This is a genomic window from Bacillus sp. 103mf (assembly GCF_900116295.1).
Lineage (GTDB): Bacteria > Bacillota > Bacilli > Bacillales > Bacillaceae_G > Bacillus_A > Bacillus_A bruguierae.
In genome coordinates, this window is record NZ_FPAF01000004.1 from 173,014 (window position 1) to 230,684 (window position 57,671).

51 protein-coding genes, 5 pseudogenes and 2 other annotated features (1 of these 58 running past the window's edge) are annotated in these 57,671 nt (G+C 34.3%); of the genes and pseudogenes, 40 read left to right on the plus strand and 16 right to left on the minus strand.

The genetic code is table 11. The annotated features are described in order from the left end of the window. The 4 genes from BM350_RS12860 to BM350_RS12875 form a co-directional block, all read left to right on the plus strand. On the plus strand, positions 1 to 217 hold the 3' portion of the coding sequence (locus tag BM350_RS12860; RefSeq protein WP_170857702.1) for a YhcN/YlaJ family sporulation lipoprotein. 389 nt of this gene lie to the left of the window's left edge; only the last 217 of its 606 coding nucleotides appear in the window; its start codon lies off the left edge, out of view; it ends in the stop codon at positions 215 to 217. 140 nt (positions 218 to 357) lie between these two features. Further along, positions 358 to 843 (plus strand): GNAT family N-acetyltransferase, encoded by a 486-nt coding sequence (locus BM350_RS12865; protein WP_139207643.1) that lies wholly within the window; start codon positions 358 to 360, stop codon positions 841 to 843. 26 nt (positions 844 to 869) lie between these two features. Further along, entirely contained in the window at positions 870 to 1,892 is a 1,023-nt protein-coding gene (locus BM350_RS12870) for a homoserine dehydrogenase (protein ID WP_090914693.1), read from the plus strand. Between the two features lie 225 nt (positions 1,893 to 2,117). Continuing rightward, entirely contained in the window at positions 2,118 to 2,876 is a 759-nt protein-coding gene (locus tag BM350_RS12875; RefSeq protein WP_090914692.1) for a DUF3959 family protein, read from the plus strand. Between the two features lie 534 nt (positions 2,877 to 3,410). On the opposite strand, the pseudogene BM350_RS12880 reads toward BM350_RS12875, so the two are convergent. The 4 genes and pseudogenes from BM350_RS12880 to BM350_RS28040 all read right to left on the minus strand — a co-directional run. Beyond that, positions 3,411 to 3,722, minus strand: a pseudogene (locus BM350_RS12880) (hypothetical protein); the annotation flags it as partial. A 209-nt stretch (positions 3,723 to 3,931) separates the two neighbouring features. Beyond that, positions 3,932 to 4,183: pseudogene (locus tag BM350_RS12885) on the minus strand (hypothetical protein); the annotation flags it as partial. Beyond that, a complete protein-coding gene (locus BM350_RS28035; RefSeq protein ID WP_348272202.1) occupies positions 4,107 to 4,310 on the minus strand; it encodes a YgjP-like metallopeptidase domain-containing protein in 204 nt (67 codons plus the stop codon). The pseudogene BM350_RS12885 and the gene BM350_RS28035, both read right to left, overlap by 77 nt. Beyond that, a complete protein-coding gene (locus BM350_RS28040; protein ID WP_348272201.1) occupies positions 4,229 to 4,420 on the minus strand; it encodes a hypothetical protein in 192 nt (63 codons plus the stop codon). The genes BM350_RS28035 and BM350_RS28040 overlap by 82 nt, the downstream gene beginning before the upstream one ends. Before the next feature lie 167 nt (positions 4,421 to 4,587). On the opposite strand from BM350_RS28040, the gene BM350_RS12895 reads away from it, so the two are divergent. From BM350_RS12895 to BM350_RS12920, 6 genes are all read left to right on the plus strand, one after another. Next, complete coding sequence (locus BM350_RS12895; protein WP_175483374.1) at positions 4,588 to 4,764, plus strand: hypothetical protein; 177 nt, start codon at positions 4,588 to 4,590, stop codon at positions 4,762 to 4,764. 58 nt (positions 4,765 to 4,822) lie between these two features. Continuing rightward, positions 4,823 to 5,857, plus strand: a complete 1,035-nt coding sequence (locus tag BM350_RS12900) for a DUF1835 domain-containing protein (RefSeq protein WP_090914691.1) — start codon at positions 4,823 to 4,825, stop codon at positions 5,855 to 5,857. Between the two features lie 230 nt (positions 5,858 to 6,087). Beyond that, entirely contained in the window at positions 6,088 to 6,864 is a 777-nt protein-coding gene (locus BM350_RS12905; RefSeq protein ID WP_090914690.1) for a DUF817 domain-containing protein, read from the plus strand. A gap of 40 nt (positions 6,865 to 6,904) precedes the next feature. Beyond that, a complete protein-coding gene (locus BM350_RS12910) occupies positions 6,905 to 7,258 on the plus strand; it encodes a hypothetical protein (protein WP_244547996.1) in 354 nt (117 codons plus the stop codon). 360 nt (positions 7,259 to 7,618) lie between these two features. After that, entirely contained in the window at positions 7,619 to 8,842 is a 1,224-nt protein-coding gene (locus tag BM350_RS12915; protein ID WP_090914689.1) for a cytochrome P450 family protein, read from the plus strand. A 71-nt stretch (positions 8,843 to 8,913) separates the two neighbouring features. Further along, complete coding sequence (locus BM350_RS12920) at positions 8,914 to 9,069, plus strand: DUF1540 domain-containing protein (RefSeq protein WP_081904805.1); 156 nt, start codon at positions 8,914 to 8,916, stop codon at positions 9,067 to 9,069. A gap of 384 nt (positions 9,070 to 9,453) precedes the next feature. Here BM350_RS12920 and BM350_RS12925 read toward each other — a convergent pair. Beyond that, positions 9,454 to 9,660 (minus strand): annotated as a pseudogene (locus BM350_RS12925) (recombinase family protein); the annotation flags it as partial. 503 nt (positions 9,661 to 10,163) lie between these two features. Here BM350_RS12925 and BM350_RS12930 point away from each other — a divergent pair. Next, entirely contained in the window at positions 10,164 to 10,697 is a 534-nt protein-coding gene (locus BM350_RS12930; RefSeq protein ID WP_090914688.1) for an RNA polymerase sigma factor, read from the plus strand. Beyond that, positions 10,687 to 11,514: an SH3 domain-containing protein gene (locus BM350_RS12935; RefSeq protein WP_090914687.1), complete on the plus strand. Its 828-nt coding sequence runs from the start codon at positions 10,687 to 10,689 to the stop codon at positions 11,512 to 11,514. Before BM350_RS12930 ends, BM350_RS12935 begins: the two co-directional genes overlap by 11 nt. A gap of 12 nt (positions 11,515 to 11,526) precedes the next feature. Here BM350_RS12935 and BM350_RS12940 read toward each other — a convergent pair. Continuing rightward, a pseudogene (locus tag BM350_RS12940) lies at positions 11,527 to 13,034 on the minus strand (penicillin-binding transpeptidase domain-containing protein); the annotation flags it as partial. Positions 13,035 to 13,575: 541 nt separating this feature from the next. Between BM350_RS12940 and BM350_RS27250 the strand changes: the two are divergent. Both BM350_RS27250 and brnQ read left to right on the plus strand, forming a co-directional pair. Further along, positions 13,576 to 14,517 (plus strand): alpha-helical endospore appendage domain-containing protein, encoded by a 942-nt coding sequence (locus tag BM350_RS27250; RefSeq protein ID WP_175483373.1) that lies wholly within the window; start codon positions 13,576 to 13,578, stop codon positions 14,515 to 14,517. A 704-nt stretch (positions 14,518 to 15,221) separates the two neighbouring features. Continuing rightward, positions 15,222 to 15,482, plus strand: a binding site (T-box leader). Positions 15,483 to 15,532: 50 nt separating this feature from the next. Beyond that, positions 15,533 to 15,784: a binding site (T-box leader), on the plus strand. A 288-nt stretch (positions 15,785 to 16,072) separates the two neighbouring features. Continuing rightward, entirely contained in the window at positions 16,073 to 17,428 is a 1,356-nt protein-coding gene (gene brnQ / locus BM350_RS12950) for a branched-chain amino acid transport system II carrier protein (protein WP_090914686.1), read from the plus strand. Positions 17,429 to 17,599: 171 nt separating this feature from the next. Here brnQ and BM350_RS12955 read toward each other — a convergent pair whose 3' ends face one another. Next, complete coding sequence (locus BM350_RS12955; RefSeq protein ID WP_090914685.1) at positions 17,600 to 17,785, minus strand: hypothetical protein; 186 nt, start codon at positions 17,783 to 17,785, stop codon at positions 17,600 to 17,602. Between the two features lie 183 nt (positions 17,786 to 17,968). Between BM350_RS12955 and BM350_RS12960 the strand changes: the two genes are divergently transcribed. From BM350_RS12960 to BM350_RS12985, 6 genes are all read left to right on the plus strand, one after another. After that, positions 17,969 to 20,095, plus strand: a complete 2,127-nt coding sequence (locus BM350_RS12960) for a peptidoglycan D,D-transpeptidase FtsI family protein (protein WP_090914684.1) — start codon at positions 17,969 to 17,971, stop codon at positions 20,093 to 20,095. A 290-nt stretch (positions 20,096 to 20,385) separates the two neighbouring features. After that, positions 20,386 to 22,371: a penicillin-binding transpeptidase domain-containing protein gene (locus BM350_RS12965; protein WP_090914683.1), complete on the plus strand. Its 1,986-nt coding sequence runs from the start codon at positions 20,386 to 20,388 to the stop codon at positions 22,369 to 22,371. 367 nt (positions 22,372 to 22,738) lie between these two features. Continuing rightward, positions 22,739 to 23,677, plus strand: a complete 939-nt coding sequence (gene bla, locus BM350_RS12970; protein ID WP_090915016.1) for a class A beta-lactamase — start codon at positions 22,739 to 22,741, stop codon at positions 23,675 to 23,677. Positions 23,678 to 24,048: 371 nt separating this feature from the next. Continuing rightward, complete coding sequence (locus BM350_RS12975) at positions 24,049 to 24,903, plus strand: Cof-type HAD-IIB family hydrolase (RefSeq protein ID WP_090914682.1); 855 nt, start codon at positions 24,049 to 24,051, stop codon at positions 24,901 to 24,903. A 313-nt stretch (positions 24,904 to 25,216) separates the two neighbouring features. Further along, positions 25,217 to 26,941, plus strand: coding sequence for a PAS domain-containing sensor histidine kinase (locus tag BM350_RS12980; RefSeq protein ID WP_090914681.1), 1,725 nt, complete (start codon positions 25,217 to 25,219; stop codon positions 26,939 to 26,941). A gap of 83 nt (positions 26,942 to 27,024) precedes the next feature. Continuing rightward, on the plus strand, positions 27,025 to 27,531 hold the full coding sequence (locus BM350_RS12985) for a DUF3189 family protein (protein ID WP_090914680.1): 507 nt from the start codon (positions 27,025 to 27,027) through the stop codon (positions 27,529 to 27,531). Between the two features lie 48 nt (positions 27,532 to 27,579). Here the strand turns inward: BM350_RS12985 and BM350_RS12990 are convergent, their stop codons facing one another. After that, positions 27,580 to 28,284, minus strand: a complete 705-nt coding sequence (locus BM350_RS12990; protein WP_090914679.1) for a hypothetical protein — start codon at positions 28,282 to 28,284, stop codon at positions 27,580 to 27,582. Between the two features lie 591 nt (positions 28,285 to 28,875). Here BM350_RS12990 and BM350_RS13000 point away from each other — a divergent pair. The 7 genes from BM350_RS13000 (at position 28,876) to BM350_RS26935 (ending at position 37,359) form a co-directional block, all read left to right on the plus strand. Further along, a complete protein-coding gene (locus BM350_RS13000) occupies positions 28,876 to 30,099 on the plus strand; it encodes an MFS transporter (protein WP_090914677.1) in 1,224 nt (407 codons plus the stop codon). Positions 30,100 to 30,205: 106 nt separating this feature from the next. Beyond that, complete coding sequence (locus tag BM350_RS13005) at positions 30,206 to 30,637, plus strand: GNAT family N-acetyltransferase (protein WP_090914676.1); 432 nt, start codon at positions 30,206 to 30,208, stop codon at positions 30,635 to 30,637. Positions 30,638 to 31,021: 384 nt separating this feature from the next. After that, on the plus strand, positions 31,022 to 31,333 hold the full coding sequence (locus tag BM350_RS13010) for a heterocycloanthracin/sonorensin family bacteriocin (RefSeq protein ID WP_090914675.1): 312 nt from the start codon (positions 31,022 to 31,024) through the stop codon (positions 31,331 to 31,333). A gap of 197 nt (positions 31,334 to 31,530) precedes the next feature. Then, on the plus strand, positions 31,531 to 33,456 hold the full coding sequence (locus tag BM350_RS13020; protein WP_090914673.1) for a putative thiazole-containing bacteriocin maturation protein: 1,926 nt from the start codon (positions 31,531 to 31,533) through the stop codon (positions 33,454 to 33,456). After that, positions 33,453 to 35,396, plus strand: coding sequence for a TOMM precursor leader peptide-binding protein (locus BM350_RS13025; RefSeq protein ID WP_090914672.1), 1,944 nt, complete (start codon positions 33,453 to 33,455; stop codon positions 35,394 to 35,396). Before BM350_RS13020 ends, BM350_RS13025 begins: the two co-directional genes overlap by 4 nt. A 22-nt stretch (positions 35,397 to 35,418) precedes the next feature. Then, complete coding sequence (locus BM350_RS13030; protein ID WP_090914671.1) at positions 35,419 to 36,990, plus strand: SagB family peptide dehydrogenase; 1,572 nt, start codon at positions 35,419 to 35,421, stop codon at positions 36,988 to 36,990. Positions 36,991 to 37,215: 225 nt separating this feature from the next. Next, complete coding sequence (locus BM350_RS26935; protein ID WP_090914670.1) at positions 37,216 to 37,359, plus strand: hypothetical protein; 144 nt, start codon at positions 37,216 to 37,218, stop codon at positions 37,357 to 37,359. A 94-nt stretch (positions 37,360 to 37,453) separates the two neighbouring features. Here BM350_RS26935 and BM350_RS26235 read toward each other — a convergent pair whose 3' ends face one another. From BM350_RS26235 to BM350_RS26940, 3 genes are all read right to left on the minus strand, one after another. Next, positions 37,454 to 37,669: a hypothetical protein gene (locus BM350_RS26235; protein ID WP_139207632.1), complete on the minus strand. Its 216-nt coding sequence runs from the start codon at positions 37,667 to 37,669 to the stop codon at positions 37,454 to 37,456. Positions 37,670 to 38,054: 385 nt separating this feature from the next. Further along, positions 38,055 to 38,378, minus strand: a complete 324-nt coding sequence (locus BM350_RS13040; RefSeq protein ID WP_090915015.1) for a hypothetical protein — start codon at positions 38,376 to 38,378, stop codon at positions 38,055 to 38,057. 5 nt (positions 38,379 to 38,383) lie between these two features. Next, complete coding sequence (locus tag BM350_RS26940; RefSeq protein WP_170857703.1) at positions 38,384 to 38,536, minus strand: hypothetical protein; 153 nt, start codon at positions 38,534 to 38,536, stop codon at positions 38,384 to 38,386. 155 nt (positions 38,537 to 38,691) lie between these two features. Here BM350_RS26940 and BM350_RS27865 point away from each other — a divergent pair, with 155 nt between their 5' ends. From BM350_RS27865 to BM350_RS13060, 5 genes are all read left to right on the plus strand, one after another. Further along, the gene (locus BM350_RS27865) at positions 38,692 to 38,817 is read left to right on the plus strand and encodes a hypothetical protein (protein WP_280141377.1); all 126 of its coding nucleotides are present in this window, start codon (positions 38,692 to 38,694) and stop codon (positions 38,815 to 38,817) included. Between the two features lie 268 nt (positions 38,818 to 39,085). Next, complete coding sequence (gene speD / locus BM350_RS13045) at positions 39,086 to 39,922, plus strand: adenosylmethionine decarboxylase (protein ID WP_090914669.1); 837 nt, start codon at positions 39,086 to 39,088, stop codon at positions 39,920 to 39,922. A gap of 169 nt (positions 39,923 to 40,091) precedes the next feature. Then, positions 40,092 to 41,096 (plus strand): serine hydrolase domain-containing protein, encoded by a 1,005-nt coding sequence (locus BM350_RS13050; RefSeq protein ID WP_090914668.1) that lies wholly within the window; start codon positions 40,092 to 40,094, stop codon positions 41,094 to 41,096. Between the two features lie 710 nt (positions 41,097 to 41,806). Beyond that, positions 41,807 to 42,625 carry a DUF2785 domain-containing protein gene (locus BM350_RS13055; RefSeq protein ID WP_090915013.1) on the plus strand — a complete coding sequence of 273 codons (819 nt, stop codon included), beginning with the start codon at positions 41,807 to 41,809 and terminating at the stop codon, positions 42,623 to 42,625. Between the two features lie 72 nt (positions 42,626 to 42,697). Further along, on the plus strand, positions 42,698 to 43,522 hold the full coding sequence (locus BM350_RS13060; protein WP_090914667.1) for a hypothetical protein: 825 nt from the start codon (positions 42,698 to 42,700) through the stop codon (positions 43,520 to 43,522). 235 nt (positions 43,523 to 43,757) lie between these two features. On the opposite strand, the gene BM350_RS13065 is transcribed toward BM350_RS13060, so the two are convergent. Further along, on the minus strand, positions 43,758 to 44,285 hold the full coding sequence (locus BM350_RS13065; protein ID WP_090915010.1) for a hypothetical protein: 528 nt from the start codon (positions 44,283 to 44,285) through the stop codon (positions 43,758 to 43,760). A 25-nt stretch (positions 44,286 to 44,310) separates the two neighbouring features. Further along, positions 44,311 to 44,736, minus strand: coding sequence for a DUF5065 family protein (locus BM350_RS13070; RefSeq protein WP_090914666.1), 426 nt, complete (start codon positions 44,734 to 44,736; stop codon positions 44,311 to 44,313). A gap of 424 nt (positions 44,737 to 45,160) precedes the next feature. On the opposite strand from BM350_RS13070, the gene BM350_RS13075 reads away from it, so the two are divergent. Beyond that, on the plus strand, positions 45,161 to 46,231 hold the full coding sequence (locus BM350_RS13075) for a CHAP domain-containing protein (protein ID WP_090914665.1): 1,071 nt from the start codon (positions 45,161 to 45,163) through the stop codon (positions 46,229 to 46,231). Positions 46,232 to 46,397: 166 nt separating this feature from the next. Continuing rightward, positions 46,398 to 47,285 carry a YwqG family protein gene (locus BM350_RS13080; protein WP_090914664.1) on the plus strand — a complete coding sequence of 296 codons (888 nt, stop codon included), beginning with the start codon at positions 46,398 to 46,400 and terminating at the stop codon, positions 47,283 to 47,285. A gap of 196 nt (positions 47,286 to 47,481) precedes the next feature. On the opposite strand, the gene BM350_RS13085 is transcribed toward BM350_RS13080, so the two are convergent. After that, positions 47,482 to 48,165, minus strand: coding sequence for an HAD family hydrolase (locus BM350_RS13085; protein WP_090914663.1), 684 nt, complete (start codon positions 48,163 to 48,165; stop codon positions 47,482 to 47,484). 286 nt (positions 48,166 to 48,451) lie between these two features. Between BM350_RS13085 and BM350_RS13090 the strand changes: the two are divergent. The 5 genes and pseudogenes from BM350_RS13090 to BM350_RS13115 all read left to right on the plus strand — a co-directional run. Then, positions 48,452 to 48,679 (plus strand): annotated as a pseudogene (locus BM350_RS13090) (DinB family protein); the annotation flags it as partial. A gap of 756 nt (positions 48,680 to 49,435) precedes the next feature. After that, positions 49,436 to 50,323: an N-acetylmuramic acid 6-phosphate etherase gene (gene murQ, locus BM350_RS13100; protein WP_090914662.1), complete on the plus strand. Its 888-nt coding sequence runs from the start codon at positions 49,436 to 49,438 to the stop codon at positions 50,321 to 50,323. 19 nt (positions 50,324 to 50,342) lie between these two features. Beyond that, a complete protein-coding gene (locus tag BM350_RS13105; protein WP_090914661.1) occupies positions 50,343 to 51,761 on the plus strand; it encodes a PTS transporter subunit EIIC in 1,419 nt (472 codons plus the stop codon). 154 nt (positions 51,762 to 51,915) lie between these two features. After that, positions 51,916 to 52,755, plus strand: a complete 840-nt coding sequence (locus tag BM350_RS13110; RefSeq protein ID WP_090914660.1) for a CBF family alpha/beta fold macrolide esterase — start codon at positions 51,916 to 51,918, stop codon at positions 52,753 to 52,755. 47 nt (positions 52,756 to 52,802) lie between these two features. Further along, a complete protein-coding gene (locus BM350_RS13115; RefSeq protein ID WP_090914659.1) occupies positions 52,803 to 53,501 on the plus strand; it encodes a hypothetical protein in 699 nt (232 codons plus the stop codon). 341 nt (positions 53,502 to 53,842) lie between these two features. Here the strand turns inward: BM350_RS13115 and BM350_RS13120 are convergent, their stop codons facing one another. Next, positions 53,843 to 54,889: a DUF2332 domain-containing protein gene (locus BM350_RS13120; protein WP_090914658.1), complete on the minus strand. Its 1,047-nt coding sequence runs from the start codon at positions 54,887 to 54,889 to the stop codon at positions 53,843 to 53,845. A 709-nt stretch (positions 54,890 to 55,598) separates the two neighbouring features. Beyond that, positions 55,599 to 56,978 carry an aldehyde dehydrogenase gene (locus BM350_RS13130; RefSeq protein WP_090914656.1) on the minus strand — a complete coding sequence of 460 codons (1,380 nt, stop codon included), beginning with the start codon at positions 56,976 to 56,978 and terminating at the stop codon, positions 55,599 to 55,601. 288 nt (positions 56,979 to 57,266) lie between these two features. On the opposite strand from BM350_RS13130, the gene BM350_RS13135 reads away from it, so the two are divergent. After that, positions 57,267 to 57,578, plus strand: coding sequence for a hypothetical protein (locus tag BM350_RS13135; RefSeq protein ID WP_090914655.1), 312 nt, complete (start codon positions 57,267 to 57,269; stop codon positions 57,576 to 57,578). Positions 57,579 to 57,671 lie beyond the last annotated feature (93 nt).

The following is a 57,671-nucleotide window of genomic DNA, read 5'->3' on the forward strand; positions in this document are numbered from 1 at the left end:
AATTGGAAAACGTATTCAAGAAGGAAAAGCTGGTGAAGGAATTCTCGATGAACTTGCGGCAATTGTAGGGCGTGCAATGCCGCAAGTTCCAAATGATTTATTAGAAACAAAACAGAACAATCCAGTTAAAGAAAACAATCAACAATTACAAAAAGGTGAACAAAATGAATTAAAACAAGAACAAGTTGACCAATCGAATCAACAATTAAAACGATAAAACAATCCCCGTGTTATGTAGCACGGGGATTGTTTTATCGTTTTTAAGACTGAAAATTTCATTTATTCCTAAAAATATTGTATGATTTTGTATGGAAGGAAACATATGTTTTTAGAACTGGGGGATTAAAAGTAATGAAAATGAATCAATCTATTCAACTTGTTCCATATACAGAGGAATATAAAGAAGCGTTACAAACCTTTACTTTACCAGAAGAACAAGTACAATTCACAGCTCATCCAATGGAACTTTTAGACAAAGCACAGCAGGATCCAACTCGAAATCCTATTGTTATTTTAGCTGATGACAAGCCAGTTGGTATTTTTGCGTTGCAATCAGGAAGTCGTGTGCAAGAATATACAAACAAAGAAAACTCTTTGTTACTTACTTCATTTTCAATCAATTACACTGAACAAGGAAGAGGATATGCAAAGCGAGCATTGCATCTGCTACCAAATTATGTAGATGTATACTTTCCAAACATAGAAGAAATTGTATTAGCCGTCAATGAAAGAAATATTCCTGCACAAAAATTATACATAACAGTCGGATTTGAAGACAGAGGACAACGCCGAATAGGACCAATTGGACCGCAACTTGTTTTATATTTACCTGTCAAAAAATAAACATTCAAAAGTTAGCGGAGGATCTTATGCAAATCAAATTAATACTTGCCGGTTATGGCAACGTTGGAAAAGAATTTGTAAAACTTATTCACGAGAAAGCGTCATGTATTCAAAAAGAATATGGTTTAGAGTTACTCCTTGCTGGAATTATTGGACGTGATGTGAAGCTATATCGCCCAGAGGGGCTTTATACCGATACTTTACTTGCATTAGGCGACGGATCAGCAGCTTTACATAGATATATAGAACAACATCCGGTGTATAACGAAAACATGGAGGGGCACGTTTTAATTGAATCTACACCAACCAATATTGAAAGTGGGGAACCAGGAAAACAATATATATTACAAGCGATTGAAAATGGAATGGATATTGTTTCTATTTCCAAAGGCGCACTTGTAACATCGTGGAAAGAAATAAGCGAAGCAGCTCGAGTCGCAAATGTAAGCATCCGCTATAGCGGTGCAACAGCTGCTGCACTACCTACATTAGATATCGGTCAATTTAGCTTAGCGGGGTGCAAAATTAAACGCATTGAAGGAATTTTAAATGGGACAACCAATTATATTTTAACAAAAATGTATGAAGACAACACTTCATATGAAGAAGCATTGCAACAAGCGCAAAGCAAAGGAATTGCTGAAACAAATCCTGTATTAGATGTAAGCGGAATGGATAGCGCATGTAAATTATTATTGTTATCAAATAGTTTATTACATACAGAATATACACTTGAAGATATGAGTATGAAAGGAATAGAAAACGTATCAAAACAAGATATACAAAAAGCAAAAAAGCAAGGAAAACAAATCAAACTACTAGCAAGAGCATCTACAGACGATGACGGAAAAGTGCGGCTTGAAGTACAACCATTTGCAGTAGACTTGAACCACTCACTAGCAGGTGTTACAGGAACCGAAAAAGGAATTACTTTTTATACAGACACGATGGGATCAGTCACTTCCATTGGCGGAGCTTCTAATCCAAGAGGAGCGGCAGCCGCAGCTTTAAAAGATGTGATCAATTTGTATCGAAAAGATAGGATATAGCCTTACATACGCTGATGTGAGAATCCCGCTTATTTGGAAGAAGCGGGATTTGTCATTCTTTTGTATAAAAGTAGTACTCTATTGTCAATTATCGTTATGTTTTTTTATTTACTTTTTATCATCAGTAGGATTAAGATATTTTTTAAGTATGTTATTTTTACATATACAAAACAGAAAAATACTATTATGCTATAGAGGTTAGAAAACTGAAAGGGATTGAGAATTGTGAAAAAACTTGATGTACTGTTAATGGTGCTCAGCGTCCTGTTCCCAGTTACAGGTATAATGAAACAAATGCCGCTACAATTATCATTATATATAGGCGGGTTATTGTTTTTAACTAGTTTTGGGAGTTATCATGCAAAACGAATGCATTCACGAATATTTAGTTGGGTAGCATACGCAGCATTTATCACACTCTTGCTGGCAATTTGGAATCAATACATAACAGTCGATTCTTTAATTGCAAACGCAAAAATCGCTGCATGTATTGCTGTAATCCCGTTTTTATTCCGATTCCGTACATATGCCATTACGCTAGGATTACTCGCATTATGGGGCGCAATGCTTTGGGATGTAAAACAAATTCAATCATTAGCAGTTCTTCAGCGAATGATGAACCTACTCACATCAGAAAAATTGTATTTAGTCATTTTAGTGGCAGGTTTCTTAGTCGGTGGATTACTTGCAAACGCGCTGCATCGTGATAACAATAAGCAAGAAAAAACAAACATATTTAAACAAAAAAAGAAGCGAATGAGACCTACATTCAAAATTCGCATTCCAAGTTTACCGAGATTAAAATTTAAAATGCTCAAATTCGGTAAAAAATCTTCTAAACAAAGAGACACTCGTCCATATGAACGAAACTATGAAGAGCAAACACCAACTTACAGTACAACGCAAACAGAGCAACATAATGAAACTGGAACAGTGCAAGGACAGACGAGAATGGAACGAAGAAAAAATCGTTTTAACGCATAGGGAATAATAAAAGTCAAAGAAAACGGGTGTTATTTATATCGTGCAATTGATTGAGAAGGATCATGCCTATATAAACGGAGACGAAGTCTTTAAATAGACTTCGTCTTTTCGATGTACAATGAATCATAACAATTACTAGCGGCTGCATAGTATTTAGTCATACACGTTGTTGACCTATGTCTATCTCTTGTGAAATTTTGCAACAGAACCCTATTATCAAACTATAGTAATAGTGACGGGGTCACTGCTTCCTCCCAAAGCAGTAGCGGTAATCATTACTGCCCCAGCTCCATCACTGATTGTAAAAATGGCAGTAAAGTTGCCCAATGCGTCTGTAAAAGCAGGATTAGGAGATATAGTACCAAGAGCAGCATTATTCACTGAAAAATTGACCGGTGTACCTGCTGGAGGGGGACTTCCATTCACCAATACTTGACCAGTAAGAGTTGAGGTAAATCCTATTCCTAGAATAATAGTAGTTGGATTAGCGTTCAGGGTAATCGTTGTTGTGGATGGAGGAGGAGTAGGAGAAATAGTCTCTAATAGATCCAGAACATTTTCAAATTTGAATTCAAGCAGCATTTCCTTCTTGATGACGTCACGAAGAGTTCTTTGCACGCTCGAGTCGATAGCAAGAAGATTGGATATCGTAACCACCGGAGGAGAAAGTGTCGTTCTTCCTGGTGGTAATGTTCCCAGAACAAATTGAATTTTCTCTGCCTCAGCATTTACAATGTGAGCCAGGGCTAATTCTTCTAGGGCAATAGAGCTTAAAAGCAACGGAATCGTCTGTGCAGTCGTAACAGAAATAGTGGGAGTAATATTAGGGATGTTAGGAAAAGACAATATATATGCATCCTTTCTAGAAAACCTTCGAATCATCTGATTCTGTACATCGGTCTCCCTTGTTTTTATTTTTACATTATATTTAATTCAAATGGACAAATGTTGGTAACGGGCAACTACCCTGGGATAGGAGTCTGTTTTGGCGTAAAGGGGATGTTTTCTTTTTGTATATCGTATACATTTGAAGTTAACATAACATGACATTATCAGAACTTGCGAACATATGGATGCATAAACACTTTGTACTGAATCTGACCTTCTTCATGAGACTGCCTTAAATAATTGATATTGGCTCCCCTTTCAGCAATATCATGGCTAGACCTTCTCGTTAATTACGCTTCACCATATGTATAGAAGTCAATTTTTAAATCAAATAAATCGGGATTAATAAATGTGACACTCATTCCTTCTACAATCGTCACTTTGTTTTTTGAAGAAATCACCTCTCCTTGCTTTATATACTTTTAGGCGGTAATGGCGACCGAAGTAAGAAAATTTCTCTCCGCTTACAAATTCTTTTTGTATAGGATCTTCAATTTCATTGATTTCACGTAGTTTTTTCGCAATCCAAGGTGCTTTTCCTTTAATATAGGAAGTAGCTGCTCGTCAGTAATTCCTTCAGGGGCTAATACTTGTACACCTTTCATCCACTCGACTGTTATGTCAATTGTTGTTGTACCATATAGGATTACCGGCATAATTAGCTAATCCTCCTTTTTAAGCATGAAGATAATGTATAATTGATATGAGAAACAATCAAATTTGCTAGAACATAAAAACAGATGCTAATAAATTTTTGTGAAAAATCTTGGTATATGAATACAAGAAGAAGGTTTTTTACAAAAATTAAATAATATAAACTACAATGTTTGCAAAATTAGTAGATTTATGTGAGGAAGATGAGGCCTATTATACACCCTATGCTGAGAGATTATCTAACCTTTTAAGTAATAGTATGGAAATCGCTTGGGGATTTCCTGAAGAATTAAGTGAGTTATATTATTGTATCCCTTGGCTGGAAGAGGAAGAGGAAGAGGAATAACATATAGGTTCTACCGATTCAATTACATGCCTAATAAAAAAACGTTCATAGAGGAGAAATGATGCTAAAACACTTACAAAAAGCAGTCAATCATTTAAATGAAGGAGAAGCAAAAGAACTACTTTTCAAGACACTTGCACAACTTCATTCACTAGAAACAAAACTTAATAAGGAAGAGTTATTCTCACTTACAAATACACCGAAAGAACTGATTGAACAGTACATACAAAAAACTGATATCACGAAAAGTAAACATGTTCATATCGTTTTTGGTGACTCAGCAGCAGGATCGTTAAAATACGCTTTAAAAGAAGCGAATATTCAAGAAGAGCATGTTTTATTATTTTCTGATACGTTTTCTGTTGGACCTCTTTTTCATTTAGATGACGAAGCAGGGCAAGTAGCGCGTCAGCAATGGCTTCAGGAAAAACTACCAATAGAAGGTTACTGTTACGAAGAATATTTACCAGAAATGAAGGCCGCTTTAGAAAAATTACAAGCAATCCCATCTCATGTTCCGATTACAATTTGGACAGGAAATAATGCGTATGAACATGTAGGGCTTATTTTTGTTTTATATTTATTAAAAGATACAACTCATAATATATATGTTATAAATACAGCTGATGGCTTCGATAAGTTGTTCCGCAAACCAAACTTAGATTACACTGTGCGCCATACTGGAGAAATTGTTCCTGAAAAGTTAATAGCAATACGCGGGGCATATAAAGAGCAAAATCCTTTAACAAAAGAAGAGCGACAAGCACTCGAAAATGAATGGGAAACATTACGAGAAGAGCACACCGTTTTACGTATTTGGAAGAATAATCGTGTTGTATCTGTTTCAGAAGATTACATCGACCATTTTATCGTACAATGTGCTAGAAGTTTAGAAACTGATGGATTTACAGATCAATTTTATAAGGCTGCTCGATTAGTCGGAGAAGTTTTAGGACATTTTGAACAATGTGTAGGAGATTCTTTTATTGAATATCGTTTAAAAACATTAATACAAAAAGGGATTTTTCATATGACAGGATCTTTGCATGCTATGAGATTTTATAGCGTACGATTAGCACAGACAGAAAAATGATAGAGGACAAAAGGAACTGTATATGACAACATCTCCTTTTGTTCTTTTTTTATAAAAAGTAATATATAATTGCAACTTTCTAAACTTTTATAAAACCAAATGCGATATAATTATTAAACGCTTCGATTACCAAATATTTCTGAATTTAAAGATTGTAGAGAAAACTTTAAAAGGGAAATGAATGGTATATTTAGATCAAACAATTGATATACGCTTTAAGGAGAGTAACAATGGTATATTTACGGCAGCTATTTTATTTTGCTTATCAACAAGCCCTTTCTTGCATTTTTCCTGTACTAATCTTTTTGACACTTGCTCTTTCAAAGGTGATTCATATTCCAGGTCTATACCGTTATGATTTCATTTTACTCGTCTGCCTTCTCATTCAATATGGCATGTATAAAAGCGGACTCGAAACAAAAGACGAGCTCAAAGTGATTACTGTTTTCCATCTTATTGGATTGGCATTAGAACTATATAAAGTACACCAAGGTTCTTGGTCTTATCCGGAGCAGGCGTGGACAAAAGTGATGGGAGTGCCGTTTTATAGCGGCTTCATGTATGCGAGTGTTGCAAGTTATATATGTCAGGCATGGCGCAGACTTCATTTGCAAATAGAAGGATGGCCAAATGCGATATGGACGATTCCACTGGGAACAATGATTTATTTTAATTTTTTCACACATCACTTTATGTATGATTTCCGCTGGGTTTTAACGGCCTTATTATTTGTAGTGTTTTTTCGTACTTATGTACATTTCTCTTTACAAGAAATTACATACAAAATGCCGCTTGTTCTTTCGTTTTTTTTGATTGGTTTTTTCATTTGGATTGCAGAAAATATCGCAACCTTCTTTGGAGCGTGGCAATATCCAAATCAACATGGAACGTGGAAACTCGTTCACATTGGAAAAATTAGTTCATGGTTTTTACTCGTTGTCATTAGCATAATGATTGTGGGACAATTAAAACAACTTAAAATTAAAAAAAGCAAAAATTCCTATTAATATAATTGTCTTCATTCTATAGAAAAGAGGGCGATCTGTTTTGAAGAAAAAAAGAAGAATAGCCTTTTTTGTATGTATTGTAATAGTTATTTTTGGAATAGGGGTTGCTGTATATAATAAAATAAGTCATGAAAATAATCTAGATTGTAGGGCGAGTGCTGTTCAAATCAAAGCTGTTGCGGTAGATCATACGGATCAACCGCTATCTGATGTAAAAGTGTATGAAGATTCAATTACCAATAAAGAACGAGCTGTCACAAATGCAAAAGGAGAGTTTCAATTTTACTCCGGTGTTTGCGGTAAAATTACTTTAGTATTTGTTACTCCTGATGGAAATACATACACCAAAGAATATGACAGAGAAAACGTGCCTAATATAATAAAATTAGAGTAGTAAGTCATATATAAATTGAAAAACCAACATAAAAACCCTTTTTATTAAAAGAGGGCGGGAACATCTGTCCGTGCGTAGAAGCGGTCAGGGCCTATTCCTTCCACATGCAAGGTTTAAAACAAAGGGAGAAAGCAAGTAGCGGTTATGTTGTATTCGGCATATTAGCGAACTTATATGCCAAAAAAATTTAAGTGAATTTATATTGAAAAAAAGAGGTGTACATCTGAACATCTCTTTTTGGTTTCAATATAAAAGGTAATGTTAAGTTGGAATTTTCTCAACTTTTATAAAATTCAATGCGTTATAATGGTCATTAGGTGCTATGGTCACCAAATATTTCTAAAGACGGAGGTTAGCGGTATGTCTTCAAATAACGAAATGAATCGTAACACATTACCTGAGATCCAATTAACTTCGGCCGCGTTTAAACATGAAGCATATGACATTTACAAAGAGTTACGTGCATCTCATCCTGTTTATCCGGTATATCCTAACGCCTGGCTTATTACAAGATATGAAGATGCAGTAAGTTTATTAAAAGATACACGTTTACTGAAGGATGATAAAAATGTATTTAGTAAAGAAGAGTTTGAGGCCTATTTTACACTAGAAAATGGAGAGTATTTGAGAAAACATATGTTGAGATCTGATCCCCCTGACCATAGTCGCCTACGATCCCTTGTTCAAAAAGCGTTTACCCCGCAGATGATTTTACAGCTGAAAGATAAAATTCAATCCATTGCTGATACTTTATTAGACAAAATAGAACATCAGCACACTATAAACCTCGTAAATGATTATGCTTTCCCACTTCCAATTATTGTGATTAGCGAGATGCTTGGTATCCCTCAAGAAGACCGAGATAAATTTAGAATTTGGTCACATGCGGTTATTGATTCTCCAGATACACCAGAAGCTATTCGAGAAACTGATAAAAAGTTAGGTGAATTCATTGACTATTTACGAGATTTAGTAGATAAAAAACGAGAAAATCCTTCAGACGATTTAGTGAGTGCATTGATACAAGCAGAAAGTGAAAGAACAAAATTAAGTGCCCCGGAATTAAATTCAATGATTATGTTGCTTATCGTTGCTGGACACGAAACCACTGTCAATTTAATCACCAATATGACTCTAGCATTGCTTGAACATCCTGATCAATTGCTACTTCTACGTCAAAATCCAGATTTGATTGACTCAGCAATTGAGGAGTCATTACGATTTTACAGTCCTGTTGAAATATCGACTATGCGCTGGGCATCAGAATCATTTACATTACATGGTCAAAATATTCAGCCAAAAGATACGGTTATTATTTCCATAGCTTCTGCTAACCGTGATGAAAAGATATTTCCAAATGCTGATATTTTTGATATTACAAGAAATAATAACCGTCATATTGCCTTTGGTCATGGCATTCATTTCTGCCTTGGTGCACCGCTTGCTCGTTTAGAAGCGAAAATTGCAATTCCTACCTTATTACATCGCATGCCTGATCTTGAAATAAAAGGAAGAAGAGAAGACATAAAATGGAGTGGTAATTATTTAATGCGATCATTAGAAGAATTACCATTATCTTTCTAGGCGAATGGGTACGAAATAGTATGGCACCTCTTAATACTGTTCATACTAAACAAAAAAGGAGGTGTCATACTATGGCTCAAGATGTTCTTTGTGAAGTAAATAATTGCCAATATTGGGGAAATGGAAATAAGTGCAATGCTGAATCTATTTATGTAGTAAGTCATACAGGGAAACAAGCATCTGATAGTAAAGAAACAGATTGCAAAACATTTATACCAGAAGTTTAAGTCTCTAAGGGTAGCCCAATGTGGTTACCCTTGTTTTATGTATATTATTGATAATAACAATCATTTTCATACTTTTTTTACATATAAAGAAAACAAAAATTTTTTCTGTAATAAGGAGTTCAGCCGAGATACGTGTAAAACTAGGTTATATCGATACATTTTTCACTAATATGTGTAGCATAAATGTTCGTTTTTGTTACGTTTTGAATTTGAAAATATGAAACGTCTTAACCGTTTAAGCTGTAAGGACACACTATATCATTTCGGGAGTTTTGTACGTTATTCAATGTTCAATTAATAGTTGGACTTTATCTTTCTGAACATATGATAATTCTTGAAAAACACTGTGACAGTAAGGTTTTTAGTCCTTAGCAGTGATCCCTTGTAGTTAATTCCTTTTGCGTTTAAATCGTTTACAATTTGAATCAAATGTTGCATGTTCCGGCCAAGCCGATCTAACCGCCAAACCACTAATGTATCTCCTGGCCTAACAAACCTGAGTGCTTCCTCTAATCCAACACGTTTATCTTTCACGCCACTTACTTTATCTGTAAATATCTCTTCACATTCATATTGCTGTAAAGCATCCATTTACAAATTTAAATTCTGAACCGTGCATATCCCATTTCTATATTTCCCCACTATTTCTCACCATATAATTGTTTCATAACTTGAGGAAAGAGATAATAACTGAACATAATTTTTGTTATGAGTTTTTGAACATATTTTCCCTTGAAAATTGTACAAATAACTATCTATCATTGTGTGTTCAAAAAATAGTGACTTTCTGGACAACACTGATGTTTATTCATAATTCATTGTAATCATTTTTAACCTTAACTTTCATTTATACATTTATGGTGATGCAAATAATGAGACATACTAATACGATTAAACTAAAAAGACGTTTAATCAAATTGTCCTTTTTAGCAAGGTGCTTATATCCATTTTGGAATTTTTGTACAAAAACTTTGTAATATTGTTTTTAATGGGAAATGGAACAAATGGAGCTGTTACCGTGTCTATATAGTAGATCAATTATAAAAAGTGAGGAAAATTTTTTATGTTTATTCAAATGAGCTTGAGGTACCAAGATGGAACATAGGGGTATTCAAAATTGTAATCATGATGAATTTGATTATGTTATAAAAGAACATTGGCAAGATGTATGGAATTATTCATTTATTATTTCGAAAGACACACATTTATCTGATGATATAACGCAAGATGTATTTATAAAAGCATTTAAAAATTGGCATTCATTTCGGAATGAATCATCTGTTAAAACGTGGCTATTAAAAATTACAAGGAATACAGCGTTAAATCATTTGAAGTCTTCCTACTTTAAGAGAATTTCTTTAGTGAGTTTTTTTAGAGACGATAAGGAGTATTTATCAGCAGAGCAAGAATTTTTTAACAAAGAGGAAGTCGATGAAATTTGGAACATAGTATTAAATTTACCAAAGAAATATCGTGAAATATTAATACTAGATGCAAAATATGAATTATCCTATGATGAAATGGCCGAAACATTAGGAGTGTCCATTGGAACTGTGAAATCCAGGTTACACCGAGCTCGTGCACGGATTTCAAAGATATTAGAGGAGGATAAAAGGTATGAACAGTAACAAAAAGCCAGATTGGTATAAAGAATTAAAAAGTGGACCAATGAGACAGCTTCAGGACGAGGAGGAATTCATTTATAAGATAAAACAATCTGTATACCAAGATAGGGAGAGCAATCAATTTAAATATAGCCGAATATTTCGTAAAAGGGTACTAGCTGTAGCAGTTGTTTTTATTTTTACAGTTGTACTGTTTAACTCTCAACAATTTTTCTTTGGAAAAAACGAACCTCCTGTACAGAGTAGCACCCAAATTGAAGTGAAGATGAAAGATGAATCGAATCAAGATCAATTACTAAAACAATTTATAAATCAATTAAATACAATAACGAGTGTAAAAAGTGAGAATGATTTATACGGAGCTCTGGATGAAGAATTTGTTTTTAAAGGAGAAAAGTATAATAAAAATGAGTGGAGGTTTGATGAAGATATCTTTCATGATTTACAGGTAGCCCTTGCAATGGGGGGAGAATTTGTGAATGATACGAAAACATTATATAAAATACCTAGTGGGTTGGCAGAAAGTAATCAAACAAAGCAAGAACATTATGTATATGCAACAGTCATTGGTGAAGGGACAAAAATTTTCGCTAAGCCAAAACCTGATTCACAGGTTTTAAATCAGGTGTCTAATGAAATGGTAAAAGCTTGGATTTCGGACAAAACGAATAATGATGGATATATAAAAATAACTACAATGAGTGGTTATACAGGTTATGTGAAGAAAGATTATATTTCAATTGATATTAAGTATTCTTTTGTTTTTGAAAAACAAAATGATGGTACGTGGAAAATAAAGAGTATAAATTCTATATGGTAAAAGAAAAAAGGTTCACTTCATTGAACCTTTTTTCTTTATTTTTTATTCTCCTTTTGAAGTACATCCCAATTGTATAAAATCTTAGATGCAACAAGAGCAGCATGATTTGTTCCAGAATCTCCACCAGGAATCATGACAGAAATAGCGACTCGAGGATTTCTGGTAGGAGCATATGCGATAAAAAGAGAATGATTTATAATTTTTCCTTTTTCATTTGGCGAACCTGATATTCCTGTTTTACCTACAACATCAAAGGGTAAGTTTTCAATTTCTTGTATATTGTGACTCATTCCATCTTGTAAGACACTCTAAAAATGCGAAGGATAATGATTTGAGCTTTCTAGAATTGGTTTAAGCTTTTTTGTTCCTTTACCATCATTATTAATGATAGTATTTGTGATTTGAGGTTTATATTTATCACCTTTATTTGCAAGGGTTGCTGCATATTGAGCAAGTTGAATAGGAGTATGTACCTCGTTTCCTCCCCAAGAAGCGTTTAACAAAGCAGAAATTCCACTTTCAAACTTACTAGATGCATGCAATTGATATTGTCCGTCTTCTTCAAAGGGTAGATCAACCCCAGTTTTAGAACGGAGACCGAATTGTTTTAAATAGTTTGTCCAAATGTTTGCTACTTTTTCTAAATTTCCGTTATTTTGGTTAAATAGCGGAATCGCTACTTTTGCTGTCATAAATGTATTGGATGAATTAATAATCGCTTGACTCGGTGTAATTTCACCAGTTGGAGTTCCAGCTGCATTCGTAATATTATGTTGATCATCATATCGAAAATCACCTGTATCTAAATATGTATCTGCAGGTTGAAAAAGCTTTTCATTTAATCCGATTAAAATCGTAAGGGGCTTTATTGTAGACGCCATATTTACATAGGATTCACCATACTTTATTTTTTGAATTGTTTTATTTTGAGAAAGTACTTTTATCTTTTCTTTTTCTGGCGATGATACATGTGTACTAAGTACGTTTGGATCAAACGCTGGCGAGTTAGCCATAGTTAATATTTTTCCTGTTTTTACATCGATTACTACAGCAGAACCACCGTTAGCATCAGGTATTTGTTTGACTTGATCCCTTAAAGCTTCTTCGGTTTTTTGCTGAAGTTTAACATCTAGCGTTAGTTGAATATCTTTTCCCTTTTGAGGATCTTGCATGTTCCATAAGAATTTTTTATTTTTAATTTTAAATATGAAAGTTTTTTCTGGTATTCCTTTTAAATCATTTTCATATTGAAGCTCAATCCCATTTTCACCGGCAAGAGCATAATTAGAATAAGAGTTGTTGTTTGCAGGTTCTACATATCCAATTACTTGTGAAGCGATTTCGTGCTGTGGATACACACGTATCCATTCATTTTTTACTGTTACATTTTTAGGTTTGTTTTCGTTTATAAATATGAATTCATTATCCTGTATGTCTGAGTATAACAGTATTTCACCTTTATCATGATGTTTACAAGAGTTTTGTAATTGCTGCTTTATGTCATCCACTGAAATGTCATGACTATGATTCTACAGAAAGAATAGCGTATTTTTTCATTTTAGGGGGTATTTTGTTTTATTAGCTTGATAGCGATGTGGTGGTACCCCTTTAAGATCGGATTACCCTTTTACTAATATCGGAGTGTAACTTAATGCAGTCCTTGATTATGCAAGATCACTCTCTACCAAACAACTCCTAATGGTCCGAAAATGGTTAGTAAACAGTTTGAAGTAGGGGTCCCGCCCTGAAAGTGCGGATTTACAACGCTAAGCAGCTTGTGACGTTAAAAACGGAAGATTCCACAACGATAAGATTTTTGAGACAAGTCATATGAGACATCAGAAAGCCTAATTTTATAAGAAATCGATTAAGTCTCAGTAGATTAGACTCTACCTATTCTTTTGATAAAAGGGCTTTGTTTTATCTTCTTTATTAAAAATATAAGAGGCATTTAGCTAGTCCCCTTTCTCCTTACCTTGAATATATTATAGATAGAACAACCCTTGTTTTATCATTTGCGATATACTGGATTGTTCAAAATGATTATAAAGGAGAATTCGAATGTCTCAACCAAATATCCCTAATATTTCTCCCATCATTTCAATTACGAGGGAAGATGCGATTAACCTACTCCTAGCTTCCGTTGCAATGGAAGAGTTGGGACTAGCTCATATCATTAATGCCGAAGGGGAAAAACTACAATATGCACTCGGCACGTTACCTGGCTTGATCTCACCAGCTACGTTAAACGATATCTTACAGGTAAATAAAAGCGTGCGAGATACGCTCGCAATGACAATACAAAAGGAAATGCTGTTAGATAATAAATTAGAGCAAGTGACTCAGATCACTTCGAATGGAGTGACTGGACCTGCAGGACCTCCAGGACCACAAGGAGTTCCAGGACCACAAGGAGTCCCAGGACCACAAGGAGTTCCAGGACCACAAGGACCTGCTGGAGCAGGAGGATTAATTCCATTTTCAACGGGTATCATCCTCAGTGGTGCTACAGTAGTATCAGCTGCTCCAATTTTAATGGGTTTTGGTAATCACACGGTTGAAGTTATTGACGGTTCTGGAGAATCAACTATGCCTCCCGAAGCAGGTGGTTTTGCTTTCCCAATTCCCTTTGCGGGAACCGTTCAAAATTTACAAATAAGCGCAGATTTATTGGTTGCTTCAGTGGCTCATATAAATACTGTCGGTCTTATATATGATTTTACAGTATTCCTTGCACCGTCAGTTCCTAATAATGGGATTGATCATCTTTCTTCACCTTACTTGACAACTCCGCTGACTAGTTCGGTTACATTCGGATTTCCGAATACGACCATTACAGCCGGTACTTTCCATACAGCAACCAATATAAATGTCGGATCATTACCAGTCGCAGCGGGTGATCGTATTGGTATTCGTGTAAGGACGCGTGTATCGACGGATCCCTCAGCAGCTGATATCACCCAACTCTCATTTAGCGCCAGTCTATCTTATACTCCTTCTTAATAAGCCTCCAGCATTGTAATCCGCCATTTGTTTCATGGGTAGGCGAACGATTCAGGAAATGAACCGCCACATCTGAAAACATTTCCAATTAAGGAATTTATCGTGATGAAATAGAGGAAAGATTACTAGTTTATGGAGTAGTTTATAAAAATAAGAATAAGACGGATTATCAATCTGAAATAGCAAAACAGTTTTGTGTTTTTTGTAATTTAGAAGATGAATTATTATTAAATCTTGCTGCTTCAATAGAATTTATTTCATTTTTTAAAAGAATATTAAATATTCTTGAAATTAGACAAGAAGATGTTGGATAAATTGTTGTACCATTTCTACTACTATTTAGGAATGGTTTTTTTATGTTTTTTGAGGTAATAGTCCCGTGGATGTTCTTTTAGGGGTCACTATACATGCCCATCAACTTAAGAATTTTATAACACCCCAAAACAAAAAAATTGTACATTTTCACATGAAGATGTCAATTTTCTCGTTTTGGAGGTATTTGTATTTCTTAGCTTGATAGCGATGTGGCGGGACCCCTAATAGAAGATTCCTCCCGTTAATTTATTGAAATTAATATTAATACTGAAATGATAAATCTTGCTATAAAAATAAATTTTTAAAAAACGTTGACAATTAAAATACCGAAGACCTATAATACGTTTAACAACTTTGAATTGAGTCTTAATTTTCTAATTATAAAATATTTATCTGCGATGAAGAGAAGAGTAGATGATTAAGAGCGTATCAGAGAGCCACCCCAAGGCTGAAAGGGTGGTAACGATCGAATCATTGAAGGTAGCCTTGGAGCTTTACTTGTGAAATAGTTATTTAATGACTAAATTAGTATGTAACGGTTGGTCACGTTAACAGACCTAAGTCTAACTTTATTGGTTAAACTTATTAAGCCTGTTTTCCGTAAGGAAAATAGGAAAATTGGGTGGTACCGCGATAACCTCGCCCCAATATTTGATTTTTCAGGAATCAAATATTGGGGCTTTTTATATGAATTGAATAAATAATGGCGTTGAAAAGAAGGAGTAAAAGAGAATTCTAATGCACAGAGATTCGTTCCATTGGCTGAGAGAACGAATATTAGAACTCTTTGAAGGTAGTCTTGGAGCTTTGCTTTTGAAAGAGTAAAAATGGTATCCAGTAGAAAGCAACGGTTTGGTTCTCGTTATCGAACTATAGTTATATGACTTATTGAGTCTATTTACCGTGAGGAAATAGAGAAGCTGGGTGGTACTGCGATAATTTCGCCCCAACATTTGATTGATTTTTCAGGAATCAATCAAATGTTGGGGCTTTTTGTATCCAGTAAAATACAACGATTTGGTTCTTGTTATTGTTATTGTTATTGAACAAAGGTCATATGACTTGTTGAGTCTATTTACCGTAAGGAAATAGAGAAGTTGGGTGGTACCGCGATAATCTCGCCTCAGCAATCAAACATATTTTTCATATTTGATTGTGGGGGTGAGATTTTTCTATTTAAAAATTAAAAGATTTAAAAAGGTCATAGAAATTAAAATGATAACAACAGGAGGAACAAAAAATGAAAGATTTTTCAATGAAGGATAACTTATATATTGGTTTTATGTTATTTGCTTTATTTTTCGGAGCTGGTAACCTAATCTTCCCCCCTGCCTTAGGACATGCAGCTGGAACAAATATTTGGGAAGCGATGATTGGATTCCTTATTACATCAGTTGGCCTACCAATATTGGGCGTAACCGCTATTGCGAAATCTGGAGACTTACAAACTTTAACCAACCGTGTACATCGAAAATTTTCAATTTTTTTCACAATTACAACTTATTTATGCCTAGGTCCATTCTTAGTTATTCCGCGTGCCGGGAGTGTAGCATTTGAAATGGGAGCTGTTCCATTTCTTCCTAATGAGTTAACGAACCAGGGGATATCACTTTTTATATATACCATTTTTTATTTCTCTTTTAATTTTTGGTTATGTCTAAATCCTTCTAAACTATTTGATAGGATCGGTAAAATGTTAACTCCCATTATACTCGGAATTATTACAATTATCTTTATTCAAAGCCTATTTCATCCAGTTGGAGCATATGGAATACCCTCTCAAACATATGAACATAACGCCATATTTAAAGGGGTTATAGATGGCTATTTAACAATGGATGCTTTATCTGCTCTTCTTTTTGGGAGCGTTGTTATTGCAGCAATTGAGAAAAAAGGTATCCATGATTCACAAAAGATAACGCGTATTACCATTAGAACAGGAATAATTGCAGGCGTTTGTTTAGGAATTATTTATCTGATGTTAGGGCATTTAGGAGCTACTAGCCAGTCTTTACTGAATGCATCCGGAAATGGTGGACTTATTTTAACTGCTATAACTACTTATTTATTTGGAAATTCAGGTAGTGTTCTATTAGGAGTAGTATTTACTCTTGCTTGTTTAACAACATCCATTGGACTTATCACTTCTTGTAGTCAATACTTTGCTAGAATTATACCGCATTTTAGCTATAAGAAATGGGTTGGGATTCTTTGTTTTATTAGTATGATTCTTGCTAACTTGGGTTTAAATCAAATTATCTTGATTTCCGTTCCAATATTAACTGTCATTTATCCTTTAACTATTGTTTTAATTATTTTGTCCTTTTTTCATAAATACTTTAAAGGATACTCATCTGTTTATGTGGGCAGTTTGACTGGAACAGCTTTGATTAGTATCGTTGATGGCTTAAAACAAAGCAAAATTGAAATTAATTTTATCGGAAAAGTTTATGATTTTATTCCACTATATGAAGCAGGCCTTGGCTGGATTTTACCTGCAATTTGTGGGGCTTTTATCGGCTATTTATGGGGAATTTTAAAAAATGATTATTCTTATCAAAGTGAATATGATATAAAAAATAACATCAACAATTAATTACCATTTGGAATTTAACTGTTCAACAATTATTTTATATAAGAGTCATATTTCATACTATTTTAATTGGTAAATTAACTAATCGAATCAACTTAAGAAATACATTCAATCCCAAAACGAAAAAATGAGCTTTTTTGCTACAAGTTAACACAAAATTTCGTTTTGGGGGTACTATAAAATTTTAGCTTGATGGCTATGTAATATTACCCCATTTTGGTCAATAATGTTACCTCTTTCAGCTGGAGAAGTTGTGATAGTAAACGAAATAAAGTTTGTTTTAACTAAAATCGTAAAAACAACTCCTAGAATGGAAAGGATCACTAAAATCCCCCATCTTTTTGTTTTTGTATGTAACATAAAAACCTCCCTTATGCAGACTCTACTTGATCTTAAAATTAATTATTTTTTTGTAAATGTGGAACAACGGTAGTACTTGCATTGTCTATTATGTATCATAGCATTTTTAGAAAAGAAAGAAACAATCATCATAATACAAGATAGCATAGTTGCCGCAGTATAAAAAACGTATTTGGAGGATGTATGAAAAAACAAAAAAGAAAGAAATTAAAGACACATATATCTCCTCGGTTAAATATCCTATTTTTTTGTGTATTTCTATTATTCTCGTCCATTATTGTTAAGTTAGGAAAAGTACAAATCGTAGATGGAGAGACTTATAAGAATCAATTGCAAAAAGATGGGAGTATAACAAGTATTTCAGCTCCTCGTGGCAAAATTTTTGATCGAGAAGGTAAACCGGTTGTCGATAATAGGCCCGTTCGTATTATTACGTATACAAGATTAAAAGGAGGAAGTTCCGAAGACATTTTAAAAACTGCTAAAGATCTTGCAAATGTACTTGAAATACCAGAAGAAGAGATAAATAAGCTAACCGAAATAGATAAAAAAGATTTTTGGATGCAATTAAATAAAAAACGTGCTGAAGCAAAAATTACTAAGCAAGACGAGGATCATTTGAGAGAAAAGAACATGCAAGAGAAAGAGTTATCCAAGAAAATTGAAGAGTTAAGAAGAAAACGTATTACAGAAGAAGAATTGGCAGAATTAACATCACAAGATTTAAAAGTATTAGTTATTAAAAATAAAATGAGCTCTGGTTATCAAATGACACCACAAATTATTAAAAAAGACGCGACAGAGCAAGAGTATGCGAGAATAAGTGAAAATTCAGCAGAATTTCCAGGTGTAGATGCAACAGTTGACTGGGAACGTAATTATGTAAATGGTGACTTATTCCGTTCGGTGTTAGGGAATATAACAAATTCTGAAGAGGGACTGCCAAAAGAACATTTAGACTCTTATTTGGTACGTGGATACAATCGTAATGATCGCGTTGGAAAAAGTTATATTGAACAACGCTATGAAGATGTATTACATGGAACAAAAGGAGAAGTTAGAAATCATACTGATAAAGCAGGAAACATTATTCAGACAGAAACCGTTTCTAAAGGAAAAAGCGGTAATAATTTAACATTAACAATTGATATGGAATTACAGAAAAAAGTGGAAGAAAGTATAGAAAAAAATTTAAAAGCCTTTCAAGGTTCAGAACCATTAATGGATCGTGCTTTTGTTGTCATGATGAATCCAAAAACTGGAGAAATTTTATCTATGGCTGGTAAGAAGTTTGTAGAAAAAGATGAAAAAAAAGAGATAGAAGATTTTGCATTAGGCAACATGGTAACTTCTTATGAATTAGGTTCAGCTGTAAAAGGGGCTACTTTATTAACCGGATACAAAACAGGAGCTATACAACCAGGAGCTCAATTTTATGACGCACCTATGAATTTTAAAGGTACGAAAGCGAAAAAATCATGGAATGTATCCGGATTTGGGAATATTAATGATTTAAGAGCTTTACAAGTATCTTCTAATGTATATATGTTCCATACAGCTTTGCAAATAGCTGGAGTTAATTATGTACCAAATAGTTCGCTAGATATTAAACAAGAAGCATTTGATACAATGCGTTATTATTTTAAACAATTTGGTTTAGGAGTCCCAACAGGGATTGATTTACCAAATGAAATAATTGGACAAACGAGACAGAAAGATAGTCAACCTGGATTTTTGCTAGATTTTTCTATTGGGCAGTACGATACGTATACCCCTCTGCAATTGGCACAATATATTTCAACGATTGCAAACGGTGGATATCGAATGCAGCCTCAAATTGTACAAGAAATACGAGAACAATCACCCAAAAAAGAAGACATTGGTAAAGTCATACATTCTATTGAGCCTGTTGTGTTAAATCGAGTTGATATGAAGACAGAATATATTGATCGAGTAAAAGAAGGGTTTAGATGGGTATTTCAAGAAGGCGACGGAACAGGTGTAAAGTACTTCAAAAATGCCCCATATCAGCCAGCAGGTAAGACAGGAACAGCTCAAACAGTATATGGTGGGGAGAATGAAATTGGAAGGAATGCAAAAGGTGAGCGTATTGAGTGTTACAATTTAACATTAGTTGGATATGCTCCGTATGATAATCCAGAAGTAGCATTTTCTGTAGTGGTTCCATGGGTTTATAATGATAAAGGTGGTATTAACTCATTAATTGGAAAAGATATTTTAGATATATACTTTGATTTAAAAAATCAACGAATAAATGGTGGTGCTACCAATACAGATAGCCCTAATTAAAAACAGTAATATATATCTAGAAAAGATTATGATTATTAGCATTTAAGAGGTTCATGAACAAGAGAATAAAAGAATGAGATTTGGGGCGTGGAATAGCAGCTATTATTTATTTCGCTTTAACGGGTAGTCCCTCATCTTAAGATGCAGAGGGAAGCAAATAAGATAGGTGTGAGATAACTCTTGGCATGCACCAAATCCGTAAGAGATTTCCATCAGTGAGGAATGAAGCCCCTCACTGATGGAAGTTTCACTTTATGTCATTTTTATTTCATAAAAAGGAGAAGATTAAATTGAAAAAAATATGGGGACTACTTTTCTTTTGGTTACTTCTTGTATTGGTAGGATGTAATAAAGAAGAAACACCAGAACAAGCATTCAATATATATATTAAATTATGGGAAAATAAAAAGTTTGCAGATATGTATGATCAGCTATCAGAACATGCGAAAAAATCTATTTCGAAAAAAGACTTTACGGGGAAATACGAAACAATTTATGAGGGTATTGGAGTTGAGAATGTAAAAGTTAAAATAGAAAAAATAAATAACGATAAAAAGGATAATAGGCTCATTCTTTTTAAAGTTAGTATGGATACTTCGGGAGGAAAAATCTCCTTTTCACATGAAGCAAAACTTGTAAAAGAAAAAGCTGGAGATAAAGAAACTTGGAAAATAGATTGGACTCCAGACTTCATTTTTCCAGGTATGAAAAAAGATTATAAAGTACGTATACAGACAGAGCAAGGAAAACGCGGTGAAATCTATGATAGAAATGGAAAAGGACTTGCAACAAATGGAAATGCAATGGAAGTTGGAATTATTCCAGAAAAATTAGGTGAGGATGCAATGCAAAAGAAACAAACAGTAGCGCAATTACTGAATATGTCTGTTGAAGAAGTTGAACAGAAGCTTGCAGCAAAATGGGTGAAACCAGATTCATTGGTGCCAATTGGTATTTTACCAGAAGGGACACTGCAAAACGATTATATTTCGTTGGAAGGTATTTCGTCACATCCGGTAAAAGTTCGTACGTATCCATTAGGAGAAGCAGCAGCACATTTAATAGGATATATAGGAAAAGTAAATGCTGAGGAATTAAAAACACTTCAGAAAAAAGGATATCAAGCAGATGATTTAGTAGGTAAGACAGGCTTAGAGAAAGTATTAGAAGATAAATTGCGTGGTGAAAAGGGTGTGCGCATATTTATGGAAGATGCGAACGGAAAAGTGATTGAATACTTAGCAAAAAAAGAACCGAAAAGTGGGGAAAATGTTACGTTAACAATTGATACTTCAATTCAAGAAAAAATCTTTAATGAAATGAAAAATGAAGCTGGAGCTAGTGCAGCAGTTAATCCAAAAACGGGTGAAGCAATGGCACTTGTCAGTAGTCCTGCTTATAATCCGAATATAATAGTTAGAGGGGCATCAAAAGCCCAACGTGAAGCATGGAATAATGATTTGAAAAAGCCAATGATAAATCGTTTCACACAGGCATTTGTACCCGGTTCTGTATTTAAAACAATTACAGGTGCAATTGGTCTGGAAACGAAAGTTATAAATCCGAAGGAAGGATTTAAAATTGAAGGATTAAGGTGGACAAAAGATTCATCGTGGGGAAATTATTATGTAACACGTGTGAAAGATACTAGTCCAATTGATTTCGACAATGCTATGAAGTACTCTGATAATATTTATTTTGCACAACAAGCTTTGAAAATTGGTAAAGATCAGTATTTAAATGAACTTAAGAAGTTCGGATTTCATGAAAAGTTACCAATCGAATACGAATTTCCTACTTCAATAATTGCAAAAGATGGGATAAAAAATGATATTCAATTGGCAGACACAGGATACGGACAAGGACAAGTATTAATGACGCCTCTGCATTTAGCACTGACTTATGCACCAATTGTCAATGAAGGTGCTATCCCATCACCTTACCTTATAAAAGAAAAGAAAGAAAAGAAAAATTGGAAAGAAAATGTGATTTCTAAAGAAAATCAAGAAATATTAAAAAATGCATTAATAAAGGTCATTAATGATTCTGATGGTGCGGGGAGTATTGCTAAAGTCGATGGTATGACCCTTGCTGGTAAAACGGGAACAGCAGAACTGAAAGAATCAAAAGATGCGGCAGGAAAAGAACTTGGGTGGTTTGCTGCATTCGATGCAAACTCACCGGATATGATTGTTGTAATGATGATTGAAGATGTAAAAGGAAGAGGAGGAAGCAACGTTCCAGGTGAAAAAATAAAACATGTTTTTCAAAAATAATACTTAGAGGAGCATCGCTATACTGCCATCGACTTAAGCATTTAGGTTCTATTTTTAAAGATAAAAGCACGTTACTATTCTCTTATACGAATGAGAATAGTAACGTGCTTTTTATGAAAGGAGTAACGTCAGAAAATTGGTTCTCACGCTAAGAGCATGTCGAATCAAAAATACCTAGAATCGAAAGGAGCACTAAAATCCTCCATCTTTTTGTATGTAATCTACTTTATCTTAAGATTGAATTATTTTTAAAAAAATTATGGAACAATATTGTTATTTAGATTGTCTATTAAGTGTAATTTTAAAAATGGGTGTTCAAATTGGATGCATTGTATCTAATTTAATATCTGTTTTAAGTATTAAAATTCTGAAGGGAATGATCATTTTGAAAACTACAAGGATGCTAAAAATAGGAATGTGTGTTGGCATACTAAGTTTAAGTCTTGCAAGCGTAAAATTCTTTACAGGTGAACCACTGCAAGTTGAAGCAAAAGAAAAAACAAAGCAAACCAAGCATACAAATCATGCGACTCATCGAGAGTTCGCTCAACTTGAGAAAAATTTTGACGCTCGACTAGGTGTCTATGCTATTGACACTGGTACAAACCAGACAGTAACTTATCGACCTAATGAAAGATTTGCTTACGCATCTACCTACAAAGCTCTGGCGGCAGGAGCCGTACTACAGCAAAACTCAATTGACAAATTAAACGAAGTCATTACCTATACCAAAGATGACTTAGTTACCTATTCACCAGTCACAGAGAAACATGTGGACACTGGGATGACGCTTGGAGAAATTGCAGAGGCTGCTATTCGCTACAGTGATAACACCGCGGGGAATCTTTTATTCAAGAAACTAGCCGGACCTAAAGGATTTGAAAAGGCACTTAGACAGATTGGTGATAGAGTTACCATGGCTGATCGCTTTGAGACAGAGTTGAACGAAGCTATTCCGGGAGACATCCGTGATACAAGTACACCTAAAGCACTTGCTACCGATCTTAAGGCTTTTACAGTCGGAAATGCACTCCCAGCTGACAAACGTAAAATTCTTACAGATTGGATGCGTGGAAACACTACAGGAGACAAACTCATTCGCGCTGGCGTACCGAAAGATTGGGAAGTCGGTGATAAATCAGGAGCCGGAAGCTACGGAACACGAAATGATATTGCGATCGTTTGGCCACCGAATAGAGCACCCATTATCATCGCAATTCTGTCCAGCCGAGATAAGAAAGATGCTACCTATGATAATGAACTGATCGCGCAGGCTGCCAAGGTTACAATTAATGCTCTAAAATGATAATATCTCAGTTTCCTCATTTCTTAATCCAATGTTATATAGAGGATAAAACTAGAAACCGATTCTTTTTATTTTGAAGAGAATCGGTTTTTTGCATGCTTATCATTTCCATTATATATGTCTGATTAGTATTTATATAGATAAGTTCATCCATATCTTTTATGTTTCATCTCTAAATTTTATTATACCTATGGTAGTAATTATGATACAGCACTCCAATTCACTATGACCCGAAGTAATACGTATCTTGCCTGAATTCCAATACATGTTTACTCTTGACCTGAAATGCGTTTCATACATTATAACTAAGATGTTGCAGATGAGAACGATATCACTTATCGCATATATAGAGACGAAAGTAGGAGACAGGAATGAAACTTATCGCAATTGATTTAGATGGAACGCTTCTTACATCACAGAAAGTAATTAGTGAAGAAAATGTAGCAGTTATTAAGGAGTGTCAAGAAAAAGGACATGTTGTAGCTATTTGTACAGGGCGCTCTATGACAGATGTTCAAAAGCTTTTGCAAGAAACAAATTTACAATGTCCAATCATTGCAGAAAATGGTGCGATTTTGTATTTGGATAATGAAATGTTACAACGATATCCAATTGCAAATGGACATGCAGAAGAAATCGTTGATTATTTAGAAGAGAAAAGTATATTTTATCAATTGTATACAGATCAAGGTGTATATATACCAGAATACGGAGAAAAAAGCATTCAACTTGAGATGGATTTTATCATTAACTCCGATATACATGCTGATGAAGAAGAACTGAAACAAATCGCAGCATTATATTTACAGCATACTGAAACGAAAACAATCGAAAGTTGCAAACAGCTATTTTCAGAGCCAATTCATATTCATAAAATTCTCCCATTCTCGTATCAAAGGGAAAAATTAAAGCTATTAAAGAAGCAATTCATAGATAACGAGCAGCTATCGATTACGGCATCTTACTGGCACAATCTCGAAATAAATCATATTTATGCTCAAAAAGGGAACGGCTTATATACACTAGCAAATCATTTAGGGATATTAAAAGAACATACCGTTGCAATCGGTGATGGTTTAAATGATATGTCTATGATGGAAAAGGCAAATATATCAATTGCAATGGGGAATGCAGTGGAAGAGATTCAAGCACTTTGTCATTACAAAACACTTTCAAATGATAATCACGGTGTTGCGCATGCACTTCGCCATTATGTTATTGGATGAACTTATTTTTGCTATTTAGACCACGGCTGAAAAAGCAAAGAAGGTATGAGAAAAAATTGTTTTTATAAGTTTAATTACTTTAAATATGCAAAAAAGAACAAATTATGTCGAAATTTGTTCTTTTTTTGTGTATTTTTATCCACTTTTCTTCTCTATCGTATTGAAAAATAAAAAAATTACTAGATAACACTATTTTTCTATGTACCTTGATGAATTTAATTCGTATAATGGAAAAGTTGAGTAAATTTACAAATTAAACACAATTGAAAAATCAATATATACATGTGAATTACAGATATAGGAGTTGGCGGATATGTATCGGCTTACAGAACTTATTGATATTCAAGAAATACAAACAATGGCAGAACAATTTTATTTTTTAACACATATTTCACATCAGCTTCTTGATTGCGATCAAGAGATAATATTTCATTACGGCACACAATCCAATGATACACATTTACATACAAAAATTCATATCCCGATTATAATCCATGAACGCACTATTGGTGGTTTTATCATTTTTTCTCCGCAAGATCATATTGATTCTTGTACAACATATTTCAAATCTCTTGTAGCACTTATGACCAATATAGGAAGGAATAAATTGCAACAACTTCAGGAGAAGCAATCAATACCTACTGAAAATTTATATACGATTTTACAAAACATGCCCGTGATGGTTGATGCATTTACTGAAGAAGGTACATTTTCGATATGGAACCGAGAATGTGAACTCGTAACCGGGTATAGTGCATCTGAAATTGTTCAAAATCCTTACGCATTAGAACTGCTTTATCCTGATGAAGGATATCGAAATCAAATGCTACATGAATTTTCCGTTCGTGGTAAAAACTTTCGTGATTGGGAAATGACACTTACTTGTAAAAATGGTGATAAGAAAACGATTATGTGGTCAAATCTATCAGAAGAATTTCCTGTCCCTGGATATAGCCACTGGGCAATTGGCGTCGATATTACACATCGAAAAAAGATTGAAGAAGAGCTCATCCAAAAATCCTCAGAGTTAGAATTACTCTTTAAAGCACTTCCAGATTTATGCTTTTTAATAAATCTTGATGGAACGATTTTTGATTATAAGGCTGGGTGTTCAGAGAAATTTTATATGCCTGTTGAACAATTTATGGGCAAAAGGTTTCAAGATATCTTACCTTCCGATGTTGCCGAGCAGCTACATGAAGCAATTATAAAAGTACAAGAAAATAATTCTATAGAAATTGTAGACTACTCTTTACCGATGCATGATAGTATATATTATTTTGAAGCACGATGTTTACCGCTTTTAACAGATAAAATTATGGTTATTGTTCGTGATATTACGGAACGAAAAAAGACAGCTGAACTATTGAATAAATCAGATACATTAGCCGCAGTTAGTCAACTTGCTGCAGGAGTTGCGCATGAAGTAAGAAATCCTTTAACTGTTATTAAAGGATTTATACAATTATTACAAATTCAAATGAATAATGATACAGAATATTTTCAGCTGATGCTTTCTGAAATTGAGCGTATTGAATCTATTATTCATGAGTTTTTATCGATTGCTAAACCTGAAATTATTTCTTTTGAAAACAAGAATCTTTGTTTTATATTAGAAAATGTTGTGTCATTAATTAACACAAAAGCAATTATGACAAATATTCATATCACATTCCAAACAGATCCTGATGTCTTGCATATTGATTGTTGTGAAAAACAGTTAAAGCAAGTATTTATTAACATTTTACAAAACTCTATTGAAGCCATGCCAAATGGAGGGGAAATCATAATTACCGCTAAGAAAGTAAACGACACTGAAGTGATGATTTGTATTTCAGATGAGGGGATAGGTATTCCAGAAGAAAGGATTATAAAACTCGGAGAACCTTTTTATAGCACGAAAGAAAAAGGAACAGGTATTGGTTTAATGATTAGCTATAAAATTATTGAACGTCATCAAGGAAGAATCCATATAACAAGTAAGGTTGGAGTAGGGACTTCGGTGAAAATTTCCTTACCAATTTCTCAAATTTCTTAATTGAAAAACGAAGTTACTTTAGATTAGAACGTGAATAAATGGTCATAATAGTAATCATGTATATTAATTTAAAGGATGATATGATGATTTATATTTATACTGATTATGGCGGGACACATACAACTTCACTAGCAGCAGCGTATCATTTAAAAAAACTACCAACCAATCGGAAACTCACGAAAGATGAGATATTAAATGTTGATTATTTTAATAAACTAAAAACTTCTGATATGGGAAAAATTATTTTTCACGGACGAGATGAAAATGGAGATTCTGTTTATACAGTCGGCCATGGTGCATCTAAAGTTGTAGTTCCAGCTTTAAAAAATTTAAGTGTACTGTTACAAGAGAAATATCAAAACCATGAAAAAATTGTGTTCTCTAATACATCACCAACCGTTCCGTTTGCTATGACAATTGGTGGTTTATTTTCGAGAAGATTAAAAATTGATTTTATTGGTGTACCGTTGTTAGTTTTCGGGGCAAAACAAGCTTGCGATAATATTATCAGGCTCGTAGAATATACAAAACAGGGCGGAAGGTTAACAAATGAAGATGTTGTAGTATTAGAAAATGAAAATTTTAAATAATAGTTATAACAAAAAGGATGGCTAATCATATATTAACCATCCTTTTTGTTATAATATCTCAACTTTTTTTCGAATGACAATCTTATCAATGTCCTCTTCTTCATCACCAATATATAAACCGCGTTCTCTTAAATACATCTCAAAATATAAATCAGCTTCAGCGCGTTCATCGTATGGCTTTACAGATAAAACAAATCCCAATTTATGTTGCTCTTCCAATTCAACAGTAGAAATATAAGCTGGAATTTTATTACGTAAAAATAACTCCTTAACTGGAATAATCATGTCTTTCATTAACTTTGATAAAAGGCTCATTTCAAATTCGAAATTAAAGCGATCAATGCTTGATAAATCTGCAAAAACAACACCAATGAAACCAGTATTAAAAATTTCTTGATAATTTTCTTCTTCTATATTTCCGTTGTAAAAATTCTTTTCAATTAAGTAATTTTTAAAATAAGCAATGCCTTCAGCTTCTTTAAAAGGTTTTGTAGAAAGAACAAAACCAATTTTCTGTTGTTTATGTAAATATGCACACGATAAGTAAGCAGTAACATTATATTCAGCGAAAAGAGAACTTGTTGCTTGCGCAAGACCATCTAACACATGATGCACAATATGTAGTTGTTTACGAGAGAAGTAATATGATTTTTTTTCAAGTTCCAATGTATCGATAAACACAGAGCCAATAAAGCCTGTATTTGAAATAGTAGGAGTATGCTTTTTTCTTCCTCTGCGTTTATTTTGAGCCAATGAAATCCATCCTTCCTAGTACCTGTCCCATAAGGGAGAAGATGCAAACGAACATTTGTTCTTATATTTATATTGTACTATGTATTAGTTGAAAAGTAAATATTTTATTCGCAAAATAAACAAAAAGATGCCTCAAAAAGGCATCTTAATTAAGAAGAGGGAAGAGTACTTACCCCATAATATTATGTATAATTTATATTAAGAAACAGATACAAATTCTTCTGCATCTTCGACATCTAAATGGCAATCCATTGTACGTACATCTTGATCTTCATGGCTTCCAAAATAAATAGTAATTTTCATATGTATCGCTCCTTTATTTTAGGAATACCTAAAATAATCATTTATTGTTTTCTATTATATACCACTTTACACATTCCTACAATCTTATCGTTAGTTTAAAAAATGTTTCTTTAATATTAAGAAAATTGTTATAATAAATTCATCTATATTGAAGGAGGAAATAACATGCAAAAAACATTAAAAATATTTTCAAATGTAGGAAGAGGAGTGAATATTAACTAACACAATATAGCACTCCTGCTTCCTAAAATCATTATGAAAAATGAACAACGGAAAGTAGGAGAATAATTGAAGAGACAAACAATCGCAACGCATAATATTTCGATTTTATTTTGGGTACAGTTTTTTGGAACGATTAGTTTTTTACAGCCGGTAATGACACTTTTTTATATGGAAAGAGGTTTAACAGCAGCAAATATATTTATTGTGATGATGTGTTGGAGCGGGGCAGTACTTGTTGGGGAAATTCCAGCAGGTGTTTTTGCTGATCGCTTCGGTGCAAAATTATCGTTTTTGACAGGATCTATCATAAAAACGTTTAGTATTTCTATCTTGCTATTTGCAGATAACCTATGGTTATTTTGTCTATATAGTTTATTGAATGGATTGTCGGTTACATTTTTCTCCGGAGCAGACGAAGCGCTAATTTATGAGTCTTTAAAAGAAAACAATGAGCAACATGTAATGGATCAAGCAATGGGAAAAATCCAATCGGCGGGCTTTATTTCCATGTTATTCGCAGTAATTTTCGGTTCGTATTTCGCTAAAGATCTACGAGAAGAACAATTTACACTATTAATTGTTCTCGGAATAATATTTCATTTGGTAGAACTTGCTTTACTATTTTTCATTAAAAGTCCAAAGAAACTATCATCTTATCGGGAAGAATCTTTTTCACAAGTAATCGAAGGAATAAAGGTTATTCGTAAAGCGCCACAATTACTCGTTATGTTTTTAAACGTCTCACTTGTATTCATTCCGGCAAGTGCAGTATATGATACATTTAATCAACCACTGTTTACGAACGCAGGACTTCCTGTATTTGCAATTGGTATTATGTACGCTTTAGCTGCCATTCTTGGATACTTTTCTTCGATATCAATTGGCTGGCTTACTAGCAGATTTTCACGTGCAATTTTAATGAATGTGACAGGTGGTTTAGCCGTTGGTGGTTTATTGTTATCAACATTTTTCGGAGATACATTGTGGGTTATATTAGGAGCATTCTTTATGTTACGGTTCGTACGTGCCATTAGATATCCGATTTACTCGCAGCTTAGTAATGACATGATCCCGTCTCATGTACGTGCAACAACGATTTCGTTATTGTCTGTGCTAGATTCGATATTAGATCTTATTATTTTCGGAACACTATCATTCGTAGCCGTTAAATCATTACCATTTGTATTCGCCGGCTGTGCATGTATTGCATGTATCGGGACGTTTTTACCGATACAAAAAAATGCTGTGGGCGTTACGGCGCAGCGTAGAATGAATCGAAATATAAAATAAAATACTCCCCCAAAGTGTGCTATAAACTTTGGGGGACTTTATGTTTACATTATAAAAAATTATTAGTAGGCAATATAATAGTTTGAAATATATGGAGGTCAACCTAATGTTACATATAGTGAAAGCAAAACTTGATGATTTACAATGGATTAATTCTCAATACGAAAAGGCTGATTTTGTACCATCACATTTAGACAATGAGGAGATTGGAATTGCGTATTTTAATGGTCAAAAGGCTGGCTTAGGAAGGTTAGTAAAAGTTGATGAAAACACCTTTGAAATGGGTGGGATATATACGTTAGAAGACTATAGAGGAAAGAAAATTGCTGATAGTATCGTTGCATTTCTTATTAAAGAAGCTCGGAAACTTCAAATTCAAAATGTATATTGCATTCCATTTGAACACTTAAAACCTTTTTATAGTAAACATGGATTTCAAGAAGTAGTAGATTTAGCTGCAGTTCCTAAACTGGTTATAGATAAATATAATTGGTGCTTAGAGCAATACGATATAAAAACATTGTTAATGAAATTATAAATTTGAAAACACACATAGCGTGTGTTTTTTCTTTTGTCAAAAAACGTTTAGGGAATAAAAAGCATGAAAATATGCATTGTTTTACAATTATTCACTCCTTCATAATCTCCGCTAGTACTCCTGATAATTTATACTTCTTTCCCGGTGTTGATATATTTATATTTCTCATTTTATTTTTAGTAGATACTTTTAGGGATTTTTATGTTTACAAACCTAGAACTATGATTACTTTACACGATCCAAAATTAGGCATTTGAACAAGTTACAATACCTAATTATAGGTCATACTTTGTTGAAGAGTGCATTCGAAAAAATCTATTGTCTTATCTATTGCAGGACGTATTTTCATTATGGCTTGCTAATTATATACATGGAGGTAATGAAATGAATAATTTTCAACAAGAACTTCAAACGTTAAATTTAAATGATTATAATGCTGGAAATATTGTGTACTGGGATAGTCAAATTCCTTCTCCATACTACATTGATGACGACTATACTCGTCGTTGCGGAGGATGTGGTCGTTGCGGAGGATTCGGTCGTTGTGGAGGATTTGGTCGTTGCGGAGGATTCCGTTGCTTTGGATGCTTTGGATGCCTTGGATGCGGCGGTTGTGGCGGTTGTGGTGGTTGTGGCGGTTGCGGAGGATTTGGCGGTTGTGCTGGATTCTGCGTGGACGGAGTATGCTTTATTTAACTCTTATTTTTTAATTGAAACTTTACTTAAAGAAAAGCGTTTCTACATGAATTTTATTGTAGAGACACTTTTCTTTAAGTATGATAAACCACTCTTCTTCTTTCCGTTTGACATAAGAAAAAATAGTATACATAAAATTGTTATGACGGAAGTTATCATGCTCATTCAAGAACAATGAACAGAGAAGGAGGAGTACAATGACAAAATTAAACGCTTCGACACGTTTGAAAATGAAAAGAGATACTTTTTTTCTCTCTGATCCAAAAGGGGAAGTGTATTTTAGAAATAATGCCAGTTCATTTCGAATGGAAGGGAAGTCTATCAATCAATGGATCGAAAAATTAATACCAATGTTTAACGGAGAACACACATTAGGAAATTTGACAGCTGGCTTACCTGAGCCATATCGAAAGCGAGTATTTGAAATAGCAGACATACTGTACCAAAATGAATTTGCAACAGACATAAGTCAAGATTATCCACACCAATTGCCAGAAAATATTCTCAAAAAATACGCATCACAAATTGAATTTTTAGATAACTTCGGCGTGTCTGGGGCATACCGTTTTCAAACGTATCGTCAAATGAAAGTATTAGCTATCGGTTCTGGTTCTTTTTTTGTTTCCCTTATTTCCGCATTACTTGAATCAGGATTACCACAATTCCAGATGCTAATTACTGATTCCGTACAAACCAATAGAAGAAGATTAAAAGAATTAATAGCATATGCACAAAAAACAGATCCTGAAGTGGCGATTGAAGAAATTTTTTTACAAAAAGAAAAAAGAAATGGTTTGAAAGATGCGGTGCAGCCATTTCAGGCGATTTTGTATGTATCACAAGGAGAAGACATAGAGGAATTAAAAATTTTTCATGCTATTTGTAAAGAAGAAAAAAAGATTTTCATCCCTGCCATATCTAAGCAAGGAGTCGGATTAGCCGGGCCACTCGTACACTCAGAAAGTGATGCTTGCTGGGAATCAGCTTGGCGACGTATACACAAGTCTGCATTTTCTAAAACTTCAGGGGAACACACTTTTTCTTCTACAACGGAAGCAATGTTAGCAAATGTAGTGGTATTTGAACTGTTCAAAAAGGTTACAGATGTAACGAAACCCACGCAAACGAACCAATTTTTTCTGTTAAATTCCGAAACGTTAGAAGGAAACTGGCATTCCTTTTTACCTCATCCTTTAGTAACTGAGAAAATGGAAATCGAATGGGTCCAAGACTTTAATACGAGAATCAAAGAGAGCTCAAATAAAAATGAATTGAATGAATCTACTCTGAACTTGAATTATCTTGTATCAAAAGAAGCAGGGATTTTTCACACTTGGGAAGCAGGTGACTTAAAACAGCTACCAGTGGCTCAATGTCGTATTCAAACAGTTGATCCACTGTCAGAAGGCCCTGCTGAATTATTACCAGATATGATTTGTACAGGTTTGACGCATATGGAAGCAAGGTACGAAGCTGGATTAGCCGGAGTTGAGACCTATATATCGCGAATAGCTAGTTCAAAGTTTTCTGAACATGGGCAATTTATAGGAATTGGAGCCGGGGAAACGATTGCAGAATGTGTATCTAGAGGATTACAAAAATGTTTAGATGAAGAATTTCATAAGAGACAGACGAGTCAAAATATTGTTGTTTCTCGAGTAGAATTAGACGCAATAGAAGATGAGCGCTGCCGCTTTTATTTGCAAGCACTTACTACTCTGCAAGGAGCACCTACAATTGCTTTTGGTGAAGCCATTTTCGATTTCCCTGTTATATGGATTGGCACGAATAATCACTGGTATGGAAGTGTAGGGTTAAATAGAACAATCGCGTTACGTAAAGCATTACAACAGGCACTTACAGAAGCACAAAATTGTGATGATTGCTGCGCATCACAAGCGCTAGAGGCTTCATCAGTTTTATTACAAGATACAATGCCATTACACTCCGCCATTTCTTCTTGTGAAAACATGACGCAAGAAGAAATATTACAATCTGCTGAACAGACATTAAAACAAAATGGAAAACGGCTCTGCGTATTTGAAATATCACTAGAAGCAATCTGGAAGGAGGAACTAGCAGGACTATTTGGAGTATTATTGGGAGAGGAGGAATCCCATTGAGCGCTTCGATTTTAATTATTGGAGAGGGGCTATTGGCAAATCGTGTATATGAAGAATTATCAGTCCAATATGAAATCACTCAATACACGGATTTTGATCGAAAAATACCAGCAACGACCGATTTAGTTCTCGTATTACATGATACTTGGAATCCTTCATTTCATAAGCAGGCAGAAAGCGTACTTCAATCAACGAATATTCCTTGGCTGCGAGCTTTCGTTTCATTTGGAGAAGGAATAATCGGTCCGCTAGTTCGCCCAGGCACACCAGGATGTTCAGAGTGTGCAGATATACGCCGTACTTTCGCAGGAAATGATTCTAAAGAGATGTGGGGGATCATGCAGATCTTAACAACAAATAAGGAAATACCTCGAGACATATGGGCATCAAGTAATGGATTATTACAGATGACACATCTTCTGCTAGAAGAAGTCCAGTGCATTTTACAAGGTGATCATGCACGATCAGAAGGACACATGTTTTTCGTTAATTTACAAACATTGAAAAGCTCATATCATTTTTTTCTACCTCATCCTTTATGCTCAAATTGTAGTCAATTGCCTAATGACTCATCACATTCAGCTAAGATTTCATTGCAATCAAGCCCGAAGATTAGCATAAATGATTATCGTTGTCGTTCCATTTCTGAACTGAGTAAAGTATTAGCCAAGGATTATCTAGATTATGAGACTGGGTTTTTAAATGATAAAATGTATAACCTTACACCTCCTTTTGCCGAGGTAAGTGTAAATCTTCCGTTGCTCTTTGGAAATGAAGGAACAGCTGGGCGTACCCATTCATATGCAACTAGCGAATTAACTGCTATTTTAGAAGGATTAGAACGATATTGCGGTCTAGAACCTCGGGGGAAACGTACAGTTATTCAGGACACGTTCCGCAATTTAGCTCATCAAGCACTTAATCCCCTTGAAGTGGGTGTACATGCAACGGAACAATATATGCAACCTAATTTCCCGTTTAAACCGTTTCATCCAGATCGTCCAATGAACTGGGTATGGGGTTATTCACTTTTGCAAGAACGTCCAATTTTAGTTCCAGAACTACTTGCTTATTATAGTTTAGGCGGTAGAGATGGTTTTGTTTATGAGACTTCCAATGGTTGCGCATTGGGTGGCAGTTTAGAAGAAGCAATTTTTTATGGCATTTTAGAAGTGATTGAGCGCGATTCATTTTTGTTAACTTGGTATGCCGAGCTGCCTCTCCCGCGTCTTGATCTTTCTTCTGTCAATGATCAAGAGTTGCAGTTGATGGTAGAACGCGTGCATACAGTAGGGGGATATGATATACATTTGTTTAACTCGACAATGGAGCACGGCATTCCAAGCGTCTGGGCACTAGCAAAAAACAGAAAGGAGAAAGGATTAAATATTATCTGTGCAGCTGGAGCTCATTTAGATCCGATACGAGGGGCGAAAAGTGCAATATATGAATTAGCTGGTATGATGTTAACACTTGATAAGGAATTTGAGATGAATCGCAAGAAATATGTACAGATGTTCCATAATCCTTCCCTCGTGAAGCAAATGCCTGACCATCCTAAGGTATGCGGTTTGCCAGAAGCGGAAGAACGGTTTCAGTTTTTACTAGATAATAATCGCCCGTTACAAACGTTTACTGAGGCATTCAAGCAAAAAACAAGACATGAGGACTTGACAGATGATTTAAGAGAAATAATTCAGATGTTGCACCAGTTGAACCTCGATGTGATTGTGGTAGATCAGACAACACCAGAAATAATGCGAAATGGATTACATTGTGTGAAAGTACTCATTCCAGGAATGTTGCCAATGACATTTGGGCACCATCTTGCGCGCTTAACAGGTCTAGAGAGAGTATTACGGGTGCCAATGGAACTTGGATATACGAAGCAACCGCTATCGTTTGAACAACTCAATCCACATCCGCATCCATTTGCGTAAGTGATGATTAGGAGGGGGAAGGATGGGTTTAGAGACATTTTTGAACAATTTACATTTTCATACTGACGAAGCAACCTCTTCGACTTGGGAGGTGGATTGGGAAGATGGACCACTTTCATATAAACTTTATCGGGACTTACCAGGAATTCCGTTATCTTCAGAAGTAACATTAACACTTGAGAACCTCGAAGTATCAACAGAACCTAATCTTCGCGAAATCGGTCATTTTCTCTGGTACGTATTTGGGATTACTCAATTCTGTCAGTCAACCTTACCGACACCAGAAATAAATTTTATGCAGTCGTATCGAAGATTTGTTCCCTCGGGCGGAGGCTTATATCCAAATGAATTGTATATATATTTAAAGATGGAAAATGTGCCTACCGGAATTTACCACTATGATGTAGCGCACCACCGCTTAGTGTTATTAAGGGAAGGGCATTTTGATTCATATGTAGCCCAGACTCTTGGGAATAGCTGTGACACATCGGCTTGTTTTGGTGTTATTTTTGTATCGACAATGTTTTGGAAAAACTTCTTTAAATATCATAACTTTTCTTATCGTCTGCAAGGACTAGATGCAGGCGTATTAATAGGACAATTGCTAGAAGTAGCAAAACGATTCCACTATACATCAAGTGTGCATTTCCAATTTTTAGACCGTTCCATTAATCATTTACTCGGGTTATCCGAACAAGAGGAGAGTGTATATGCAGTTATCCCTCTATCAGTAAATTCTGGAACCCCGCAGTCTAATAATGAGAATGATGCTACGGATAAAGAAGTCTCTGCAACTCAATTATGCGAAGAATTACCAGTTATTCATCATAATCACTATGTCCGATCACGAAAGATTGCACAGTATCCGATGCTGATTCAAATGAATGAAGCATCTATGCTTGAATCTACACGATCGTTTCACAAAATCAAGAGTGAAACGAATAGAATGCGTGATGGTCAAGCGTTAGTTCTTCCCCGTATAAAGCGAATGTCGTACGACTTAACAGCCGCATGCCAAAATCGATTTTCACCGGAAATGGATTTTACTTTTAGGAAAATAAGTCAAGAACAATTGACTACGTTACTGCATGAGGCAACTGCTTCTTTCGCCTATCAAAACGATTTAGATACAAATCTTGAAGAACCCGCATCCCGTGTTTCCATATACGTATGTTTATTTGGCGTTGAAGGTATCCCAAACGGCGCTTATCATTATGACAATGATGCTCATGCATTACGACAAGTACATCTTGGAGATCATCGATTTTTACTGCAAAGCGGGATGACATTCCACAATGTGAATCTCTTCCAAGTACCACTTTGTCTGCATGTAGTAGGAGATAAAAATCATCTTAAAAGAGAACTTGGATATAGGGGATACCGAATTCAACAGATGGAAGCAGGCATACTTGTACAGAAATTATTGTTAGCAGCTTCTGCTCTTGGGCTAGGAGGACACCCGCTTCTTGGGTTTGATGTCAACTTGTGTGATGAGCTTTACAGGTTGGATTCAGAAGAAAAAACGAGTCTTATCCAAATTCCGATTGGTTTCCATCGTCAACGTCCTTGGTTGAAAGGGAGTTTGCATAGTTAACAACCATGTAATTTATATGGAAATGAGGTAGCTTGGATTCAATTGAATTCAAGCTTTTTTAATGTAATCTGATTGAAAATGAGTTGTTGTCAAAAACTAAGACTAATTTCATTTACCGTATTTTTACATTTGATAATATTAATTCACGTTTCATGGTTCCAATAGAGTAAAAAGAACAATATAGGGCATGACTACATTTAAAAAGATGTGAAGGAGATAACCAAAATGAAAAAACAACCTAATGATAATAAAAAACCAAACATTAAAAAATTAAACACAGAAGAAAATGCTATTTATAGCGATCCAAAAGATGCGAGTAATATGCAACCAATACCACAACCAAAAGATTATGATGAAATAGAGTATTAATACAGTAGAAAAAGGAACAGAAACGTTATTATTTCTGTTCTTTTTTTAAGTTACTGAGCAGCTAGTGATTATTCACTACATCCATTTTTTCGTGCTATTCCTTATTGGAAGGCGGAAAAGAAAGAAAGATTAATGAATCAATAAGTTCGACAGAAATGTTGAAATCATCATGAATGGTAATTTCTACACATGTAACTAATGGTAACGTAATAATAAGTACGTCACCATCAATGATAACTCCTGATGAACATGTATCGTAGTCACTTATAGACAGCTCTATGTTTATACCTGGAGAAATTAAAATTTCCAAACATATATTTATGCATTGTTCGAATACGTAAGCGATTGTAGACCTCTCCTTTCTACATATCCACAATTTATATGTAGATAGACGTTTAAATTCCATCTCTAAAAGTAACTCTCATACCATACTATTTAAAGATTTATCTTCTTGATTGGACAGGTTATCTATTTATAAAAAATAAATTTCTGTAGTAAAGGGTGGATCTGGAGAATTATATAAAAGCATTTTCTAGGGGCAATCGGGGACTACCACAATAATAAAATCGAGATTTCTATCCTTTTGTATCATTACTTTCATGAATATGAAAAGTCCGATATAACTTTAATGAAGTTACAATCGGACTTTTTATGTCAAAATTATCTTAATGTAATTGTTCATTAGCGAACGTTATTTAAAAATTTTCATACCTCATCCATCCACTTTCAGATCGTTCCGCTTTATATTTACCGTAAGACAGAAGCTTCATTGCTGAACGATTGGCTGCGTGAAAAACTAAGCTCAGCTTCCGTTCTTCGTCCATTTCACTCGGATAGGTCGTAGATTCATAAACATAATAAGCTGCCATAATACAGGGGACTACTTGTTCCGGTTCAAATTCATATGCAGTTGCATCATCGACAACGAAATCAATAAGACATCGGTTTTCATCTAACATTTCTTTTTGGAGTAACTTTTTTACCGGTTCCGGTACTAATTCTAATATTTTATTTCTCAGAACAGTCATTTTTTCGCTCTTTCAGCACGAAGAATTGCATCATTTGTTGGTGTGTTAGGTACAAAATTCCCATGACTATCAATGCTATGCGCTTCTTTATCATATTGTCCGTTAGCATTACGTTTCTTTATTGTAAACGGGTTTTGATTGTTTCCCATACTTATCACCTCCAATAAATAGTATGTGCAAATCAGAAACTATTTTGTCTAAAAGATATTTTACAAAAAGTGGAATAGGAATGACGATTTACCCTGTATGAAATAGTTCCTTTCGTAAAAAATAGGTACAAACCTTAACAAAAGGAGGGTAAATTATGACGAATCGAAATGATAATCGAGAACGTAAAAACAAATATCCTAACAATCAAAAAAACGATACTGAATTCTCCAAAGATGTAAATATTAGAAGCGAAGTAACAAAAAAAGATTTAAAAAAATAATGTTTTGAACCATTAAATACTGAAAAAGCTTGGATTCAATCAAATCCAAGCTTTTTCAAATGATAGAAATCCAACCATATTTCTCATAAAAAAGGATGAATTTCACTTACCGTATTTTGGTAATGAAAATTAAAACCAACCATTAAATCATATTTAATGGTTGGTAAGCAATCTTAAGACACATGTATTAAAAAATTGTAGGATGGAACTATATTTCATAAAGAGTTTGTCAATCATTATTGAATATAAAAAAGAGGGGGCATTCACCATGAAACTAACACCAGAGCAGCGAATTCAATTGCACGGATTTAATAATCTTACAAAATCATTAAGTTTTAATATGTATGATATTTGCTATACCAAAACAAGAGAAGAACGAGAAGCATACATAGAATACATAGATGAACAATATAATGCAGACAGATTAACAAAGATTTTAAAAAATGTATCTGATATTATAGGTGCACACGTATTAAATGTTGCGAAACAAGACTATGTTCCACAAGGAGCGAGCGTAACAATATTAGTTTCAGAAGGCCCGATTGTAGAAGTTCCAACTGAATCATTTAACGAATCACCCGGTCCTCTTCCTGGATCAGTCGTTATACAATTAGATAAGAGCCATATAACAGTTCATACGTATCCGGAATATCACCCAGATGAAGGAATCAGCACTTTTAGAGCAGACATCGATGTATCTACATGCGGCGAAATCTCGCCTCTTAAAGCACTAAATTATTTAATCCACTCATTTGATACGGATATTATGACCATTGATTACCGAGTTCGTGGCTTTACAAGAGATATAACAGGTAACAAATTATTTATTGACCACGAAATAAACTCCATCCAAAATTACATCCCAAAGAATGTAAAAAAAATGTATGACATGATTGATGTCAATGTATATCAAGAACATATTTTTCATACAAAATGCAAATTAAAAGAGTTTGACTTAAATAATTATTTGTTTGGATATACACAAGAAACATTGTCTGCAGACGAACAAGAAAAAATTACAAAGCAATTAAAATTGGAAATGGACGAAATATTTTATGGAAAGAATATGAATCATGGTTCTATTGAAGAAGGTTCAAATGAATAATAAATACACAACATCAGTTGGACATCGCAAGTACTAATGAGAATCTACTACTTACTAAAAACAGGGAGATAAAATTCCTGTTTTTTTATATGCTACATGTAAAGAAAGGTATTCTTCATTTTTTGTCGAAATTAAAATTTGTCATAGATCTGTTAAAGGAAGGTAAAAAATGAAAAAATACGAACAATTAATTTCATGGGTAGAAAATATAAAAGAACGAAACCACAGCTCTTCTGCTGCACTTTTTATTATGAAAGATAATGAAGTTGTATTGGAGCATTATAGTGGAACCCACTCTAATATAAAAAATAGTTCTCCTATTACTGCAACTTCACAGTTTAACGTTGCTTCTGCAAGAAAAAGTTATTTAGGACTTGCGATTGCCTACGCGCTTTATGAAGGAAAAATTAAGAGTTTAGACGATTATGCTGTGGATTACTTTGAAGAGTGTGACAAAACTTTACTTGGTAAGACAACCTTAAGGCACTTAGTCACTCATTCGCACGATCTCCATATGAGTGACAGCGGGATTACGTACCGGGAATTTGAACCTGGGGAAGAATGGGCTTATAGAGGTATTAATGTTGAAATGATGACGCAGCTAATTTATAAGTTATATAATAAAAGCTTTCCGGAATTACTGAAAGAACGAGTCTTTATACCTGCAGGTTTTACGGAAACAGCTTGGCAAACAACAGATCATGAAAATTTAGTAAAAGTAGTCATAAATCCAAATGAAGAAGCTGTAAGTAAGATAGGAGTATCAGATGACGGGACAGAATCGAATCTTTTTGTCTCCGCTAAAGAGTTTGCTTATTGGGGACACCTTCACTTAAATAAAGGGTATATGAATGGAAAACAAATTGTACCAGAAGAAGTTATTGAGATTGCAACACAAGTTCATTCTCCTTATTATAAAAATCCAAATTTACCACAAAACGGATTGTTTTGGTTTGTTCAGAATGCACCAGCACTGCAAAGCGAAATAGGAGAAAGAGTTCCAAAGGGATCTTATCAAATATTAGGTATAACAGGACCAACAATTTTAGTTATTCCTGAATATAATGTCGTTGTCGCAAAGATGTATAACAAAAGATATAACTATGGAGGAGACAATTATCTACAATATTTAAGAGAATTTAGCAATTTAGTGGCTGATATGTTTGCTTATTAAATCTTTTATTCATGCAAAGTAAAAGTATCTGAATTAGGGCATAATTACCTTTTTAAAAAAGGGCATTCTTATAAATAGCAACAAATACATTGTTTGATATGGTATGTACATAAATCATTAGAAGATACATTATGTTAGCACAGCTTTACTGCAATCAAATCGAATATTTTTAATCAACAAAAAGACACTTCATTGGTAAGTGTCTTTTTGTTAATTAAAAACGATAAAGTCAAAGGTAGTACACCATATTCATTTTTATCTTCATATCCGTATCTCACGGAGCATTGTGGTTATAATAAACATCGTTAGACGATTATTGAAAAGAATTGAAATAAGAACAGAGAGGGAAGGATGGTATGAAACATTCATCTGTTAATCCATGGCTTGTTGCCCTTGGTACATCTGTCTCTTCATATGGCACGGGCAGTCTAATTATGTAGAACACAACATGTTCTACACTCGCTTACTCCCTTTGTTTTAAACCTCGCATGCGGCAGAAAAACTCCCTGACTGCTTCTACGCACGACCAGATGCTCTTGCCCCACTAAAAAAAGGGTTTTATGTCATTTTTTAAATTTGTACATATATATAGTTAGTGCAATTCTTATATATTTCTATAAAATTTATAAATAGAGGATGGCATATAAAGAGAAATATAAGGTAATATAAAAACTATGGCATAAAAACTTTAAGAGAGGAGAGAAAATATGATGATGGATCAACATGAGTTGAAACAAGAACTGCAACAAATCAAAAATAACAATTATGCCGTCCCAGAAGATGTGGACGCATATCCATATGCACAATGGATGCTGGATTATATCGGGTCACCCGATGCCGAGCTGCGTGATGAATTGATTTACAGTACGCTCGAACGATGGATTACAGGTGAAGTGTTTAGACAAAAAGAGTTACGCGGGCTACTGCTGCAGGCACTTAGTCCTGATTATTTGTTTTATAAAATCGGCGAGAAGGAAACAGACTCTGTTTTTAAACGTGCTTTCTCAATTCTAATCCCACCGCTTATTTTATCTGTTCATGAAAAAGAACCGTTCTTATCTGAAGAACAGCTCTACAGCGTGGCAGAACAAGTTCTTGAATATGTGTATCTTGAGCAAGATGTAAGGGGCTATGTAGATGGAAAAGGATGGGCTCATTCTACTGCACATGCCGCAGATGCGCTAGATGCTTTAGCACGTACGATACGAAGTCGCGAATTTTCACATGCAATCCTTACTGCTGTTCGTCATAAGGTTCGTCTGCACGATTACGTATACATAAACTTTGAAGATGAGAGATTAGTGACGGCGGTAATCTCTTTATGGAACCAAAATATATTAGCCCAAGAAGAATGGAACAATTGGCTTTATAGCTTTACAATCATTGAAGAAGCTTCAGCTTCTCGAAATGATATTTTAATACAAAACATGAGAACCTTCTTAAGAAGCTTGTATTTCCGAGCTTTAGAACAAGAGGGAAACTCTGCGTTTACAATTGCTACATTGGAGACTTTAAAAAAATTGCGTTAGTTTTAAAAGTCACTTTATTATTAAATTCATCATGTTATTTTTCACAAAATTAATAAACTCGAGGTAAAAGAAATGAAAAAAATTTCAGCATTCATGTGTGTTTCCCTACTCTTACTAGGAGCATGTGACAAAAAAGAAACTACTGAACCTAAGAAACAAACAGAAAAACAACAAGAATCCCGTACAGCGAAACAAACGGAAAAACAACAAGAGTCTCATGCATTGAAACAAAAAGATGTGTTTGCAGCCACTCGAACAGCGTTAACAGCAAAGACAAAAATGAATATATTCTTACCAACAAAAATCCCTCTGTCTAATGAAAAAAAGGTTTTATCTGCATACACAGAAGGACAAGATAAAGGTTACACTGTTACATTTTTTGAAAGTAACAGTCCATTACCTGTTGATTCTGCTGCACTTTCGGATTCTAATCAAGCTAAGCAAATCGCAAAACTATCTGTCAAAAAGTATGAGACAAAAGAAGAAGCCGGTAAAAGTTTATGTTCAACATTTAAATTAAATCCTGATTACGAAAAAGATGTCCCGAGCAAGGATGATCCTAGTGCAATAGATTTAGGGAATGGAATTAAAGGTTTTACTGAGGGAGCAGCAGGAACAATGTATTTGAATTTTGTTAAGGATCATTGGGCAATTTTTGTAAAAAGTCCATCGACAAATAAAGATGACAATATATCTGTAGCAAAATCCATAGTGAACCAATTAGAGAAAGAGCCACTACCAACTCCAAACTCTTACGCAGTTATAGAAGTGGATAACAGACTGAAACAAAATCGTGTATATTGGCAAAATGGAGATACTTTATATGGGATAGAAACAAGTGGCTCTATCCAAGATGCATTAACTATTGCCGCTCACTTTGAGTCTACGTCTAAGTGATTAAAAAGAAATACAAATTGTTTATCAAAAAAGAGTCTTAATCATTAAGACTCTTTTTTGAATGTTCAGCATAGCAGTGTAAACAAAATAATCTCCATGTAGGCTCAGTGTCAGATTTGAGTGGAAATAAATGTATGTAGCATTTAAAAATGATAAATGTGTTTATTGTAAATAAAATAAAGCTTGTGACCCGAAATTACATGTATCTCGGTCGAACCCCATTTCATGCCTTCACCTATAATTTTTGTTTATATGATAAAAAAAATTTGCCACTAAAATCTTCACCAGTTATTTTTACTTGATACATATCATCTTGGGGGATTTGAATGCTTTTTTCTTTCTGGTCATGATTTAACTGTAAAACAATACTCCCATGAGAATCGATAATATATGCTGTTAAAATGCCTCTCTGGGTTTCTTCATTTAAGGAGAATAACCAATTTTCATCTTTTTTTACTTTCATAAATTGGCCTATTTCACCTATGAAGCTCTCACATCGTCTAATTCCTAAGCTATTCTCTTCAGTTTTAATTTTACCTCTATCTATTGTTCCTGTTCTATAAAATCCCCTATTTTCTGCTTCCCGTGCCATTTCGTCTTTTCTTTTACCTAATTCTATTAATTCTTTACCTTCAGGCGTATTTAAAGATGGATCATCGATTGCAGCACCAGTATTCTCTGTTTCTTTAGAACTAGCTGTGTTATGGCTACAAGATACACAAAAAAGGGTGAAAGTAATAAATGTAATTACACTTTTTTTCATTCGAACTCCCATTTCTTTCTTCCATTCAACTGCTTTTCTTTAATTCAATTGGTTCAGTATAAAAAACGCCTGTTTTTCCATCAGCATGTTTTGTTTCCACCTTCAAACGATACATACCAGGGGATACAATTTGTCCACCCCAACCAGTCCAAATATCAAAATCTTCATATGTGTTGGCAGGTAATTCCGAATGGAATCCATCTGCATCATAATATTCCCATTTATCTTTGACTAATTTTTCAATACTTACTTGATACCATACGCTATATGGATTATCATTTGTAGCTTTTAATAAAAAACTTTGCCCTTGATAATATGAATTTGCTGTAGAAACAACAGTGAAATTATCTTGTGTAGCTGCTGAAACTTGTTTTGTTGGCGTAGTCATTTCTATAGCTGTAAAACTTCCGAATGTTAATGCTCCGATAAGTACTAATTTACCTAATTTCATTTTGTGTTGTCCTCCATTATAAAATGATTTTTTAAATACTTGTTAAGTATAAAATAACCTAAAGGTAAACAGTTCCAATTCTTGTATTGTTTTGTTTTTTGTCTAGAAAAAGTAAGATTTATTTTTATTACAGGTGGTAGTAATACAAAAAAGAAACCCATAATGGATTTCTTTTTACATTTTCATTGGGTTTATTGGGGTACCGTCAGGAAAATGAGGATTTACAACGCTAAGCTCATTTTCAAGACGATTCCCCAATTTATAACTAGGTTTTATTTCTCCCTCTAGATGGCCATTAAAGTGCTATTAGCCAAAACAAAAATGGATGTTATGTTAAAATTAATGTGAGATTGTGAAAATTTGTACTTAAACCAAAGGTCAAGTTTGATCAAGAAATAAAGTGGAATAGGAAGTGGGATAAGCTGTGAAAAGTTCAAGAAACAGGCTTGAAAGTATTCGTGTACTTGTTAATAAAATACTTGATTTGGACAGCTTTGTTAACAGACAAGAAGCTCATGCTCAACTTAATGGAGTATCATCTTTCGCTTCGATGCTTGCAATGAAGAGAGGATTAGAAACAGAAATTGCGGCTATCACAGGTTTGCTTCACAACTATTATTTCTATAAAACTGGTATCAGTTATTTTCCCGGTATTAATAGTGCTGAAACCGTTAGACCTATCATAAGAGATTTAAATATTTTTTCTAAGGATGAACAACTTACCATTCTTCGGGCAATATTCTACCAGAATCAGCGTGGGAAAGTCCACGGTCCATACGATGAATTAATCAAAGATGCTATTATGCTCAATAATTTCTTTCAGAGCTTGGATTACACCGTATCTCATATGGATGTTCAAAGATTTCATAATATATTTGGTGAATTATCCATTCCAAAGGACCAACTTGAAGAAGTAGTTCCAACCAATCATAATGAAAAGATTGCAAAAAACGGAAAAGATAAACGAAGCTTGTTGGCCGATATTTCAGAAGAACTAGCAAGTCAAAACATTATTGGTATTCCGGAAGATAAACTGTATACGGAAATTTGCCATTATTGGCCTGATCCAGATATATATAAAGTACTCCAAGGGAATTGGTGTGCAGCATTCGTATACCATTGCTGTATGCAGGCAGGAATTTTGCTGCCGATACGTTATCCAAACGGTAATTATCGACTAGCTGGTGTAGGTGCTATATTTGAGTGGGCTCTACTGCCCGAAACTGGATTTTTTAATTATGATGACCAGAACTTTAGACCACAACGCGGCGATATAGTTATTTATGAAAAACTTTTATCAAATAATTCTCACGACCATATTGGAATTGTCCTTGATTGCGAAGACCAAGAAATTCTTGTCGCAGAAGGGAACAAAGATAATGAAAATTATTCAAGCGTATTTCGTAGGTGTAGGGAACGCAACATTCTAGGCTATATTCGAATCGACAATGAATACGAATTTCATTTCGATGGTGACTATAATCCTATCATTTAAATACTGTGTACCAATAGTTTATTAATATTTAAGGTTGATATGATTGGAAGAAAAATTGCTTATTGAAGTGAATTTTATCAAGTACCTGATGATGGAGGACTATATGAAATGATAGAATATGTTGTAGATACACTGATTTAGATGAGAGAATGGGGAGAGGGTTAGCGTGCAATTACAAGAACAAAATCGAATTAAGCTGAAGCAACAATTGGAGGATAATGGTTTTGAACATGCGATAAACTATTTGATGGAGACATCGCGGCAAGGGGTGCGTTGTGCAAAAGCGGGAGAGACAGATTACACAAAGCTGGGGCGTTCTCGTGTTGGTGGCGATCCAGATTTGCCTCCACAATTTGCATGGCCGCTTACAACGGCTGGGACACCAATGACCTTCTTAGTTCAATTGAATATGTGTGATGTGGCGAAGCACGATGATAATGCATTATTACCAAAGACAGGGATGCTGTCTTTTTTTCTCGGAATCGATGAGCCAGCTTACAATATTGAACATCGAGTTATATGGTTTGATGAAACAGAGGTACTATCGGCTGTTCGCCGTGAACCGCCAAGTAAGACTGCGTTAGAAGATACTTATGTTGGCTATGACCTGGAAGCGCGCTCATCACTGGAGCCTCCAAGCTACGCTTACATTGATAATGAGCAGATAGAGAGTAATAACGTCACCTTAGACGATTATGATGATTTACTTTATGAGATTCGAGACGTAGAAGATGACGATATTATTCAACTGTTTGGTTATCCGATAGGACAGCATGATGATTCGGAATATGAAGCAGCGTTGATGTTGCTGACTGGTGAAGAATACGAGTATAATGAGGATAAGGCATTGGAGAAGATCGCGGCACATTTCGGTGGTGATAAGACGAAGGCGAAGCAGGAAGTCGCGGATATGCAGATGTTGTTGGAGCTGGAAACAGATGATGACGTTGGCTTCTGTTGGTGGGACGCAGGAGTACTACACTTCTTTATTCGTAAGGAAGATTTGGTTGCTGGACGATTTGACCGTACCTATTGTTCTCTTTATTCCAGTTAAATTAAGTAATAGGAATACTTATAACCTTCCTTTCTGAATATTGTAAGATATAACAAAAAAATAAAACATTAATATATGATGACATACCCCCGTCCTATTTTGGATGGGGGGGAAAATAAAGTAGTTAAATTTTTTTAAGGATGCTCTAGCAATATAGTCATTTTAATATTTTAATTTTCTTCAATAATCGCGCCCGTTAACGAAATAACGAAAATGCTGAATATGTAAAATAACTTAATAATCTATCAAAAGAATTGATCTCGGCATATGGTTTTATTTCGGTATCATTCTTGATCATATAAGGATTGAACCATATGCCCTTTATATTTGCATTTTGACAACCACCAATATCCTTTTCTATGTCATCTCCAACGAATAATGCTGCTTCCGGTTGCACATTAAGCTTATTTAATGCTAATTCAAATATACGTTTGTCAGGTTTACTAAATCCCACTTCTTCAGAAATAATTATTATATCAAAACAACTATTTAAATTAGTGTTAATTATTTTAGCCTTTTGTCTCTGAGTTGAACCATTTGTTATAATTGCAACTTTAACATGCATCTTTATAGTATTTATGATATTTATAGTATTTTGGTTTATAGAAAAACAATGAGGAAAATTATTATTCCAAAAATCTTGAATGTAATTGCGTGGCAATCTATATTTTGGTGGAAATTCATCAAAAAATGATTCCAAAACTTTTACTTTGTCACTGTAGCCATAGCTTCTTTTATCATATTCCTTGAATTTCTGCAACATTTCGTTTTTTACTGAATGTTGTTTAACATCCCCATAACACTTCTCTAAAATAATTGAAAACAATTTATCTACTGCCTTATCCCTATCAAGTAAGGTATCATCTAAATCAAATATCATTGCTTTATAACCACTCAAACAACTTCACAGCCTTTCTCACATTATATAAATAATCCCTACCAGTTACGGAATGTACGTAAGATGGTATTAGACATCAACCTACAAGGTGTCACACTGCGTCCCTCACGGTTATAAAAAAACCTGATTCTTCTGCTTGGCGTAGAAAAATCAGGGGTTTAACTTCCCAAAAACGTCTTAGTGTATAATCGCGGTTTGTCGGCAGTCCCCCTATATAACTTATCTACTTAATAGTCTAAATTCCCTATGACTACCAAAAACTCCTTCATTGGTGTATTTTTTATCTGGTTTATCCGATGGATGGGTGCAATGCAATGAAGGAGAAGGGACTTGGAATGTCTCAGAAGTGATTGAGCACCTTATTGAGGGAGAGGAAAATAATTGGATCCTAAGGTTAGAATTTACTCTTCAAGAAGGTGAAAATAAACCTTTTCCTCCTTTTGATCGTTATTCCCACTTACATAATAGGTCTCAAGGATCTATTGAACAAAAATTGTGTCCTTACTCTAAAAAAAGGATACTTTTTTTACATTTGAACAAAAAATCTTACAGGTGCATAAAAAACCGACACTTCAGATTAGCCTGTAATGAATTTTAATGTTAATAATAATGCTGTTGGTATCAGAACATCCAAATCATCTTATAGGGCCGATATAAGCAGTCAAATGAAATTAATGCATTTTTATGACCTAGTTTTACACGTATCAATTATTCTAGTTGTTTTATTTTCTCTTATAAGACCCGACCTAAAAAAGAAAATCGTACGTTATTAGATGTCTATTAAAATGTATTATTTTTCATTCCTACTTGTTTCATTGCTTCTACTGCTCTTACACTGTTTCTATTCTTGATATACGGATATAAACCTATTATCGATCTCAATTTTCTTTCGATCGAAATTCAGTCCCTTAAAAAATCACTATTCTCCCATTTCTTCTAAAACGATGAGAGGATAGTGATTTTGAAACTTCTTCACCTGTTCAATTGAAATTTCCCGTTACTTATTACGGATTCATCGTGATTTCAATTGCTGAAGCTCTATCATTCCAATCCGCAGCCATATTAGCAGTTTTACCATACCACTCATAATGTCTAAACATGACTCCTTGGCCATATCCCTGAGATGAGGTATGCTCCCACTTGCAAGAAATAATAATTTAAGACTCTTTTTTGAGCGTTTAGCATAGCAATATAAAATAAATAGTATCCATGGAGAAGATGAAACATTTTGAAATAAATGAGGGTGATGAATATGTTAGAAAATTTAATAACCGAAACACGCAATAAAAAAACAATGAATTTAGACGAAATGTCAACAATTGATCTTTTAACAATCATGAATGAAGAAGATGCAAAAGTCGCAGAAGCAGTGAAACAAGAGCTTCCGCAAATTGCCAAGGCTGTTGAAGCGATTGTTGCAACAAAAAGAAAAGGTGGCCGCTTAATATATATAGGAGCTGGAACTAGCGGACGTATTGGTTTGTTAGATGCGGTTGAATGTCCTCCAACATTCGGAACAGATTCAGAAGAAGTAATCGGGTTAATTGCTGGCGGTGAAAAAGCCTTCATTAAAGCAGTAGAAGGTGCAGAAGACAGTAAAGAATTAGGTATTCAAGACTTAAAAAATATTAATTTAACAAACAAAGACATTGTAGTAGGAATTGCAGCAAGCGGCCGAACTCCATACGTTATCGGAGGATTAGAATATGCAAATTCAATTGGTACACAAACAGTCGCAGTATGCTGTAACAAAGACTCAGCAGTAGGAAAAGTCGCAACCATCGCCATTGAAGTAGTAAACGGACCAGAAGTATTAACTGGTTCAACTCGCTTAAAATCAGGTACATCACAAAAATTAATTTGCAATATGCTCTCAACAGCCTCTATGGTGGGAATCGGGAAAGTGTACGGGAATTTAATGGTTGATGTTCAACTAACAAATGAAAAGTTAGTAGAGCGCGCAAAGCATATCGTGATGGAAGCAACATCTTGCGATTATAAAACAGCTGAAACCTACTTAGTAAAAGCAGATAATAAGCCCAAAATTGCGATTGTAATGATTCTGACAGGACTTTCAAAAGAAGAAGCAATGAAGAAATTAGCAGAAACACAAGGATTTGTTAGACAAGCAGTAAAATAACCGAAAAGAGGGTGACATGATGAACAAATATCATAACATGGCATCTCAAATTTTAGATGCGGTTGGTGGTAGTGACAATGTTTTAGCATATACAAACTGTATGACACGTCTTCGCGTTACACCTGTAGATCGTAATTTAATTAATGAAGAAGTATTGAAAAAGATTGATGGGGTTCTTGGTATTGTTGATGATGAAACATACCAAATCATTCTTGGACCAGGTGTTGTAACGAAAGTAGCAGAACAGTTCGGTACTGCATTAGCAGAGAGAAAAGGTGGTTCTTCAAAAGTTTCTTCTGCAGAAAAACTACAAGCAAAAGGTGCAGAAATCAAGGCAGAATTAAAGAAAAAGAATCATACACCTTTTAAAAAATTTTTAAGAAAAATTGGAAGCGTTTTTATTCCTCTTATACCAGCATTCGTTGGAGCGGGGTTAATTGCAGGTATTGCTTCTATTCTATTAAATAATATTACTGCTGGAAATTTAGATAAAGAAACTTGGGGACAATACGTAACAGTTTTAAATGTGATTAAAAATGCATTATTTAGTTATTTAGTAATTTATGTTGGCATTAATGCGGCAAAAGAATTCGATGCAACACCAGCACTTGGAGGGGTAATCGGTGGTATTACCCTTTTAACTGGTATGACGCCAGAAAATCCAATTTTTAATATCTTTACCAGTCAGCCGTTATCACCAGGACAAGGTGGAGTTATTGGTGTATTATTGGCTGTTTGGATCTTAGCATTTGTAGAAAAGAAATTACGTACAGTGATTCCCGATGCAATTGATATTATCGTGACACCTACAATCGCATTATTAATAGTAGGGCTTGTAACGATTTTCTTACTCATGCCATTAGCAGGTTTCGTTTCAGATAACTTAATCGGCGCTATCAGTTGGGTATTATTACGCGGTGGTGCATTTGCTGGATTTGTACTTGGCGCAACATTCTTATCACTTGTTATGTTAGGATTACATCAAATATTAATACCAATTCATATTGAAATGATCAATACAACGGGTATGACACAATTACTTCCTATTCTTTCGATGGCAGGAGCTGGGCAAGTTGGAGCATCAATGGCATTATGGATTCGCTGTCGTAAAAATAAATCTTTAACAAATGTAATCAAAGGTGCACTCCCAGTAGGAATTCTTGGCATTGGAGAACCATTAATTTACGGTGTTACATTACCATTAGGCTATCCTTTTATCACCGCATGTATCGGTGGAGGTATTGGAGGAGCAGTTATCGGATTACTTGGTAACGTTGGTGCAATTGCTATCGGACCATCTGGTCTGGCATTAATTCCTTTAATTGCTGGCGGAGTATGGTGGAAATACGTCATTGGATTATTTGCAGGATACGTCGGTGGGTTTATCGTAACCTATTTCTTTGGTGTACCAAAGGAAGCGATGATAGAACAAGAATAATATATCTTAAAAGTACGATTAACTTTTTGGTCAATCATTGGGCTCTACTATCATTCATCTACAGCAAAAAAAACTGCCACTTATGAAATATACATGACCTAATATGTGCTGATATCTTATAATAATAGGAAGTTAATGTTAAAGGAGGAGAAACATGGGGGAACAAATATTGAAAATAAATAAAGTAGAGATTTGTGCAGAAAGTTTTGGAAATCCTAAGGACCCTGCTGTACTTTTAATCATGGGGGCTATGTCTTCATTAGATTGGTGGGATGAGGAATTCTGTCTCCGTATCGCTGATCAAGGAAGATTTGTCATTCGATACGATCATCGTGATTTGGGACGATCGACTACTTATGAACCTGGTACTTCCAACTACACAATATTAGACATGGCTGCCGATGCAATTGGAGTCCTGGATGCTTATTCTATAAAGCAGGCTCATATCGTTGGAATGTCCTTAGGTGGTTTGATTGGCCAAATTCTTGCCCTAAGATATCCAAAGCGTATATTTACGCTTACTTTAATTGCATCAAGTGTGTTCGGGACTGAGATGGAAAAACTACCTCCAATGGATCAGAACATACTAAATTACCATGCAAAGAGTACTTCCATAGACTGGTCAAATCAAGAGGCGGCTATTTCCTATCTTGCGGGTTTATGGAAAACTTTAGCCGGTTCCAAACCTTATGAGAGGGAAAGAATATATAAATTGGCGAAAAGGGAGGTAACTCGTGCCAAACAGCTTCCAAGCAGATTTAATCATGCCATGCTGCAAGGCGGAGGTGATTATTATAATAGGATGGGAGAAATCAGCATACCAGCACTCATTATTCATGGAACAGAAGATCCAGCTTTGCCATACGAACATGGACTTGCTCTTGCGAAAGCCATTCCCCATGCTGAATTAGTGACTCTTGATGGATCAGGGCATGAGATTCATAGTGAAGACTGGGAACAAATGATAGAATCAATTGTAAAACTTAGTTCCTAATAAAAAGAAGTAGTTGATTATTTTAATAATAGAAAGGTACTAAAATTATGGAGAAAAACATTCTATCTGATACAGTAAATGACATGATATTATCTGGTAAGAAAGTTGATACAATTAAAGATAAAGAGGAAATAAAAAGAGTATTTGCCAATGAAGGAATACCTTTTTTTGATAAAGTAATTGATTTTCAAGTATCATTTGGTGGTATTTGGTATAAAATTGGTAAAAAATTTTATGAAGGTTTCCAAATGGATATGTTTTACTTCAATACATTTGAAGAAAAATATGAACTTAGATATTTTAGAAAAGAAAACGGAAAATACTTTTTTCAATGTATGGAATATCATTATGCAGGAGATTTTGGACCTTGTATTGATGAGGATGGGAAAATATATCATTTCTGCATGGGGAGTTTTTTCATTAGTGCTGACAATATAGAAGAATTTTTAGAAGATGAAGCAATTAAATATTATATGGTTAATAAGCATCCAAATTGGCTAACACGTGGTGCTGAAAAAAGCGAAATTGATGAGTTTGAAAAAACGAAAGCTTTGAATAAAATTAAGAGAGAATCATTTTCAGGTAAATACTTTGAGTGGTGGTGCAATACCGAAGAAACAATTTTTATAAGAATTGATTTAGTAAGTAAACATAACCGTGCAGAAGTATATTGTAAAAACCAAAAGGTATTAGAGCAATTGTATAAGTCGAACATACCAGCATGTGTTTTTCCACCTAATAACTGAAAATAAATATTAATATTGTGCCAAAGTAGTTTGTTTTATTAATTATATATTAAAATTTCACTTCACAATCATCATATTTGTAGCTAATTATCAACATTAGTTTAAAACAAAGCCATAAACGAAAAACTAAAAAGACATCTGCTGATTCTCGGTGGATGCCTTTTTAGTATTGAGGTCTCGCCACATGTCCATCAAGCTAATCTTGTTGTCTACATACTTGATATTTTGTTTATTTGTTTTTAAACATAGAAATCGCCTATCAAATATATAGATAGGCGATTCTTGTTTTTCTAAGAACAAAATTAAATAACTTTATTATTTCTACACATTTACATCTAAATTTAGCACAAAGATTTATCCTCTAATCCCCAGCTAAACCAGCGTGCATGACCGTCTGTTTCTCCGATCGTTTCATTGTATTCTTTACCATTAATAAAATAATCAAGATGAAGATCTCTATCCCACATGTTATTGTAAAGATGGAAAACATCTCGCTTGGCACCAATTTCTTTAATCTGTTCTACTAGTTTATGCTTTATACCCTCTGGTATTTGATTCGCTACATGTGTATGGAAGACACAAATCACTGAATCCTCTGGAATTTGTTCTGCAATTTCAGAAAGAAGAGATACCCCATCTCCTTCTATAAGTTTCACTGATTGTTCTTTTAAACAAGCTGCTGCATGATCGAACATTTCAAGCCTTTCTTTATGCTCTGGCCAAATGAGCGAGCGTAACCATAAATAATCTTCCTCATCATTCAAATCATTTATATGTAAATCCAATCCAATTCTTTCTGTGACAGGAGGGCTTTGTTGTAAAAGAAATGGTTGATTTTCACCTTTTATTTCCGATTTTAATTGGACCTTAGAATTTATGTTACCATACACTTTCTCAGTTCCATACGAATAACAATATTGATCCCAAAATAATTGTAAACCAGCGCTTGTTCCGATTTCAATTAACGCTAAAGGTTTATTAACTTTATTAAACATATAGCAAAAACTCGGATATAAATACGTACATCTTCTTACTTCGTTTGTCTGTACTAACTTCGTTTTTAAAATAGCAATAATCTCTTCTCTATGAAGCTGGCAAAAACCTTTAAAATGGTGGAAAGCCTGGTCTAAATTTTTTTCTGGAGTTGAAATGAGGCTATCGTAGTATTGTTTTAATACATGGCTGTTTCCTTTCAATAATAAATAGTGAACGGCACCAAGTAATAAATTTGGAGTTGGCTGACCAAGTTGTGCATGTGACGCTAATGCAAGGAGTTCCTCATCTTCTGCAATTCTTAATGATAAATGTTCATATAAATCGCTCGACCCTTTACATTCTTTTTCTGAAAAGTTTCTAAATAAGTTGGAGATTTGTTCTGGTGTAAGCATTTATAATCCTCCTAGGTAATAATGTTAATATTCGGAATAATTTTAACATAAATCAATTTAAATGTGGTATAAATATCCTTTTTGATTCTATATAGCACCACAAATGAATTTTATAAAACTATCTCTACTTCAGTAGATTCTTTCAAAACTTTTTCGTTTGAAGTAGTAAAGAAAGACCTGTTTCAATGTCGTTTTATCATAAGGAATACTCTCAGGACAATTGATTCTAATAATCTTGTTTCAAAGAATGCGAATTTTGAAGGTAACTCGGGGAAAGCAGACATAGATGTAGAGGGTTTATTATATGAAGATAAATCGAAGAATAAAGCAATTGGCATAAAGGATGATGGGGAAAATAAGATTAAAGTACAAACAAGCTCAGGAGATTTGAAATTAAAATAGTTGATGATTCTGAGTTATTATCATATTTTAGCTGGAGTAATAGACGATACATAATAAATATACTCTCATTCTTATTCCGCTAACGGAGACTTTACTTTAAGAAGCCAAATAAAAAATGGCGGTTCCTCATACTACAGGAATTCGCCTTTTTTTATTTAAATTTGCTTAGCGTACAAGATTTCCGGAATGTTGCTGGTACCCCGAATTGAGAATGTGGGGTTAGATTTTATAAATTATAATGATAATCGTTAAATTAGATATTCCACCCATATTTTACTTTTGGTTGTCATATCCTATTTCTTTCTTATCACTTAAAAATCTTTCGTAAAATTTTAATTTTGTCCCTATACGGTGGAAATACAAGCCCTAGGTCTATCCTTGAACTTTTCTTTAAAATGCTTTTATGATGTGTAAAAGCATCAAAGCTATGTTTCCCATGATAGGCACCGAATCCTGCACTTCCTACTCCGCCAAAAGGCAAGTGGAGATTAGCCATATGTGACATTGTATCATTGATGCATCCTCCTCCAAAAGAAACTCGTCCTAATACTTGTTTTTCGACGTTTTTATTTTCAGTAAATACATACAAAGCTAACGGTTTGGGATGGTTGTTAATCATACGAATGACCTCATCTAAATCGCTGTACTCCATAATTGGTAAAATCGGTCCGAAAATTTCTTCTTTCATAGCTGCATCATCCCACGATTTTGCTTCAAGAAGTGTTGGTTCAATATATAAATGACTTCTAGATGATTTTCCACCAGATATTATATGACTTTGGTCTTGTTCTAATATAGAAATAAGTCTATCAAATTGTCCCTCATTGACAATTCGACCATAATCATTGCTTTTTGATACATCTGATCCATAAAAGCTTGTGATGACTTCTTTCATTTTCGAAATCAATTGTACCTTAATAGATTTGTGAGCAATAACATAATCAGGTGCAATACAGGATTGCCCAGCATTTATAAATTTTCCCCAGACAATACGTTTGGCTGCTATATCGAGGTTAGCTGTTTCATCGACAATAGCTGGTCCTTTTCCACCAAGTTCTAATGTTACTGGTACAAGGTTTTTCGCCGCAGCTTCCATGACAATTTTTCCAACTTGAACGCTACCAGTAAAAAAGATATGGTCAAATGGTGCGTGAATCAATAAAGAAGTTGTTTCTTTGTCTCCTTCAATTACACGAATATATTGCTTATCAAACGTTTCACTTATTATTTTGTTAATTACAGCCGAAACATTTGGTGCATTTTCTGAAGGCTTGAGAACTACACAATTTCCTGCCGCAATCGCCCCGATAAGAGGTTCCATTATTGATTGGAATGGATAATTAAAAGGTCCAATAATTAGCACTGTACCATATGGTTCTTTTATTATGTAGCTTTTGGAAGGTAAAAAATGAATAGGTGTTTTTACTTTTTGAGGTTTCATCCACTGTTTTAGGTATTTCATTATAAAGTTGATACTGTTAAAGGCGAAACCAATTTCTGCAGCGTATGCTTCAAACTCGCTTTTATGTAAATCTTGATATAATGCGCTCAGCACTTGATTTTCATATTTTCGAATAGCATTTTTTAATTTTTCTAATTGTTCAAGGCGAAATTGTAGACTTCTTGTATGATCATGATGAAAAAATTGTTTATGCTCTTGAATCAGTTGTTGCATATTATCAGCCATTAGGAAATCCCTCCAATAGAAAGAAAATATTTATATACTATGTACATAAGCTACTGTTAAGCCAAGAGTGATTATCTTAGAAATGTTGAAGAATTTAAAACATAGGCTCCATTATTCGAAGATGGTCTTCTTGCCCCTTGTAAAAAAGAGAAAACATTTTAGTGTTTGTAAATGCTAAAAAACAAGGATACAAGGTTGATTGGCGTGAGCTTAGAGCCTAGGATCTTCCAGAGTTATGTAATGTTATAGATAAAATAATTCACGATGAAGTAACATTCTATTTGCAAGATGGTTAATCCTTCTGATATCTGGATTATTTCAGTTCAAGATAAAAATGAAGAAGAGTGGTTAAAAATCATAGATGAAGATTCAGATTTTATCCATGAAGAAATTATGACTTATCGGTGTCAATCTCAATACATTTTAACAAAAATTACTGATCATTCTACGAAAAAAATAGTATTTCATTACACCCCAGACTATGAAAATATTCAAACAGAAAGTAATGTCTTTAATGGGAGTGAAGTATTATTTGTAAAATCCGCTAGTAATGAGGAATTTCCTTTACATATTAAGCATCCAATCATGTCCCAAGCATAGATTTGTAACTCTGTAATAACAAAAAAAGCCCAATTTCTTAATTTAATACTGAGAAAGCGGGCTTTTTAATATTGTAATTTCCTTAACGTTGTA

What these genes read in the sequence shown, in the direction of transcription:
- BM350_RS12865 (WP_139207643.1), top strand. Translation starts at nt 358, where the DNA reads ATGAATCAATCTATTCAACTTGTTCCATATACAGAGGAATATAAAGAA.
- BM350_RS12870 (WP_090914693.1), top strand. Translation starts at nt 870, where the DNA reads ATGCAAATCAAATTAATACTTGCCGGTTATGGCAACGTTGGAAAAGAA.
- BM350_RS28040 (WP_348272201.1), bottom strand. Translation starts at nt 4,420, where the DNA reads ATGCCGGTAATCCTATATGGTACAACAACAATTGACATAACAGTCGAG.
- BM350_RS12895 (WP_175483374.1), top strand. Translation starts at nt 4,588, where the DNA reads ATGTTTGCAAAATTAGTAGATTTATGTGAGGAAGATGAGGCCTATTAT.
- BM350_RS12900 (WP_090914691.1), top strand. Translation starts at nt 4,823, where the DNA reads ATGATGCTAAAACACTTACAAAAAGCAGTCAATCATTTAAATGAAGGA.
- BM350_RS12905 (WP_090914690.1), top strand. Translation starts at nt 6,088, where the DNA reads ATGGTATATTTACGGCAGCTATTTTATTTTGCTTATCAACAAGCCCTT.
- BM350_RS12915 (WP_090914689.1), top strand. Translation starts at nt 7,619, where the DNA reads ATGTCTTCAAATAACGAAATGAATCGTAACACATTACCTGAGATCCAA.
- BM350_RS12920 (WP_081904805.1), top strand. Translation starts at nt 8,914, where the DNA reads ATGGCTCAAGATGTTCTTTGTGAAGTAAATAATTGCCAATATTGGGGA.
- BM350_RS12930 (WP_090914688.1), top strand. Translation starts at nt 10,164, where the DNA reads ATGGAACATAGGGGTATTCAAAATTGTAATCATGATGAATTTGATTAT.
- BM350_RS12935 (WP_090914687.1), top strand. Translation starts at nt 10,687, where the DNA reads ATGAACAGTAACAAAAAGCCAGATTGGTATAAAGAATTAAAAAGTGGA.
- BM350_RS27250 (WP_175483373.1), top strand. Translation starts at nt 13,576, where the DNA reads ATGTCTCAACCAAATATCCCTAATATTTCTCCCATCATTTCAATTACG.
- brnQ (WP_090914686.1), top strand. Translation starts at nt 16,073, where the DNA reads ATGAAAGATTTTTCAATGAAGGATAACTTATATATTGGTTTTATGTTA.
- BM350_RS12955 (WP_090914685.1), bottom strand. Translation starts at nt 17,785, where the DNA reads ATGTTACATACAAAAACAAAAAGATGGGGGATTTTAGTGATCCTTTCC.
- BM350_RS12960 (WP_090914684.1), top strand. Translation starts at nt 17,969, where the DNA reads ATGAAAAAACAAAAAAGAAAGAAATTAAAGACACATATATCTCCTCGG.
- BM350_RS12975 (WP_090914682.1), top strand. Translation starts at nt 24,049, where the DNA reads ATGAAACTTATCGCAATTGATTTAGATGGAACGCTTCTTACATCACAG.
- BM350_RS12980 (WP_090914681.1), top strand. Translation starts at nt 25,217, where the DNA reads ATGTATCGGCTTACAGAACTTATTGATATTCAAGAAATACAAACAATG.
- BM350_RS12985 (WP_090914680.1), top strand. Translation starts at nt 27,025, where the DNA reads ATGATTTATATTTATACTGATTATGGCGGGACACATACAACTTCACTA.
- BM350_RS13005 (WP_090914676.1), top strand. Translation starts at nt 30,206, where the DNA reads ATGTTACATATAGTGAAAGCAAAACTTGATGATTTACAATGGATTAAT.
- BM350_RS13010 (WP_090914675.1), top strand. Translation starts at nt 31,022, where the DNA reads ATGAATAATTTTCAACAAGAACTTCAAACGTTAAATTTAAATGATTAT.
- BM350_RS13020 (WP_090914673.1), top strand. Translation starts at nt 31,531, where the DNA reads ATGACAAAATTAAACGCTTCGACACGTTTGAAAATGAAAAGAGATACT.
- BM350_RS13030 (WP_090914671.1), top strand. Translation starts at nt 35,419, where the DNA reads ATGGGTTTAGAGACATTTTTGAACAATTTACATTTTCATACTGACGAA.
- BM350_RS26935 (WP_090914670.1), top strand. Translation starts at nt 37,216, where the DNA reads ATGAAAAAACAACCTAATGATAATAAAAAACCAAACATTAAAAAATTA.
- BM350_RS26940 (WP_170857703.1), bottom strand. Translation starts at nt 38,536, where the DNA reads ATGGGAAACAATCAAAACCCGTTTACAATAAAGAAACGTAATGCTAAC.
- BM350_RS27865 (WP_280141377.1), top strand. Translation starts at nt 38,692, where the DNA reads ATGACGAATCGAAATGATAATCGAGAACGTAAAAACAAATATCCTAAC.
- speD (WP_090914669.1), top strand. Translation starts at nt 39,086, where the DNA reads ATGAAACTAACACCAGAGCAGCGAATTCAATTGCACGGATTTAATAAT.
- BM350_RS13050 (WP_090914668.1), top strand. Translation starts at nt 40,092, where the DNA reads ATGAAAAAATACGAACAATTAATTTCATGGGTAGAAAATATAAAAGAA.
- BM350_RS13055 (WP_090915013.1), top strand. Translation starts at nt 41,807, where the DNA reads ATGATGGATCAACATGAGTTGAAACAAGAACTGCAACAAATCAAAAAT.
- BM350_RS13060 (WP_090914667.1), top strand. Translation starts at nt 42,698, where the DNA reads ATGAAAAAAATTTCAGCATTCATGTGTGTTTCCCTACTCTTACTAGGA.
- BM350_RS13065 (WP_090915010.1), bottom strand. Translation starts at nt 44,285, where the DNA reads ATGAAAAAAAGTGTAATTACATTTATTACTTTCACCCTTTTTTGTGTA.
- BM350_RS13070 (WP_090914666.1), bottom strand. Translation starts at nt 44,736, where the DNA reads ATGAAATTAGGTAAATTAGTACTTATCGGAGCATTAACATTCGGAAGT.
- BM350_RS13085 (WP_090914663.1), bottom strand. Translation starts at nt 48,165, where the DNA reads ATGATATTTGATTTAGATGATACCTTACTTGATAGGGATAAGGCAGTA.
- murQ (WP_090914662.1), top strand. Translation starts at nt 49,436, where the DNA reads ATGTTAGAAAATTTAATAACCGAAACACGCAATAAAAAAACAATGAAT.
- BM350_RS13105 (WP_090914661.1), top strand. Translation starts at nt 50,343, where the DNA reads ATGAACAAATATCATAACATGGCATCTCAAATTTTAGATGCGGTTGGT.
- BM350_RS13110 (WP_090914660.1), top strand. Translation starts at nt 51,916, where the DNA reads ATGGGGGAACAAATATTGAAAATAAATAAAGTAGAGATTTGTGCAGAA.
- BM350_RS13115 (WP_090914659.1), top strand. Translation starts at nt 52,803, where the DNA reads ATGGAGAAAAACATTCTATCTGATACAGTAAATGACATGATATTATCT.
- BM350_RS13120 (WP_090914658.1), bottom strand. Translation starts at nt 54,889, where the DNA reads ATGCTTACACCAGAACAAATCTCCAACTTATTTAGAAACTTTTCAGAA.
- BM350_RS13130 (WP_090914656.1), bottom strand. Translation starts at nt 56,978, where the DNA reads ATGGCTGATAATATGCAACAACTGATTCAAGAGCATAAACAATTTTTT.
- BM350_RS13135 (WP_090914655.1), top strand. Translation starts at nt 57,267, where the DNA reads ATGGTTAATCCTTCTGATATCTGGATTATTTCAGTTCAAGATAAAAAT.